Consider the following 47,056-nt stretch of genomic DNA (forward strand, 5'->3'; position numbering starts at 1 on the left):
CCGGGTATTTTTCTGATAGGGTGAGAGGGTACCAGACGAGAGGCTGACATGAAAGGCGCGACATCATGACCGACGAACGGCGTACACCGCTGTCCGAGCGTGTTCCGGTTGGGGAGCAGGTCGGGATCTGCGAATTCGTGATGGACAACGAGGGGCACCTCTGCGGGCGACCGGTTTTCGCGAAGTCCCTGCACGGCCGCCGCCCGAAGTACTGCAATGAGGTCGTCGACGGCGTCCTCCACAACGGAAAAAATGCCGCAAAAGCCCGTGAGCTGCACGGATTCAACGCTGCTGCAATGATTCGTCCGGCTGAAGCGACCGTATCTTCCGCCCCCTCCCCTGCCTCCCAAGAGAGGGGTTTCGTTACAACTCCGGCCACTGCCGCCCCTTCCGTTTCTTCCGTTTCTTCCCTGGAAGAAAAACGGGAGGGTCGGACCGCTGTCGTCGACGTTGCAGAGGCGCGCGAGGCCGAGGAGCCGAAGCATCCGGTCACCGCATCGGTGACCCGTCTCGCCGCCCTGGTGGAGCAGTTCACCCAGGCGGCGTCTGTAATCGCTCGCGCGGCGGAGTCCATCGCGCCGGAAATCCATGCGGCCGTGGAGGCTGCGGGCACGGCCGGTGCAGCAGAGCGCGAGGTGATCCAGGTCCTGGAGAGCGCCGACGAGGCGTTGGTGGACGCTAACAGCAAGGTCCGGGTGGCCGAGGAAAAAATGCGCGCGGCTGAGGAGCGCGCTGCCAAGCACGCCGATGAGAGGGTGCGGATGGCCGCCGAACGTGACGAGGCCCGCGCTGAGGCCGCCCAGGCCGTCGCTGCTGCCAAAGCCGAGCGCGATGCTGCTCTGGCCGAAGCTGAGAACCAGCGCGAGCGTGCCGAGGCCGCCGAGCGGAATGCCGAAGCTGCGGCGGAGTCCGTGGAGCAGCGGGTCAACGAGATCGAGCGCCGGGCGGAGGAGCGCATCAACGCGGCCGTCAAGGCGCAGACACGGGCCGAAGGAGAGGCCGAGAGCCTGCGCGATCAGGTCACCGATCTGCGCGAGCAGGTCGCGGAGCTGACGAACAGGCTCAACCGCGAGGCCGAGAAGCACCGGACCGCGCTGCACAAGATCGATGAGGAGCACCGGGCGGAAGTCCGTGAGGTGCAGAACTATTGGCAGGGCGTGGTGCGCCAAGCCTATGAGATCACCGGTCGCCAGGACGAACCTGAGGAGGGGAAGCCTGCGCGGCGAGGTCGGCGGCGGTCGACGTCGAAGGACCCGGCCGCGACCGCCTCGCCCCACGGCGACGTGAAATAGGGAGGTTCCCATGGGATCTGGTGTCACCGGCAGCCCGGTAGTCCGAATGCACGATGGTGCAGACTGCCGGGCTGGTGTGTATGTGATTACGGTGGCGATGCGCCGACCGCCGATGACGGCCAACGACCAGCGGCGCGCGCACTGGACTCGGGTGCGCAAGGCCAAGTCGGAGGTCGCCGAGCAGGTCGGGTGGGCGGCTCGCCAGCAGTTGCCGCGAGGGCTGCGTCTGGACCGCGTGAGTGTGCGGGTGACCTGGTATGCCCCCGATGCTCGTAGGCGCGACAGCGACGGTCTGGGGCCGTTTCTCAAGGCCGCCCTGGACGCGCTGACCGTCGCTGGTGTGCTTCCTGACGATGATGCCGCGCATGTCGTCGAGACTCGCCAGCGCGTCGAGGTCGACCGCGCCAACCCGCGCATCACGATCGAGCTGGAGGACTTGAACGAGACTCCTAGCAGGCCCATGAGCGCGTCGACAGGCGTGGAAGGGAGTTCGGGGACCTTGAGCGCGCCGCGGGCGTTGGAAGGCGCGTGCAGCGTTCCGGCTCCAGAGAAGCGCCACCGGCCTTTGGCTGCTGTGCCACCACGCAGTGAGCGTCCAGTCGCACAGCCGCCCCCTCAAGGAGTTTCGTTACAGCCTCCGACCGTCATGGCCGCACCTGCTGCGGGAGCCGCTCCGTTACCGGCTCCCGCGCACCCTGCTGCGACGTCGGTTCTGCGAGACACCACCCGGTGCGCGGTGTGCGACGGGGCGATCACGCAGCCGGGTACCGGCAGGCCGCGCCGGTTCTGTTCGGGCGCCTGCCGCGTGCGCGCGCACCGGGCGGCGAGGAAGTAGAAGAACGGCGTGCCGTCCCGATGTTGCCGGGCGGGGCGAGGAAGATCGCGCAGCATGACAACAGCTGAGAGCGAGACCCGGGAACGGCGGCACGACGCGCACTCATACGAGGTTCTCGGGCGGGTTATGAGCGTGCTCTGTGACAACCCCGGCCCGCTGGGCGAATGCCTCGCGTTCCGTCTATGGCCCGTCCTTCACGACGGCGGGTACGTGCTGTCCTGGTGTGGCGTCACGCCCACCGACGACGAGGTCGTCGAATACCTGGTCGATGCCGCGGCCGATGACGACATGACCACGGTCCTGCGTCCCGGCGACGTACGGCTTCTCGCACGCCGCCACTACAGTCTCTTCACCGTCGTCGAGGTTCGGGGCGTGCAGTTTCAGCTCCGCCCCGAACCCATGTTCCAGCCCGAAACCTATGCCGCTATGGGCGAATATTGGCGTACCGGCAAGATGCCGCGGCGACCGCGCGACAACTAGACGGTCTCCAGGTCGGCTTCCTCGATCCAGCGCGCCAGCAGGATCAGCGCGCACAACCGCTCCAGTGCGGACTGCTCGTCCAGTTCCATCTCGTCGTTGGGCAAGTGCCCGATCGGGTTGCGGATCGCCCCGAAGCAACCTGCTCCGAAGTACCCTCACCCACACTTGCTGTCCGTGCACCATCATCACCAACTCTGTTCGACAACTTTCCCCTAGCTCCAAATTCACCAGCGCACAGCACTATTCAGCAACAACTCCGCAAACCTCATACATTCATTGCTGCTGAGCGTTTGCGTACCTTGGATTGTGTGGTCATGACGCTGCACAAGCTGGCCGCGGGCGAAGGCTATCTGTACTACGCCCGCTGCATTGCTGTGGGCGACGGCGACGATCGCGGACGCGCCACGCTGGCGGACTATTACGAGGCGAAGGGCGAGGCGCCGGGGCGGTGGATCGGGTCCGGGCTGGTCGCGTTCGCCGGGATCGAGGCCGGTGACGCCATCACCGAGGCACAGATGGCCGCACTGTTCGGTGAGGGCCTGCATCCGGATGCCGCGGCGATCACCGCGCGGTTGAAGGCCGGCGGCGTGACGCAGCCGTGGGTGATCCGTGAGCTGACCCGGCTGGGGCGACCGTTCTACCGGTACCGTGAGCGACCGGATTTCCGGAGTGAGTGCGCGGTTGCGGTCGAGGCCTGGAACATCGAGCAGGGCAATCCGCGCGATGCGAAGGTGCCGGAGAGGGTGCTCGAGCGCATCCGCACCGAGGTCGCGTTGCGGATGTTCGGCGCAGAGCACGACCGGCCGCCGAAGACCGATACCGAGTTGTCGGGGTGGATCTCGCGGAATCTGCGGCCGCCGAAAGTGGCGTTGGCGGCGGTCGATCTGACGTTCTCTCCCTGCAAGAGCGTCAGTGCGTTGTGGGCGGTGGCGCCGCGCGAGGTCGCCGAGAAGATCGAAGTGGCACATCTTGCCGCGATCAGGGACGCGCTGGCGTACCTGGAGAAGCACGCTTTGTTCACCCGGCTGGGCAACGGCGGTGTGCGCCAGGTGGAGACCGAGGGGATCATCGCGGCCGCCTACACCCACAGAGATTCCCGCGCCGGCGCATCGACGTCGCACAGTTGGATGAGATTGTCGAGCGCGTGGTCGATACCGCGCTGGGGGAGCCGATTTCGATCCCGCGTGGTGTGCACGACACCATCGCGGCACCGGGTGTGCTGGCTCGCCGTGACGGCACGAGCGTGTACGTGACCGCCGGCTCCACGCTGTATACCTCGCCGCAGGTGCTGGCGGCCGAGCAGCGGCTGCTCGAGGTGAGCACCCAGTATGGCGGTCGCGCCATATCGGCGGCCGCGGTCGAGCTCGCTGAAGTCGAGTACGCCGCGAACAACCGGGGGCAGCGGCTGAATCCGGGTCAGCGTGCCCTCGTGCAGGCGTTCGCGACCTCCGGGGCTCGGCTGCAGGTGGCGATCGCCCCGGCCGGCACGGGCAAGACAACGGCGATGCAGGTGTTGGTGCGGGCGTGGCGGGTCGAGGGCGGCTCGGTGATCGGGCTGGCGCCGACGTCGGCCGCGGCGGGGGTGCTCGAGCAGGAGGCGGGGGTGAGCGCGTCCACGATCGACCTGCTGGTCGCGGTGGCCGCCGATCTGGAGTCCGGTGTGCTGGACGAGCTGGATGCGCCGGAGTGGGTGCGGAGCATCGATGAGCGCACGCTGGTCATCCTCGATGAGGCGGCGAAGGCGGCGACCGCCAATCTGGATGCGGCTGTGGCGTTTCTGCTGCGGCGGGGTGCGTCGATCCGGGCGATCGGCGACGACCAGCAGCTGGCGTCTGTGGCGGCGGGCGGGGTGATGCGCGATATCGCCTACACCAGTGACGCGCTGACCTTGACGACGGTGATGCGGTTCGCCGATGCCGGTGAGCGGGCCGCGTCGCTGGCGGTGCGGGACGGGGATCCCGCCGGCCTCGGGTTCTACGCCGACCGGGACCGTATCCATGTCGGCACGATCGGATCGGTGACCGAGCAGGCCTTCGCTGCGTGGGCCGCCGACAACGCTGCGGGCCTGGACTCGCTGCTGCTCGCGCCGACCCGGGATCTGGTGAGCGAGCTGAACGTGCGGGCCCGTGCGCAGCGGCTGTCCCGCACTCCCCTTCCGGATGATGCGCGTGAGGTGGTGCTCAGCGACGGCTTGGCCGCAAGCGTCGGCGACACGATCGTCACCCGCCGCAACAACTACGCCGTGCGGATCTCCTCGACCGACTTCGTACGCAACTCCTACCGATGGATCGTGCGCGAGGTGCATCCCGACGGCCGGATCACCGCCGCGCACACCCTTTCCGGGCGCCTGGCCACGCTGGACGCCGACTACGTCCAGGAGCATGTGCAGCTGGGCTATGCGAGCACCATCGACTCCAGCCAGGGACTGACCGTCGACACCTGCCACGGGCTGATGACCCGCCGCGCGCACCGCGGCCAGGTCTACGTGGTGCTCACGCGCGGCCGATCGGCGAACCACATCTACATCGAAACCGGCCTGGATCCGGCCGGGCCCGCGGCCTACACGATCGACGCGGCACATCCGCCGACCTACCTCGACATCCTGACCGAGGCGCTGAACCGTCAGGGCGGCCAGATCTCGGCGACCACCGCCGAACGCGCAGCACGGGATCCGCATACGCGGCTGCGGGACTCGGCCGGCGCGTACGCCGACTCGATCGCCGTCGTCGCCGAACATCTCCTCGGCACCCGGGCACGCGAAGACATCGACGCCACCGCTGAGCGCCTGGTCCCCGGCCTCACCGACGAACCCGCCTACCCCACACTGCGGCAACACCTCTCACTGCGCGCCGCCCAGGGCGACGATCCAGTGGCGATCCTGACCAATGCAGTGGCCGCGCGAGAGCTCGACACCGCGCACGACCGGGCGGCGGTGCTGGACTGGCGCATCGGCCACCGGGTCGGGCATGGACCACTGCTGTGGCTTCCGACCGTGCCCGCGGCGCTGCGCGCCGATCCGGAGTACGGAACGGCGTTGGCTGCGCGCGAGATCCAGGTGCAGTCCCTGGCTGCGAAAGTTGTCGAGCAGGCGCGGGCCTGGACGGAGAAGACGGCGCCGATGTGGGCGCGACCGTTGGTCGGCACCGACCCACTGCTGCTCGGGGAGCTCGCGGTGTGGCGGGCTGCGCGCGGGATCGCTGACAACGATCGCCGCCGCACCGGGCCCGCGGTGCGGGAGATCACCGCGCGGAGTGTGCAACTGGATCTCGACCGGCGCGCGGCCGCCGTGCTCGGCGACCAGGCCCTCGACGTACGCCGCTGGAAACCATTGGCCGACAGCCTGGATCCGAAGATCACCACGGACCCCTACTGGCCGGCGCTGGCCGCGGAGCTGTCGCGGGCGGCCGCGACCGGTGTGGACGTGCCCGCGGCGGTGCGGGCCGCGGTCTACGAGCGGGCGTTGCCGGTCGATCAGCCCGCCGCGGCGCTGCGGTGGCGTCTAGCGCCTGAGCTAGACGAACGCAGCGACGACAAGACCAGCGCGTTCGGTGCGGCGCTCGACGAGCTGCGCGGCAACAAGCTGCGGCGGATGACGGACACCAAGCTGGCGCGGGAGGTCGAGCAGCTGCGCAACCAGGTGATGATCGACCGCACCGCCCCCGCACTGACCGGCGACAAAACCGGCCAGGCCGTCGCCGAAGCCCGACAGGCCCAGCAGCGCCGCACCGAGCAAGCCGAAGCGATACGCCGCGCGCAAAAACTCGACGTCGAGCTCGCCGAGCTGAAGCAGGAACGGTCCCGAATCGGCGTCGCGCTGATGGCAGAACGGCGGAAACTCCACGAGGCCAATACGTTACAGGTCCTCGCCCGCCGCAAAGCCAGTCGCCGGATCGCGGAGCTGGAGAAACAGCTCAAAGCCCACGACGAACGCCAGAACCCCGTACAGGAAGCTGTCGATGCCGCCGCGCGGGAAATAAGCGAGCCGAAACACCGCTGGTCGCAGTTCCTCGCCGAAGCAGACGATCCCCGCCGCAGCGCCGCCGAGCTCGACACCGCGGCCGCCACCGACCGCAAGTACGCGAAGGAACGCGCTGAGGCGATCGTCCGCGCTGACAAGAGCAGCGCCGAGCTGGAGGCTGCGCTCGATGAACAGCAGCGTCGCAACAAGCTGATCGGACCTGATCGGGATCTCGAGGACCGCGCCCGGACAGAACTGGAGCGCCTCGAACGCCCCGCGAAGCCGGAAACGGCGGCCGCGGCGAAGAAGTCACCGCGCCGCCAGGCCAGGGCGACGCGCAACTGGGAGCCCGGTCCCTACCGGGACATTCCGTCACTTGGGCCATCTCGCGGCAGCGGGCAAGGCTTGGGCCTGTAGGTCCAATACAGCAGAATGCGGTGCTGCATGTATGTCAGCGACGGACAGTGAGGAGGTCACGCAGAGCGCGAACAGCGTCTGCCACGTGCGACAGACCGCGAGTGCTACCGGTACGTATTACGACCAAGGCACACAGGCCGAGGTAGCTGATGAAGCAGAACGCGGCGAGCAATGCGATTTCGAACATGCCCAAGAAGCTCCGTTCGGGGTGATCGGAGGATTTCTTCAGGGGGCGTCGATATTAGATCACATCTGTCTATGGAACATGCAATCGCGCAGCGGATTACGCCCGCAACGCGTGAGGTGCGATGGGTTGCGCTACGCCGATGGCCGGGAGCCGCTGCGGATGCGCGACCAGCTGGTGCCCGCCTACGCGCTACGCCCGCGTGGTGGCGACTGACCATCCGCATGTCGTCGCTGCGGCCGGGTCAGCTTCGGAAGCCACGCCGAGGTGTGGGGAAGCCAGAAAGTCCTTGCTGAAGGATCCTCGCCGCCTGAGGCGGCACGTTTTCCTCTGGGGGGTATCGATCAATGCCCCAGAGGTAGTTCAGGACCTTCAGGAGTTCCCGATTCTGCGCCCTCTCGAGCTCGCGGTCTCGCTCGCCGAGTTTCATAAAGGCTTCGTAGGGGGTGGGCCTATAGCTCGCGTGATAGGTAGCGATTCGGCGTCGCAGGCCTCGAGCTGCGATCTTCTCCCTCTCCGTCACCGGCAACCGCACGAAGATTCTGGCCGGTGCCCCGCCCTCGAGGTACCGCACTTCCACTCGCCCGCTGGCCTGCAACGACATTGCGGCTCGCCTGTACGCGACCCTTACGCTGCGGGGAGTGCCGTGGCCATAGAGGCTCAGGCGCTGGCCGAATTCTCTGGCGAAACAGCCCGAATACGTAGGGTCAGGCCAGGGCTTATCCGGTTCGCCGCGCAATGCATGCCACAGGTCGGGCAGATGCTTGCAGCGCACCAGTTGAAGTCTTCGGAGGATCTCGCGTTGCCGAGTCCCCGGCCCCCTGCTCATGCACCAAATCTAAGTGTTGCCATCTGGCTTTGTACGGCTATTCGCTGTCGCGAAGACTGTTCTTGACCGAATCGAGTGGGGCGCAGACCCGTCGGGCGGTCGAACGTAAGAAGGCCCTGAGCCGTTGGAGGGACTCAGGGCCTTACGCCTCAACTCCCTTGCCGGGAACAGGAGACCTAATGACAGTACCGTTGGAAAGACCCGAGGATAAACCCAGTAAGTCGGTCCGCCGCTGGCGTCGCTTTGCCGCGGGCCTGCTCGTTGCCGGCGGCCTCGCGCTGCCCGTAGTCCTTCTCGGAGGATGGGAGGCGGGCGCCATCGTCTTCGGAGGAGTCCTTGCCGTCGCTCCGAAGGGACGTGACGACGAGGCGAAGTAGGGGCGGCTGATTCGACTTCTGACCGCCGGTAACGTTCACCTCACGGCTCGTATCGGCGGTCAGAGGGGCGGCCATGCACTCAGCCCGAAGTGATACGGGCGCAAGAGCACTGAGCGGTAGGGTGCGCAGATGCTGTCGGACGATGGTCGCAAACATCTGGATACCAGCCGGAACCTGATCACGAACTTTGATGCGTTGCTAATAGAGGACGATGAACTACGCATAAAGGTCAAGGATCGCGACGCCTACATCAAGGCGGGGGTGGTGCTGGCTTTCGCCGTGCACACCCACCGGCTCGGTGAGATAGTCCTCGATCTCGTCGAACGGGACACCTCGATGGTGCTGGTTCTGCCCAGCGTGCGAGCCTGCTACGAGACCGCCCTCACGGCACATTGGATCGCTCAGTCGGCCGACGCTGCCGTCGCTTTGTTCAACGAGGAAATACGTCAGCGCCGCAACCTCGCGAAGACGCTGCGATCAGCGAGTTCGTCCGCGATGGTTGGATTCGCTGATCGCGTCGCTCACGCTGACCTGCCTGACGCATTGACCTCCTCGTCGGCTCAAGCAAAGAGTGTCGAGCGGATGCTCAAGGACTTCGACGGTGTCGGCACGGATGCCTACGCCTACTACCGTCTGTTGAGCGGCTACTCCCACGCCGGCGGATCGCTGGCCGATCAGTATCTTGAGGAGCATCCGACATCTCCGTTCACATTGCGCCTGGAGCCCAGTGATCCGATCACTCCGGACATCGGTGTCTATCTGATCGGATGCTGCCTGGTCTGGGCAGGTTCTGCCGCTCGCTACATCCAGCACGACCCGAAACGACGCCGGCAAGAACTGCGCAATGCTGCAACGAAACTCGGGATCAGTCCTGACCTTCACCTGGGACCGGAGGCTCTACATCGGCAGCCACGAAAAAGGTGACCTCATTCGGCCAGCGCACCCGGCGGTAAACCGCAGGCCTGTGACTCGCAGCGTTACGTGGCGGTGTTTTCGCGCTGTTAGGTGGCGGCGGCCGAGAGATGTCGGTAGATCGTGGGTCGGGTGACACCGAACTCGGCGGCGATCTGCGCGACGGTGTAGCGGCGCTTACCGTGTTCGTCGAGTTCGTTGTACATCTGCTTTGCCAGGGAGACCTGCCGCGGCCCGAGTTTCGGTTTCTGCCCGCCGGTGCGTCCGCGGGCGCGTGCGGCGGCCAGCCCGTCGCGGGTGCGCTCCGACATCAGGGCGTGCTCGAATTCGGCGATGGCACCGAGGATCTGGAAGAACATGCGCCCGACCGCGGTCGAGGTGTCGATTCCCTGATCGAGCACGACCAGATCCACCTCACGCTCGGCGAGATCTTTGGACAACTCGATCAGATGCTCGAGGGTGCGGCCGAGTCGATCCAGCTTGGTCACCACCAGTTGGTCTCCGGGTCGGTTCGCGACCAGCAGCGCCTTGTCGAGTTCCGGTCGCGCGGCGAGCTTGCCGGAGGCCTTGTCGAGGAATGTCTGCTCGCAGCCGGCCGCGGTCAGCGCGTCGCGCTGCGCGTCGGGATTCTGGTCGGTGGTTGACACGCGCCCGTAGCCGATTCGCATGCGGCGCAGCGTATCGGTAACCCCCGACAGCTTGACATTGCCGCGTACACGGGAAGCTTTACACCTTCGTCCTGCGGGAACTCATTGCGGCCGAAAGTGTCTCACCAACGTTCGTTCGCGAGACGGCGAGTGGTACACGGTTAGTCAACGATTTCGTGAAGGCCTACTAACGTCGCGGCGAATGCTCCTGCGCCAGCCAACACCGCTGTCGCCGTCGGCTGGCCGCTCAGGTGGGTGAGTACACCAGTGCCGACGCTGACAAGCACCGAGGTGAGCAACAGGACTACGACGCGCAGGGTGAGCAGCGGAGGCTTCGGAGCGGGGTTCGATCCCATGATCGCGTCCTGACTCTCACGCTGGCTGAGCGGATGGGAGCAGTGTCGAGGCCGCATTTCCTGCGTCCGCGGAAATCAGCCCCTTTCGACGACCCCTGGTCTCGGCTCTGCACACCTGGATGCATCCGCACTCTGTGCATGCACGGACCGTCAGCGCAACAAGCCGCTGGCCGGTGCAATCGGGCGCGATGTGCACGGTCGGATCGGCGTGGGGAGTCATCACACCACACCTCCGACACAGTCGATCGGTCATGTCCAATTCCTCTCTGTTGGACGGGTATTGGCAGAACCAACGGCCCGCTATCTAGTGGGTGACCACCATGTTCGAGGTAGAGGAGACCTGGACGACAGCTTCAGCGACAACTAGCGACAGTTCTCGTCTTCGCCGAAGTCGCCGTCCAACCGTCGACAAAAAGCGACAATTATCGGCATTCGTCGTCCGATCTGCCCAAGGAACGCGGTTTGAATGCCTGATCAGTCCGATCCAGTCGGCGATTTCGCCGCAGACTTACGGCAGTTGAGGCGGAGAACGGGCGAACGGAGCATGGAGGCGCTGGCCGAGGACATGGGTCGGGCCCGTTCGACTGTCGGAGATCTCCTCGCAGGACAGCGGTTTCCGTCATGGGAGCGTGTCAGAGAATTCCTGCGCGCCTGCTGCGGCGAAACCACCGCCAACAGAATCGAACCGTCGTGGCATCAGCGGTGGCGAGCCCCGCCGCCGCGCTAGATGCCCAGCGGTACGGGCGGGCAAGGCGTGGCACGGTCGCCAGCGGATCCCTTGTCGAAAATCCTGTAGTGCAGGAGGGGTTCTCGATCGATGCGACCACCACGAGCCTCGTGCGCACAACGTGGTACAGGGACAATCCCGAGTTCTACCGTGCCGGTGCTGACTTCGCTCGAAGAGCAACGTCCGAGATCCGCGTCACGTACATCCGGCAATATCCACCAACGGTTTTCACCGCACCGGCATCAGCGGAGTACTTCGCCACGATCCTCGGTTGGGCGCAACAGCACGACGGCGGTCAACGCTCGGTGCGGCGCATCATCGGCATCCCACACAAGGCCGGCACTGCCGACAGCGCAATGCTGGGTTGGGTCCGACAGCACTACTCCGATACCGCCGAGATCCTCAATTACGAAGCCACTGTCATGCCATGGAATGAAGCCGGTGACGGGCTCAACATGGCCCTCATGGATGACGATGTCGCACTACTCGCCTTCTCCGGTGGCGGCCGGCAGAAGCTGAACGGCTTCAGCGTCGAGGACCCCACTTTTGTCAGTTACTTCATCCGCCACTTCGATCAACTCTGGTCCGCGCTTGAGCCGCTCCCGGACTACCTGACGCGCGTTGACGGATACGGCAAGTAAGCACGCTCGGGTCGGCGGCCGGGTGGGACAAGGGGCAACTATCGATGTTCGGAGTTCTGTTCAGCGCTGACCTGGGAATATCGGTGCGGCTGAACAGGACTGGCGGTCATCGGCGTGTCTCGAACTCCTCGGCAGTACCGTTCATTCAGCTCGTACTCGTCTTCAGCACGGGGGTAGCGGGATGACAGGGAACGCATCGTTGCCCGAACGCGGTGTTCTGACCGCCGACGAAACGCGATGGCAGACCGCGGTGGCGCGGGCGAAGGTCATCGGCCCACTGGCGGAATCGGATCGGGTGAGCGTCGCGGCCGCCGACCAGGCCGCTGACAAGCTCGGTGTGACCCAACGGCAGGTATACGCGCTGGTCGCGCGCTGGCGTGCGGGCGAGGGGCTGGCGTCGGACTTGTTGCCGCGCCGCTCATCTGGCGGCCGCGGCCGGGCCCGGCTGCCCGACGAGGTCGAGGAGATCGTCCGCAAGGTTCTGCGGACGCGGTATCTGAGCAGGCAAAAGCGGTCCGTGGCCGTGATCCTGCGCGAGATCGGCCGCGAATGCCGGATGGCCGGACTCACCCCGCCGTCACGGTCGACGGTCATGCGCCGGATCCGCCGGTTGGACCCGGTCAAGGCCACCGCCGCCCGCCAAGGTGCCGACGCGGCCCGCGCGCGGCGCGCGGCCGGCGGTGCCACCCCACCGGTGGAAGGACTGCTCGAGCGGGTCCAGATCGACCACACCCCCGCTGATGTCATCGTGGTCGACGACGTGCATCGGCTGCCGATCGGGCGCCCGTATGTGACCGCGGCGATCGACGAGGCCACACGATGCGTGCCGGGATTGGTGATCACCCTGGACGCGCCGTCGGCGACCTCGGTAGGACTGTGCTTGGCACACATGGCGATCGACAAACGCCCCTGGCTGGAACGCCTCAAGGTCGAGGCGGCGTGGCCGATGAGCGGGAAGCCGGTGCAGCTGTATGTGGACAACGCCACCGAGTTCAAGAGCGAGGCCCTACGCCGAGGCTGTGACCAGCACGGTATCGAGGTCGGCTATCGGCCGCTGGGGCAGCCGCATTTCGGTGGGGTGATCGAGCGGCTGATCGGCACCATGATGACGATGGTGCACGAGCTGCCCGGCACCACCTTCTCCAACGTGCAGGAACGCGGCCGCTACGACAGCGACGCGAAAGCCGTTCTGACTTTGACCGAATTGCAGCGGTGGATGACGCTGGCGGTCGCCTGCTACCACGGCGAACCGCACGAGGGCCTGGGCGGGCGGACTCCGGCGGGGGTGTGGGCGGAGCGGGCCGCCGCGGCGGGCACGCCGGCGGCGGTGACCAACGAGACCGCGTTCCTGGTCGATTTCCTGCCGGTGATCCGCCGCAGCCTTACCCGCACCGGGTTCACCGTCGACCACGTGCAGTACTACGCGGATGTGTTGCGCCCGTTGATCGCCCAGCGCGAGCACCTGGCCCGGTTCGTGCTGCGCCGCGATCCTCGCGACATCTCCCGCATCTGGGCGTTGCACCCCGAGACCGGTGAATACCTGGAGGTGCCGTATCGCACCTGGTCGAGACCGGCGATCAGCGTGTGGGAGCACAGCGCCGCGGTGGCGCGCCTGCGTGAGCAGGGTCGCGCCGAGATCGACGAGAACGCCCTGTTCTCGATGGTCGAGCAGATGCGCACGATCACCGACACCGCGACCGCCGCCAGCCGCAAGGCTCGACGTAACACCCAGCGCCACACCAAGGTTCGGGCGCGACGCCTCACCCCACCCGAACCGCCGCCGACCCCGCCGGCGCGGTGAAATTGCCGGGACGGCGGGTGCACGCGGGCGTGTGGTTCCGGCTGCTGCGCACCCTGCTCGACGAGCTGAGCCTGTCGGCCGCCGCGGTGCGCAAAGACTCTGCCCGCACCCTGGCCCAGGTGTGGGAGATCGCCGAACTGCGCCCGCGCGCCGGGATCCGCATATGGCAGCCCTACGAACGGCTGGCATGGCCCCAACAAGAAGACCTGCTCATCGCGGCCGCCGTCGCGCTGGACCTGGCCGCCCACCGGCGCCTGCGTCCACAGGGAACCCTCGCCGGGCTGCTGGTCCCGCCGGGTGCCGAGCCGGTCTATCCCGGAGACCCGCCGGCGATCCCCAGAAGGCCGCAGGCCCGGGTGCGGTTTCCCGCAGCGCGGCATCTGCGCCGACCCGAGGAGTTCGCGGCGGTGGTCACCGAGCTCGAGCACGCCGTGCGCAACGATCCCGACACCGCCCGCCAGGTCCTGGCGTTCCTGACCGGCCGCGATCCCAGCCCGGCCAACCACGCCCGCACCCGGGAAATGCTGATCCGGACCGTGGGCATGCCCCCGGGATTCGTGCGCACCCGCGCCGAAACCGAAGCCGTGCTGACCCTCTACGGCCACCATCGCGACGAGGTCGCCGCCGTGCTCACCGAATACGCCCAGGAGGCAGGGCTTCGCGACACAGCCGCCGAGCTGTACACCCCAGACGACGTGACGCAGCTGCGTGCTCGGCTGGATCTGTGACCGCCCATCAGCGCGGCCCGGCGCGGTGGCGGGCAGCCGGGCTATCCAACGATGGCGCGGATGCGCTCGATTTTCTGTTCGGCGGTCAGCCCGGCCTCGTCATCGATGCGGATCGAGGCCAGGGTGGCGCGAACGAGCTCGGGGCGGCCGGGATCGAGGATGGTGTCGACCACCCGCGCCAAAGGACTGTTGTCCTTGCGATAGACCCAGACTTCCTGCCACTGGCGCGGTTCGGGGTTGGTTTCGGGAACGAGTACCTCGGTGGGGAAGTAGCCGAGCCGGTGCTCCTCGAGGGCATCGGCGATCTCACCGAGCACCCACTTGCCGAGCTTGCCCCTGCCGATGCAGTCACGCAGCTCTTTGAGCGTCGCGACGGTGAGACCGCCTTCGGCGTCGCAGCGCGCTTCGATCGGCGTCATTCCGTTGTCGATGGCCGCTGTGGTCATACGTGCCCTCATCTCGATCTTGTGCCATCCGAGGGCACACACGTTGTTGAGACCAGACTAGCATTATCTATTGCGGTCAGCGGTGAATATTTTATCTCGATGCTGCCCGAATAAGATGCGCAACCGCGATGCGAGCGCACGCAGTGTTTCACGGGTGATCACCTATGAAACAGTCGACGGCGCGACGCGCATCCAGGACATTCGGTGTTTCATAGGATGTTGCAAATGTCCGTCGCTGCGAAACACACCTATGAAACACTTTCCGGGTGAGTGACGACGATTTCCTCCGCGTGGAGGCCCACGACTGCCCGATGTCGAGCTGCGCCGCCCCGGCCGGGTCGCCGTGCCGGACCGGCAAGGGCAAGGTCGCCATCCAGTACCACACCGCACGGTTCCGCCTCGTGCCCGCGCTCGCGAAAGCGCTCACCGTCGCCACCCCGGCGCTGCGCAAACCGGGATCGACGTGGGCCGAGCTGCCGCGCCCGGCCGCCGCGGTCACCGAATCGGGCGGGCACGTGCGCATCGGCTACGCCCGCGCCTCCACCGTGCGCCAATCCCTGGACACCCAACTCGATTCCCTGCGCGCGGCCGGGATCGGGCGGATCTTCTCCGAGAAGATTTCCACCCGGGCCCTCACCCGCCCCGAGCTCGATCGCGCCGTCGCGCTGGCGCGCGAGATCCGCGCCTCCGGCGCCGCGGTAACCCTGGTCGTGCACGAACACAAACGCCTCGGGCGCGGCATCGAACTCGCCGCCCTGGCCGAACAGCTCAAGGCCGCCGGCATCGGCCTGGAATTCCTCACCGGGGAACTCCAGGGTTCCCACGACCCGTCCGGAGTGGTGTTCACCGTGCTGGCCGCCTTGTCGGGGATGGAACGTGAGTATGTCCGCGACCGCACCCTCGAAGGCCACGAATCCGCCCGCCAGCGCGGTAAATCCATCGGCGGCGCCGCCGTGGCAGACGAGGCGATGCTCACCATGGCGCTGCATCTGCGCGAGAACAACCACAGCCTGCGCGACATCGCCGCACGCCTGGTGATCACCAAAGGCAAGAAGAAGGGCCAGCACCCCTCACCGGCGACGGTGATGCGGCTGCTGCGTGAGCACGACCAAAGCGCGCCAGCCAACGCGGAGCCCGAGAGATCTCGTGCGGAGTCGGCGTCAGCGTCGCCGTCATCCACGGCGAAGTGACCCCCCTTCAAACTGCGCGCCACCGAGAAGATCGAGCGCCCCGCACCGGATCTCGCCGAATACGACGCGCTGCTTCCATCCAGCGCGCAGACGAAGACGCCACGGCGACCAGAGAGCGCGCTCATACTCGCTCGTATGAGTGCGTTCGAGGATGCTCTGCGTCGGCTTAGCGATGTCGAAGAGTCGCGGAGCGAGCACGCCAGAGAGATCGCTCTCGCAGGGCGAGAGTTCGCCGCGTTGATGAAAAAGCACCATGTTTCGACGAACTTCCGTCACGCGCACGCAGGACGGACCGAGCAGTACTGGTTCTGGAAAACCGGGCTGGGGCATAGCGCCCGCGGCATCACCTCAGGTGGCGAGGTAGCCGAGTTCTGGTTGCATGAATACGGCGAATCAGGCCGACAGTGGCTCCTCAAGACGGAGCCTCCGTCCTGGTGGGACTTCGATGAGATGGCGAGAGTTGCTCAACTTTTCCTCGACGGAGGTGACCCCAGCCGCCCATAAAGCAGTGGAGCACAGCCTCGATCCGCACTGCCCTGAGCGCAGAGGCGTTGGTGTCGATGCCGCCCGATCTTTCCCCCGCCGCGCGCCGACGACCGCCTCGACCGCGCCCGCGGCGTTCTGTGGTGTAAACGCGCACGTTGACGTGCGGTTGAACAGGACTTCGAACATCGCTGAAGTCGACTTCGAACACTGACAGTCACAGCGCACTCGCAGGACCGGGTGTTCGGAAACCCGTTCGGAAATAGGTACTCTCACACCTGGTTCTCGAACGCGTTTCCTGAACAGTCGGAGGGGTTGTCATGGCGTTGGTTGGTCTGGTCCGGGTGTCCACGAGTCGACAGGAGACCGCGCGCCAGCACGACGACCTCGACCCGATCTGTGTGAAGGTGTTCGAGGAGAAGGTCAGCGGCAAGCTGAAGGTCGCTGACCGGCCGGGCCTGCAGGCCGCGCTGGACTACATGCGGCCCGGCGACATGCTCACCGTCCAAGAAGCCGATCGACTCGGCCGCAACCTCCTGGAAGGGCTGATCGTCCTCAACGACCTGTTCCAGCAAGGCGTGGCGGTGAAGATCCTGCACGGGATCGCCGCGGGCGAGCACACCGAGCGCAGCCTCATCCTCGACCTGGCCCTCGCCCTGGCCGAGGACCGGCGCCGCGACATCGTCCGCAAGACCCGCGACGGACTCGACGCCGCCGCCCGCCGTGGCCGCAAAGGCGGACGACCCACCGTCATCGACGACGACAAACGCCGCGCCATCCTCGCCCGCCGCGCCGAAGGCCAATCCCTGCGCGAGATCGCCCGCGGCGTCGGGGTCAGCCTCGCCGTCGTGCATGGTGAGGTGAAAGCAGCCGACTATCGCGCAGCCGAGATGTCGTAGGCGTCTCCTGATCCGCAGAAGGCGCGGAAAGTCGTCCCGCATATCGACCGACCAACACGAGAGCCGCTGGAGATCGACACGGTCCATGGTGGTGGAGTCGCCTATGTTCCTCAGTGGTCTCTCATCCGCCGAGCAACCATTTCAGCAGTTCGATTCCGCCGACCACGCTGCCCAGAAAACCACCGATCATCCCGAATACATTCCACGCTTTCCGGGTCCACCGCCAAAGCTGCTTCCGCACCGAACTCGCTACCGGTGGCGTCGATTCGGGGTTGTCGGAAGGTGCAGGTACCTCACTCGTATTCACAGCGCGGGAAGCTAGAACATGAGGGCGCAACCGCTGATCCGTCGAGGACCACGGGCATTCTGAACAGGGGCTATGCGACATGGCTGGGCTCCGCACGTGTGATCTGTGGATTGCCCGGCCCAGAGCCAGCAGCACGACGAAATACTCTGCGCCATCGGACGGGACGGGACCCCACAGGGTTCTTTGCCCGGCCCGCGGCCAGCGGCTGATCGACTACTCGTTGCCGAGGATACCGCGCGGATCGTCGAATGCACTTGTCCACAGAGCACGTGATCGCCTATGGACCTGAGAACCACAGTTCCTCAAGGTTCACGTGGGGCCGTGTGTGTCGGCCGGCGGTGGGATGCTTGTCCGGATTCGGTGCACGCCGGATGAACGGGTCTGGTCGTGCGTCTGTTCGTCAGCCTCGCCTGGCCGGTGGGGTGGTGCTTCACCTTCATGAGAGGAACGGCGATCAGTACCAACAATTTCCATATCAGCGATGTGAGCATGAACGGCTCCAACGTCGCGTTCGGCAGCAGCGGGGCGGTGAACCAGACCCTGAACACGACCGCGGCGACAAACCGTGGCCAGCTGATGCAGGATCTCAGCAGAGCCGGGCTGTCTCCAGCACAGATCGAGGCGCTCTCGGATGCACTCGATCAGGATGGCGAGGTAGAGGACGCGCCGGGGCCGGAGGTCCAGTCCTGGCTCGATGAGGTCCGCCAGCAGGTGACCTCGACCGTTGTGACGACGGTGTGGGCGTTGGTCACCGCGCATCTGGGTCTTCCGGCGGCGAACTGACGATGGCTTTGACGCTGCTGGAGACGGTGATCGAGGAAGCACAGGGCGCGGGACCGGTTCCGGTCCTGCTGCGCCGACTGAAGGTTCTCGCGACGCGCACCGGAGCACGGGACACGCTGCTGCCGTGGGTGAACAGCGAATTGGTCGGCTACCGACCCGATCATGACGTACTGCCGTCCTACCGGGGACCGTTCCCGACTGCCCCGCTGGGCAACTACATCGGTATGGGTGGAACGACATTGACCGACCACGCCGTAGCCAGGACCGGCTTCGATGAGTCGCTGGCGGAAGTCTTTTTCAACCAGTCGTTCCTCGCTTCCGTCGCCGAGCTGGAAGTCGCGGCTGGACGGAAGACGACTTATTTCTCCTGGCCGGGCGAGGTGGTCGGTTACTACAACTCGCTGATCTCGCAGGGCAAGGCTGGAGTCGCGTCACACTTCGCGTGCCTCGGGGTGAAGTACAGCTTCTCGCAGGCAGTTTTCGTGGGAATCCTGGACCAGGTCCGCAACATCGCGTTGGATCTCGCACTGGAGTTGGAGGAGGTCGCGCCCCAGGCCGGTGAACCCGGCGCGGGGGATGTGGTCAACACTGAGGCCCGCGAGCTGATCCAGCAGCATTTCCATATCGAGGGCATGGTCGTGTCGGGATCCAACATCACCTTCGGCGGCGAGGGCTCGATAATGCAGGGAATACAGGAGTTTAAGCCCGTCCCGGAGTAGCCCGCCAACCCGCATCCGGGATCTATCGGGAGCGCCCGCGGTCGGGTGGCTCCCGATAATCGCGGGCGAGGACGTCCCGTTCGAGTCCGGCGGGCACGGAGGTGTTTCCCGAGCCCGCTCGGACGGAGCCCGCGTTCTAGCCAAGAGCCACCGGTTCCGCTCGCTTATCGGCGGTCAGAAATCGCACAAGCGTTCGAGTTCTGGGTAGGGTTACGCGGACTTCGCTTCGACAGGAACCGGCGTCCGGAGGAGTGCCGACACCGACCCGATTCCGACGGGCCCAGCTCGTCGGCGATCTCGCGATAGAGGGCCGGGGCGGTATTTCCCGATCACCGCTGATCATGCGGCGTGGCGCGGGCGTGTCGATTCAGGGTGCTGTCATCCGTAGCAAGTGCTGACGGGTCTGCTGCACATCACACAGCGCCCGATGGCCGCCTTCGTTGGGCAGCCATCGCCGGGAGCGGGCGTGGTCGGATCGGGGGACCATGACGTCGGCCCAATGGCTGGCGTGGGCCAGGCGGGTGCGGCGAATGCCGTGGCGGGTGCAGTCGGAGGTGATCACAGACCGGTCGTACTCGGCGTTGTAGGCGAGAACGATGCGGTCCTTCGTGATGCGCAGCAGCCGCTTGTACACCGTGGGCCAGTCCGGAACACCGTCGGCGGTGACCTCGGTGTCGGTGATGCCATGCACGGCAAAGGCTCCCGGCTCGATCGGAACGCCCGGGCCGGGGTTGACCAGGGTGTTCAGCAACGTCTTGCCGGTGGCGGCGTCGATCACCGCGATCTCGCACACCGCCCCGTACAGATCGGTGGTCTCGGTGTCGAGGATGACCGCGGCGCCGGGTTCGAGCATGCGGCGCGCGAACCGGATCGCCGCGCCGGCAGCGGAGTGCAACTGCATGCCGTAGCGGTACTTGCGCAGGACCGGGTTCTGCTCGATCGCGGCTTCGACATCGGCCTTGGTCGGGCCGCCGACGATGCGTTCCCAGTCGATCTCCCACACGTCCGGGCCAGGAACCCACCAGCCCCACATCTCGATACCGTGCTCGGCACCGAACCATCCCAGGAACGCGCGGATCGCTTTCGCCCGTGACACCACGCGCCCACCGACCAACTCCAGCAGGGGCGACTTCTCCCCCTTCGGGGTCGCCCGCACCTGTTCCCAATCGACGTCGGGCAGATCCAGCAACGCGAGAACATCACCAGTGCGATACAGCGGCACCGATACGGTGCGGTATCGGCCGACTTCTTTGTCATGGTGCGTTTTCGGTTTCACCCATCCGGCTTCGACGGCAATGTCGAAGTGCCGGCGCACGACATCAAGCAGCTCGGCGGCGGCGTCGGCGGTAACGAGCCGGTCCTGGCGGATCCGCTCGTCGAGTTCCTCTTCCGCGGCCAGGGCGTCGATGTCCTCGCGGCGGTAGCGGCCGAACCGGCCTTTCTGGATCTGACGCTCCGCCACCACCGCGGCGAGCTCACGCCAATCCCACCCCAACCGTCTGCAGGCCTCCTCCTCGGTGACTGAGGACGCGGTCCAGGCCTCGCGGGCGGTGATCACTGCCTCGACCTCCTCGGCGGTGACCATGTCAACCTGGGCTGGCGCGAACAGCTCGTACTCTCCCCCGCCGCGGGGCTGGTACACGTCGACGACCTCGAGGTGCCCGGCCTCGGCAAGCGCATGGATGTCGCTGTGCTGCACTGGCCGACCGATACGGTGTGTGAGGCGATCAGCGCAGCGAGCCGACCCGATCGGATGCTCAGCACCGAAACGCTCGACGATCTGCGGCACCAGGCCACGAATGTCCGCGACCTGCTCGGGCAGCCAGCCCCGCATGTGGCCGGGCTTGGGCAGCATTCCGGCTGCGTCGGCCTTCTCGAACTGCCACCGTGCCAACCCGACCTCGTCGGCGAGCACGAGCGGACCGTAGTGGGTTCGGACGCTGGCAGTCATCGACGAAGTCTCCTCAGATCACAACGCCTGCAAGGGATTCAGCAGAATAGTCCCACTCCCCACCGACAAGAAGGGCTCCAACACGCGGGGGCAGAGTGTGACCGATTGCTCGGCCGCGCTCCGATGAGCGAGGCCGCGTGGGAGACTTCTGCGCCTGGCGGCAGTAGCGACGGTGTCGTGATTCACGGATAAACCAGCGTTCCATTTCCTGGCTTAGTTGTCACTGAGCGCCCGCCCGGCATCACGCTTGGTTGTGAGGGCTTGATCGTCGAGGACGCGGTTGGTCAGCTCGATGCTGGAAAGGTAGAGCCAGAAGATCCAGTCCAGGTAGTAGTCCTCATAATCTCGTTGCTGTTTGATCCTGGCGTCACCGTGTCGGATGTGAAATCCGTTCGCGATCTCGAACAGGGCACCGCTGTCTTTCTTCGTCATCACCTCGGCGAGGACGTTGTAGCGGCGCTCCTCCAGTACGCGGCTAAGCATCGCGAGTGCGGCCTGTTTCTGCTGCCGTCCAGCGCCGCGGGCCCGGAACATGGCGACTGCCTGGAGGACTTCATCGGCGGCTGGTTCGCGGCCGCCGCGGGAGGCGAGTTCGTCCAGTAGGTCGGTGCGGCCGAGATCGGTTGCTGTGACCAGGCGTCCGACATCCTCTCCTTCTTCGGCCAGACGGAGATCCAGGTCGCTACGATCGAGGATCTTGTTCACTCGCCATCGGTAGATCGCTTTGCCGGTTCCGATATGGAAGTCGGTGTAGTGGGTGCACGCCTCGCCGAATTCGTAGTGGCTGTTCTCCACGCGCCTCGGGCGGGCGATGTTGTCGTGCAGCATCTCGATGAGCCTGAAGAACAGTTCCGGGTCAGCAGTCAGTTCGTCCGGGTCAAGCGGCCACGCTGGCGGTTCCGTCAACTTCAACTCGCGGACGATCATCCACTCGGGTCCGGGCTCTCGCCTGGCCGAATCACAGTTCACCCCGAAGCGTTTATCGAAGTATCCGGTTTGATCGAGGTCACGGGTGAGATCAGCGATCTCACGGGCCACGTCATTGATGGTCAACGCCGAAGCTTCGCCGGCCGGAGTGTTGCGCTCGCCGTAATACGGTCGCCGTGGCGGAGGATCTTCGTGCAGCTGGGTTCCGTGGTTGAGCAGTTCGCGCAGGAACTTTTGTTGCGGGGACAGCGAGCGGGCGGGTACAGCCTTTCCAGCCTTGATCGCGGGGAGGTCCTGGAAGCGGGGGGCCTCTTGAACTTGAGGCAGCTTCTGGAACTCGGCGAGCGGTCCGTCGATGAATCCACGGACGAACGCATGCTCCAATAGCAACTCGCAGGACGTGTTCCAGTCCTGGTAGCTCTGCTCTGCGCGTACGTTGAGAAGTCGGGCCGATTCCTCGGCGAACAGCCCTCGCGGCCACACAAGCTGGTAACCAGGCTCGGACAGGCTGTGCTGATCCACTTCGCCATTATTCGACCCGACCCACCGCCACAACGAATCGCCTGGTCAGGAGCTCTCGTGGCTGTGTGCCCGCCGATTGCAGGTGGGGCATGGAGCCGCGGCCTCGGCGCCGGCCTGGATCACCGTGATCATCCCGCCTGGGTGCGGGCTACCGCATGTGCTGCACGGATCTCCTGGCGTCGGATCACCGGGTCCAGATGTTGTTGGCTCGAAGTCATTCGGCGGATCGGCGGGGATTTCCCGTATCGCCGCGACCAGTCGGCCCATCGGGTTGGTCACCCCGGGATGGTTGCATTGCTGCTCGAGGTGGTGCCCGAGCTGCGTGGGTGACCAGCCGGTTCGCAGGTGTCGGTCGACTCGTGCTGCGTGCTGGCGGATGACCTGCTCGGTCACCGGCTTCTGCAGGCGCAGCTGGCGCAGCAGTCGCGCGCCGACGGTCTCGATCTCCACGGTCGCCGACGAGCTCGCTCTGGCTGTCTGTTTGATGTTCTCCTTCCTGGTCTTCTTCTTCAGCCGATAGCCCGTCGTAGGTTCAGCCAATGTTGGATTACCGGATCCTGGCTCGGGAACGTGGGTGGGCAACAGAGTGGGTGCCGTGGCGGTGGCGACGTCTGTGATGCAGTAGGCGGTCGCACCGAGCGTGCCGTCGGGTCGGCGTTCTCGGCGCCGTTCGAGGTAGCCGTAGTGCTCCAGTTCGGCCAGGCCGGACCGGACGGCCTCGCGGCCTTCAGTGCCGGCGCGCACGATGGACTCGATCGTCACGGTGAACCCTTCGGTGTGGGTGGACAGCCAGCCGAAGATGCCCTTCGCCTTGAACGACACCCGCGTGTCTCGGAACAGTGCGTTGCTGACTTGGGTGAAAGGCGCTGTTGCCATGGCGCCGCGGCGAACTCCCGTCTCCCGGGTAGCGGTCTGTGCGCTGTCGTGCGACGGCGGAGCGCTGCTGCGCTGACCGCGGGTGCGGCGCGCTGAGTGGTGGGTAGTCGAGTCAGCGGGCGTGCCGTCGATGGGGCTCGTCATGTTGTGGCCCTACTGGTTCGGCGCGCCTGTCACTTCCTCTCCCCTGGTCCGGTGTCGGTTTCGAGGAGCTCGGTGAGCGTGCGGGCGATTGCTGCGGTCGTGCGGCGCATCCGTCGCAGGTTGCGCTGGACCACGGTGTGCTTGCGGAATACCACTGCGTTGATCGCTACCACGATGCCCACGGTGGCCGGGACTCCGCTGGCCAGATCGGCGCGGTCGATGGTGACGAGGTAGCCCAGGAAGCCGAAGCACGCCAGGGTCAATCCGAACATCAGCCACGCGGCGGCGCGGTCCATCGTCGCTTCGGGCGCGACGGGCTCCCCTACCGTGGGACGAGGCTGTGGCATTGCGGTGCTCGCCGGGTCGCCGGCATCGTCCAGTACGGTGCTCGTCGCCGAGGACGCCGCGACCGCGGTGGATGGCTTGTCGAGTTCGGGGTTGCGGAGGCCTGGCACCAGCTGGGTGCTGGCGCCGGTATGGCCGTGGTGGTTCAGCACTGCAGGTTGACTCCTCTTGTTCGGAGGCCGCGTGGCGGCTCCTTGAAGAAAGTCCGTGTCCGGTCGGAGGCACCGGCCGAACACGGACTCACGCATATCTGGAATGTGACCCACGCCGTGAGGCGTGTTTCTTCGTGGATCGGACGGGAGGTGTATCGAGCGGCAACTCGATACACCTCATCCCCTCCGGTGGAGCGGACGCGTTGATCTTAGGCACATAAAACGCTTCAGGACCAGCCGGAGTTGAACAAAAAATCTTCACCATTCCGACGCAATAGCGCGTTGTTCATCGACGGTAATGCACTTGGTCCATATCGGGTCCAATTGGACGCCAAAGTCCTATCCAGATAACAAAATAGGAACGCTGTGATCCCGCGCCGCGATAGGCTCACGGAACGCCGAGCTAGGCGCTCTACCTGCGATGACGACTCCTGGACGGCCAGTTGGACCAGGCGTCGGATGGGTGTTGAACGGCCGGGATTGGGTTGTTTGGACAGCGGGATCATGGTTGACTGTCGCTTGAGCGGCGGCCGGAGATTTCCGATCCTCCGCTCCCCCGGGACTCCACGCAATGGAATGTGACCATGGATTCGGGGTGAATTCCGGTGGGCCTTCGTCGGCAAGCGATGGCCCACCCCTCAGCACCAGGAATTAGATTTTGTCGAGCAGTACACCGAGATATGGGCGAGCGCGGGTTCCGTGAAACGGAATACCGCAGCTCGATATTTGACGTGAATTGATAGGTTGCCCGATTGTCGGACGATCTATTCGGCAAGGCTGAAAATGAGATATGCCCTGCAGTCCTGGGCACGTCGACGTCCTCGACCTCTTCCTGGGTCGAGGACGTCGACATGTGGGACCGCTGGCGCTCAGTCCCGGCGGCGCCAGCGCCGCACGGACCACGCTGGAAGCACGGTCTTCGATGCCAACGTTGTCGGTTGCAGCAGAGAGCTTTTCGGTATTGGGGCGGTCTCTACGTCGTGTTGCGACGACCAGGAGGCGGCCGGCTGCATGGCAACCGTCGGCGGGGCCGTGGGAATGACGGGTTGCTGTTGGCGCATCGACCGAGTCAGCAGCTCGTGGACGCTGACCTGCTTGCCTTCGGCAGAGCGATCTCGGCGGCGAGTTCGGTTGCGCCACAGTCGGCGCGGTTTTGTCGTCGACGGGGCGGCCACCGGGTACTGCTCCTTGGTTTCCGGTCCGGTGAGCCGAGGTGTCGTCTTTGGTCCTGGTCTACTTGCCGGGCGGGATCCTCGCGGCAGCCGTGACGTGCCCGTCGGCGGCTGCCACGCAACGCCGGGGCGTGCGAGCGGATGCAGCCAGTGATCCGGGAAGAAATTAGGAGCCGGGCGGTGATCAGGAAGAAAGAAACGAAGGGCGGCGTACTTCACCTCCGTTTCCAACGGCACCAGCCGCACCTGCCCCAGGACCGTCAGCATTAGGCCGTCCCCGGCATAGAGGCCGGCGACACCGCACGGAGGGATGATGATGTCGCCGGGCTCGATGTCTTCGGGACCGATCGGCTCACCCGCAAACGATAGGTCGTCGGCGTCGGATGGGATCAGCACGCCAGCCTGGCAGTAGGCCCATCGCGCCAGATGCAGCCAACTGAACTCGCTACCGAAGCTGCGGCCGGTCATGGTCAGCGCCGCCGCCAGCGCCAGTCGGCTGGCTGTCTTCTTCGGTGCGGGTTTCAGTGGCGTTATCAGCATGACCTCCGTGAGGTCGAACCGGTCCGCGGAGTGTGCCAGCCCTTGGATAGTGTTCGCGCGCGCTGTGGGGAATCGAGTGCCGAGCACGTCGAAGTACAGGTCGGCGTAACCGGTTTCGGTACTCGCATGGGACCTGGTGCTCACGTGGGGCTGAGGGTGTGTGACTTTGGCTCGAGGCTGGAACTTCCAGTTCTGGTGCAGGATCACCACGGCGCTGATCGACCCCCAAATCGCCCTGATGCGGCGTGATCTCCGCTGGTGGCGGGGCAGACGATGCCGAGTCGGTTTGGTCGCGCGCCGAACTTCGCGGCGAACTTCGGCGAGTCGGCGAGCGGGCCGGGCCGCCGGATCCGACAGTGACTCGATGGTCGTGCCGAGCAGGTGCAGCAGGACCACGACCACCGTGAGGCCGATGCAGACAACGCCGGCGACCGGCAGCCCCTCCCCGAGCTGGATCAGCGTGACAGCGAGACCGAAAAGGGCACCGATCACCGCGCACTCGGCCAACCCACACAGCCTGCGGTAGCGGTCGCCGACATGACAGAGTCGGGAGAAGTCAACGGTCGCATACCATTGCGCGGCCAGGAGCAGCATTGCGAGGCCGATGGCCGGTCCTGCCGCCGCCGGTGGCTCGCCGAGCAGCCCGACTACGAAGACCGCTATGGGCACCGTCACCGACACCGCGATCACTCCACGTGTGGTCCAGGGCTTGGACCACGTGTCACCGGTACCCGGACGCGACCCGACTCTGAGCACCAGGGCGCCGACAGTCGTCGTCATGACCACGCCGGCGGTGAGAAGCACCCAGGGCAGTCTGGCCGCGGCCGAGACCGCGTGTACGGGCACCGCGAGCAAGTCCACCATCAGGGCGACGACCAGCGCTGACGCCATCACGGTGAACAGGCTCGACAGCCACTTGCCGCCGCCATGCGCGGACGCCGGTGCCGGGTCCATCCTGGTTTCGGTGACCCGCTGCGGCGAGCTGAAGCGTGGCAAAAGAACAGTCTTCGCCAGAGCGAGCTCGTCACGGCTGGCATGCGCCAGAAGGCAATCGGCGTCGGTGCAGATGCCGGTAACCGGTCGGGGAAGCTGGAGAAACGGCAGATCGCTGCCCGGCACGAGGGAGTCCGGCAGCTCGCTGGGCGCATTGCTGGTAGTCGTCGGTGGGATCAGGGCGTGGGCGAGCCCGGCCGGATCCGTGAACGCTGCGGGCGGTGCGGACTCCTTGCGTTTGATGTCTTTCCACGTCTGCACCGCGAACGGGACGTGCTCGTATCCGCACGCCTTCAAGTAGGCCTCGACGCGCTCGGCCGAGTCCGGGAACCCTGTGTACGTAGGGCTCGCATAGTTGTAGGCAGTGCTGCGTTTGATGACTCCGCCGGTGTCGTCGGCGACCTGAGCCCCGGACTTGCCCGACGTCTTCAGCGCATGGCGTAGTAGGCCACGGAATGCATCCTTTTCGAGTTTGAGTTCTTCTGCGACGGCGGCGGACGCCCCGGCTGCCACCGTCGATACCGCGGTGCTCACTTCGTCGCAGGAGGGCGCTCGAAGCTGCCCGGCCCCGGGTGTAGGTCACAACCGTGCGGCTCGGCACCGCAGTGGCACACAGGCGTCGCGGCGGTGCGGACGAACACAGGACTGGTCACGCTCAAAACTCCTCGTCAACAGGGGCATGTCGCTCACGAGTGCCTGGAGCGCGCCCTGCGGATCCCCGTCAACCGCCGCCTACTCGCATCCCGCGGCTGGTCCATGCCGACGGGCGAGCTCCGTGTGCCTCACGAACTCCCACGCCAGTTGGGTGCAGCCCAAAATCAGGGACTTCACAGCACTTCACGCGCCCCTCTGGCCACTATCTGGCTACCTGTGCGCGACCCTCGCTGCACCCGAGGGCTCCACGATTCTTCCACCCACATACCCGTCACTGCTACCCCAAAACGGACCAAAACAACCGGCCTGCAATGAAATACGGATCCAGCCCCCGGACACGCCCGATCCAACGCACTGAGCTGCGGCATTGGACGCCTCCTCTGGTGTCCAATCCCGTCCAGATTGCACATCCAAACGGACGTTTCTGGCCCGAAAATCGCCATTTGAAAATGGCTCCCACAAAGCGGCTCGAATTCTCACCCAAGCGACTGATTGGCTAGCTCGTAAAGCGTTGCCCGGCGGGCGCTCCGGCTTAACCATCCGCAACAACGTCAGGCCCTAGCGGCAAGGGCAGTACCGTCATCGGCCCCGGCCTCCCGTAGAGGAAGACCGCCGCTCGGTCATCTACGGCGGTTCCCAATTAGGTTTCGGCTTCGCCGGTGTCGCCCCGCTCTCGCAGCAGAAGCTGCAGTTTGAACATTGCGCGCATGTGGCCAGCGTCGGCCGCACGCCGCAACCAGGCTTCGGCTTCTCCGGTACGACCACGCTCACGCAGCAGAAGCGCAAGATTGTGCATGGAGTCCAGGTCGCCAGCGCTGGCGGCACGGCGATACCAGGTTTCGGCTTCGCCAGTGTCACCACGGCCAGCCAGGAGGAACCCCAGGTTGTACATCGCGTCCAGGTGGCCGGCGTCGGCGGCACGGCGATACCAGGTTTCGGCTTCACCGGTGTCACCACGGCTGGCCAGCAAAAGTCCCAGGTTGTACATGGCACCCACGTGGCCGGTGGCCGCCGCATGCCGCCACCGAGCTTCGGCCTCCTCGGTATCACCACGCTCACGCAGCAGTGTCCCGAGATTGTTCATAGCTTCTGGATCGCCGGTGTCGGCGCCACGTCGCCACCAGATTTCGGCTTCACCGATGTCACCACGCTCACGCAGCAGGAGACCGAGGTTGTACATGGCGTCCAAGTCACCAGCGTCGGCGGCACGCCGCCACCAGATTTCGGCTTCACTGGTGTCGCTACGCTCGTACAGCAGAGTCGCGAGATTGTTCATGCTGACCGGATAGCCGGCGACCGCCGCATGGCGCCACCAGGTTTCGGCTTCCTCGGTGTCGCCGCGACCGGACAGCAGAAGCCCCAGGCTGTAGATGGCACGCGTGCTGCCGGCGTCGGCGGCACGCCGCCACCAGACTTCCGCTTCCTCGGTGTCGCCGCGACCGGACAGCAGGAGACCGAGGTTGTAGATGGCGTCCAAGTCACCAGCGTCGGCGGCACGCCGCCACCAGATTTCGGCTTCACCGATGTCACCACGACCGGACAGCAGGACACCCAGGTTATGCATGGCCTCCGAGTCGCCGCCGTCGGCGGAGTTACGCCACAGGGTCTCGGCCTCCGTAGGCCGACCGCGAAGGTAAGCCGTGAACCCAACGGCACGCAGGACTCGGGGTTCAGCGTCCTCAGTAGCGCTGTGCCAGAAGTCGTCCGTAACTGGACGGGGCGGGTGGTCTTGCCCGTCGTCGGCGGCTACCAGGTAATCGAAGGGCCGATAGGCACGAGATCGGTCTGAGAGTCGCTCAACGCTCAACGCCGCGACGCGCCCCACTTCCATGGATGGAGCGCGCGCGACTGCGATAGCGGTGTGCACGGCGGCAGGGTCGACGTCGAGGTCGGCTCGCTGGTCTTCGATGCTGGTCAGAGCCAGCGTGCCCAGGATGGCTTCCGGAATCGGGTCAGGGCGGCCGATACGGGTCCAGTCGATGGCTACTTCGAGAACAGCACGCAGGATCGGGTCGGTGTTGCGGGCGGTGTCGTAGCGGCGCAGGAGTTCTGGAGCACCAGCCAGGACTTCGGCTAGTCCGTATCGGTCGAGGTTCAACGATGGATAGGCTGCGGCAGCAGCTGCGTGCTCTACGGGATCGAGGCTGGTCGGGAAAAGCTCAACCTGGAACGCCTGCTCCAGCACGGTGCGGGTGTCGTGGGTGAGTTCACCGGTATCGCGCCGCAGCAGTTCGAGCGCCTCGCTGCGTAGTGTGGCTGCTACGACGGTTCGCGCAGGCCGGGCGGCCAGATGTGTGAGTAGTGCGGGGGTGATTGGGTGATCAGTCGTTAGGAAGTCCTGCAGGTTCTCCAGCCAGATGACTACTGGCTCGGTGCTGGCGACGAATTCGGGGTGGTCTGGGACTCGGTGTAGCGCCCCGCGGGCCGGAACTATGACACGGGCCTGTGGTAGTTCGCGGCGGAGGGCCTCGAACAGAGTGCGGGTCTTGCCAGCTTTCGACGGTCCGGTAACCACGACCATCCGATGACTCGCAAGCCCCGCAGCCACCCGTTTGTCCACATCCCTCGCGGTACGGGGCACGTACTCGTCTTGTCCGGTGCCGGAATTGCCCCACTGACCGAATCGGGTTGGTGTCGCGCCCAGCTGGTAGGGATCCAGCTGGTCCGCATGTGGTAGCTCACCATCATCGGCGAGCTGTTCCACCAAGCCTGCCCATGCCGGCCTTGAGTCGGTGTCGATATCGATGTCGGCGGACTCCGTAGCTGCGCGGCGTAGCTGCGACCACTCTTCACGGGTGCGGCGGTCGAGCACCGCCCGTTCTGGCAGTCGCCCAGCTCGTCGCAGCAAGAACACCAGTACCTGCTCTAGCTGAGCTTCGATGCGTGGAACCGTCCGCCGCTTGGTCTTGTCTTTCGGGAACCAACTTCTGAGCGTGCCCTCGGGCACGTTGGCTTCGCGGGAGATCACTTGCACCGACGGGGATCTCGCGGCCTGGCGCAGGGCATCGAGCTTGGCGAAGAACTGCTCTCGCGGTCCAGACATAGCGACTACGCCGCCCTGTCCACGCGTGAGTCACCGCGAGTCACCGCGACTCGACAGAAATCGCACGCTCGAAAACCCGTGCCTGACATGCGCATTCACGCACGATATCCGCTCCTGGGAACTTTCGGAGCCTGGATGGGAGCGCTGTGCTGGGATCCGACCCCTATAACACCTCCCAGAAGGCAAACCCATGCACGACCCAATCCTCAAGGCCCTGCTTCTCACCATCGCCGTGCTGTTCGGCATCATCATTGGAATTGTCACCGGTCTGCTCGCCCACGCCCGTGGCGCCCATCTCGCCGCCGCGATCCGCGAAGGAGGCGTCGGCTTCGCTGGCACCGTCACCCTCACCGTTCTCTTGCTCGCCCACCTCGGCACCTTGTGAAACAGGCGCGGCACTGCCCCTCGGCTCGGCCTAGACCGGGGCCGAGGATGGTGCGCGGCCGCCGCTATCAGCTCCCCCGAGCGGGAAAGGAGTCCGAGGCATGCTGGCTTCCGGCTCGTCGAGCACCAGCAGCTCCGCCACATCGAGCGGGCGCAGCAGGTCTGGTTGGCGCAACTCGAATCGACCGGCACGGTTCACCGTGTGCTGCTGCGCTCCAAGGCCCGGATTCCTTTGAACCGGACGTGGGTCAGGCTGGGTTTCAGCATCACTCCGGTGTCGAGGATGTCGACGCGCGCATCGCGGTAGACCGCGAGGACCTGCTGGAGGTGACGCTCGAAGTCGCGCTTGAACTGGCTTCTGCCTTGCTTGGTGTCCTTGAGGTTCGATCCGAACTGCAGTCGCAGCAGATCCCATGAGATGACAGTGGGCCGCTGCAGGTAGCTCATGCGGTGGGTGAGCCAGGCGTAGATGTCCAGGCGCATCGGCGATCTGCGCAGAACCCGCAGCGCGCCGAGGTCCATCGGCACCGGCCGGGATGTGACCTCTTCGAAGAACTCGTAGCTGAGCCGCACGGTGGAGGGCATCAGTGACGGCTGATCGGCGGAATCCTTTGCCCACCACAGGTCGTAGCTGGACGCGACGGATAGTTTGGCGCCGGCCTGATGGTCGGGGTCACCGTCGTCGATCCGTACCGACAGCGTCGACTGGAACAGCCGCTCCATCTGGCGGCGTAGCCGGGTGATCGTGCCCGTCTTTCCGCCGGTGGGGGTCAGTTCGAGCTTGCGCATGAAGTCGGTCAGCGACGCTCCGAGCACGAGTTCCGGGCTCTTGGTTCGCACGGCCTCGGTGGACAGCCACGTCAAAAGTAGTCGCGGCACGGTGCCGTATGGGTATCCGAGGCTTTTCGCGTTGCCGGCGGCGTCGATGAGCATGCCTGGCTGCACGGTCAACGTCAGGGCGCCGTTGCGGCGGTACCACACCGGAATATCGCCGGGATCCTGGTACGGCAGGGAGGTCTGGGAGAACAGCTTGGCGAGGTAGCCGATCTCCTGTTCTTCCGCGGTCCAGAGCTCAGCCACCGCGCGGGCTTGCTCCAGGTTGCGGGCCGACGACATGGCGGTAAGCATTCCACGGCCCTCGGCCCGCCGCGACCGCCTCACCGGGCGTGTCCTCCTTCATCAACAACAGCTCCCCCTCGTCCCCCAACTCACGCATAAACGGCCGACCATGCTGGTTGGACGATCACCCCCTGGCCTGGATTCATGGCGTCCAGATGGACTGTTGAACGGCGGCGGCCTGGGTTTAGTCCTTGTCAACAGGCCTGGTCGTGTTCGTCCCTTGTACGCATAAACGGCCGACCGTGTCCGCGGCATGAGGTTCGGACCCGTCGCCTCACGCATAAACGGCCGACCGTCCTGGTCGAGGCGGCACCTGTGGATAACTCGGCCGCTGACCGTGGTTATCCACGCATAAACGGCCGACCGAGCGAGGTGCAAAGAGCCAGGACGCTGCGCATAAACGGCCGACCGTCACGCATAAACGGCCGACCCATACATCAGATTTCCGCAGGTCAAAGCAGGAATCGCCGGATCCCCTGTAGTTGCTCCTGTTTTGTGAATCCTGTAGTAGGCTGCTGCGAGCTGTGGACGAACGCCCATCCCCCGGCAGTCCCAGCCCAACAGGACCGGACAGTCGTAGCTGCGGCAATAGGTTTCGTTGCTCATTCTCGGCGCTGTCAGCGGCTCATTCGGGTTGAACAGCGTCCCAAGGCACCCACTGACGCAGAGCGACGCCAGTGAGACCATTCCGCGTCATCAGCTGAAACTCGACCTCGAGGAACCAGGCTGGGGCGGTGCCCACATTCATCCGTGCCCATCGGTAGGCGCGGGCAGGGATCCATTCCTCGCCCAGGCGCAGGTCAAGGGCGAATGCCTTCTCTCCGAGCGTGACTGGCATGACACGTTCGGTCTCTCTGACCGGCAGCACCCATGCCCGTCGCGGATCGACACGGACCCGACGCGGCGGCGTCAGTGTTCTAATAGTCGCTTGCCGATCCCCAGTCATCGCGCTCACCCGGTCCGCGCGATCGACGTCGGCACCGCGCTGGTGGTCGAAGCCTGGCGGGTCCAGCTGCACCGTTGGGCGGCGGCACCATCGAGCTGGACACGGGTGGTGCGCGGCCGCCGGGCGGCGCGGCCGGAAACCTGGATGTCGAACGTCATGGACCGCAACCGTCCGCGCCCGGCGCCCAGGCCGCTGTATTCGGCGAGCTCACACTGGATTTCGAGATCCGGGCGCGCCCAACCCGGGCCAGTGACAACAAGAACGCCATCGTGGCTACGGAGGCGGGCGAGCACGGCACGCATCCTGTTCGGCGGCGCGACGCCATCGACGTCCAGGACGACGACGTCAACACCGTCGAGCAGCACCGCGGCGACCGTGAGCGGGTCCTCGCCTTTGAGATCGGGGATGTGAGCGAGCTTGGTGAGGTCACCGTTCATCTCGGTGAAGGCCAATAACCCCAGCTGCGGCTGACCAACGACCGCGACCCATTCGCCGGCCGCGGTGACAGCGGCGAGCAGGCCGACCAGCGGGGTCCGGCGGCCGGTACAGGCGACTACGCCGCCGCGTGGCAGCCCGCCCTCTGGTAGCGCCTCACCGAGCCCGCCGGCCACCGGGATCACCGCAGTAGACGACATGGCGGACAGCGGCGGCGGTTCGGTGGCGCCGATGCGGCCAGGAATGGCGGCCATGCGGGCGCGCAGTTCGGCGAGCTGCTGGTCTCGGGGAAGACCAGTCAGCGCCACCACGCCCGCGTCATCGAACACATGTTCGAGTATTGCATACCGATCGGTCCGTGAGTGGTTGGTCAGCCCTCCCAGTAATGCCTGGGATCCCGCAGCGTCTTGATCACCTCGCACGGCCACCGGGTACCGCAGTCCCCGCAGGCGCTGTCATGCCCATCGACCGGCATGTGCTTGTCGAGCATCCGCTCCTCGGCGTCGAGGTGCGCCAAGTACATGCGGTCATGACGCTTACGCTCTCTGTGCTCGGCGATCAACGCGCGGATCTCCGCATGAACCTGCTGCGTCTGCTCGTCGAATCGGCGGCCCGATGGACTGCTGCTGGTCATGATCGCCAAACGTAGATCACAAGTGCCCCACCCAGACTCGGGTTGGCGGTATAGCCTCTGCGACATGCTGGATCCGGGGGATGTCGATGCGCTCCAAGTGGCGCGCGAGCAGCTGCGCATCGCGATGGTCGCTGACACGACCAACAGGTCGATCGAATTCCGGGTGCAGTTGGGCCTGCTCGCCGCACAGGTGGCGCTCGCTGAGCGCTTGCCGCTTTCCGACACCGCGGCGCGGCGTGGCATGAAGTTGGAGGACGACGAGTTCGTGTGGAGTGACGTGCTTGTCGCACGCTTCCTGAAGAACACGAGTCCGACTGGCCTCAAATTGATCCGGCTCCTGGCCGCTGAAGGCGGGGCAGCGACACCGGCCCGAGTCAAGGAGATCACCGGCTACAAGAGCCTGGCCGCGATCACGTCCGCACTGCGGGCGGCCGCCATGGACACGACACCACACAGGGCGCCGCCGCCGAGCCTGGTTGAGGTACGCCGCACCCGCGATCAGAAAAATCCGACCGTGCTGGAGTACCGCCTCGCCAAAGGCACCTTGCCATGGGTCATGCAGGCGCTGGAACGTCTCGACGACAACGACTGAGGGGACATCTCGCGCACCGCGCCCTCACTTACGCAGCACAACATATAACTTGCTCAGCTGATCCGTGCGTGTTCACCGTGAATGAAACGTCGTCGGCGGGAACCGGACCGGATAGACGCCGATCCGTCGACCGATCTGCTCGACCTGGCCAGCTGCCGCGGCTGGCTGGCCTCCCGCGCAGAACGAACTAGCACCCGCCATCGCCGCACACGCCGGTCGACCTCGATGACAACACCGGCAGCGGCCGAATCGGATCCGGCGCGGTGGTGGCGCCGCTGGCGCAAGTAACCCCGCTCGCCCCTTCAGCGCGGACCTGCCGGAGAACCCCCGCAGGGTATGCGCTGGCACACCTTTTGCACCCTGCCAACAGCGAAAGCACCTCGAACCAACCCCGGGCACCCTCCTCCACCCGGGGTGGGGGTGGGTGCCCCCGGAGAGGGGTGCCCGGGGGTGGAGGATGGGTACCCCCGGGGCGCAGGGGGGAGGGTGTAGGTGGTCGGACTTGGCGCGCTGGCCTACTGTTCGCGCTCCAGCAGTGCGCGGACTCGCCGCTCGGTGTCGGCTATCTTTTCGGCGGTGAGTTCGCCGTGCTCGGCGTGCAATCGCTCAAGTTCATCGACGAATTCGCGTTCGGCTTCCGCTTCGGCGTACTGGGCGGCGGTCTCGGCCGGGTGCGCCCGCTGCCAGGCGGCCAGGGCTTCGGCCTCCTGACGCAGCAACCGGGACGTGCACGCCTTCGCGATCCACGCCGAGACATCGCCCGCGGCCTCGGCCTGAACCAGCGCGGCCAGCCGGTCGTCGAGAGTGATCGTGAACTCAGCCATGGTTCACCTTCGCATCTTCGGCGAGATGACGCGCGGCGCATGGGGATCTCGGTTGGTGGCGCGCAGCTGGATCCGGCCGGGCGCGGGCCTGCGTGCCTGCACCTGTTCCACGCGCCAGTGGTCGGCCAGATGCGCGGTGTGCGTGGCGACTTCGGCCAGGCCGACGCCGGGCACGGTCTCCAGGTCGATGATTACACCGTCTGCGTCGGCGTGGATCCGCTGAATCCGCGGCGTGCGGATGCGTGGATGCTCGGCGCGATGGCGGCCCTTCCAACGGTCTCGCAGGCTGGGCAGGTCATCGAGCAGGTACAAGCCCAGTTGCCGCGCCAGCCGTCGCCAGGTGCGGCGGATGCGTGCGCAGGTGCGGATGTAGTGGCGGTGCTCGGCGGTCCCGGCTCGCCAGTAGGCCAGACCGAAACCGAGACGAGCAGCGCCGAAAAAGCCGGCGCCGACCAGCAACAACACCACGTAGATCCATACGACAACGGTGATGAACATGGCGGTGAGCGTGACAGCCGGGTTTTCCACCCTGGTCACGGTAAGAATTGCGCCAATGCTGAGATGGTCGACCGGAGGATCGGGATCAGTTGGCGCCAGCGGGGATTGGGGTCCAGCGGGCGCGCTCCTGGTCAGGAATGTTGTGGCAGTGGTGGGGCAGGAAGGTGATCCGGTCGCTGTCTGGAAGTGCGGCTTCGGCGAGGACGATCAGCTTGCTGGTTGCTCGCTCGATGCCGAGCAGGTGGTAGCCGGTCAACCGGACGTGGCTGGCCGCCTGGGCCCATCCCACAGTCTCGTTGCACTAGCCGCAGGTCATCGTTCCCATGCCGACGTCGATAGTCCACTTTCCCTCAGCATGATCGGCATCGGCCGCCTCATCGACGGCGGGATCCCGACGATCCGCGCATTCGACCGAGTTGTTGCCGAGATGATGTCGCCACTGACCGTCCGCCTGGATCATCGGTTGGTGGCAGTTGGGGCAGCTGCTGGCGCCGGTGATCGCGGCGACCTCGTAGCGGACGCCCGGGTTGCAGTGCGCTACACGCAGGTCGACCGCGCACGCCTCGGCGTCGGCGGCGCTGTGAAAGTGGGAGTACCAGGATCGGCGCGCGCCCTGGGCACGTATACGCGTGGCAGCTTCGTATCGCTGTGAGCGTCGGCGCTCAGCCAAGCGGCGATCCTTCTTCGGCCACCGGTCCAACTCGGCATCGCCCTCAGCCTCAATCGCGGAGGCCCACGCGTCGGCGTCGTCAACGATCCAGAGGACGACGTGCGAACCCAGCCGCTCCTCGACCGGTCGCCCGGTGTCGGCGTAGACCTCACACCCCGCCCGATGGAGTGTGCGCACCTCGCGTCGGGGCGCGATGGAGGACCGATGTGCAGTGTTCTCTGGCGCGGCCGGCGCTGACCACTGCCGCACTGTCCCGCTCCCCGGGTTGTGGGTGATCGTGCGCGTGTTCATCGCATCCACTCTCTGGTCAGTTGCAGTTCGATTGGAATGGGTAGCAGCCCTGCGCAGGTGCCCGCCCGGGCGCTGGTGCTGGGCGCTCGGGCGCCGGAGGCGCCTCGACCGGCGGTGCGGGTTCCTCGACGCTCGTCGAGTGCGTGACCGGTTCGTGTGCGGGGTCTGTTTGGTCGGCGGAGCATGCCTGCGCCAGGATCCAGACGCCGCCGCCGACAAGGACGATCGCGCCCGTCGCGGCCAGGCGCTGTCCCCAGCCGCTGCTCGGGCGCCGCGCGGTTGCGGCCGGGGTGGGCGCGTAGCTGGAGTAGTCGGGCGCAGCATCGCTGGGGGAGCGCCCGAGATCCCCGGGGCTGCTCGACAGCGGTGCTGAGGCAGCAGCTGGCGCTGGGGTCGGCATCGGGGGACGGGAGGGCAGCGGGGTGACCGTGGCCAGCCCTGGATTCCCGGTGACGACGGCGGTGGCCGGCGAGGCCTGTGCGGTGGGGAAGCCTTCGGCGACCAGGTCGTCGATGCCGACCGCGTCGGCGAAGTTCAGCGCGGCCAGCAGCGCGTGCACCTGCTCGGCGGTCCAGACGGTTTCGCGGCGGCGGCTGGCGCGGTGGAACCAGGCGCGTAGATCGTTCTGGGTGGACCCGAGCAGCACGTCGCAGCCGACGGGCAGCGATTCGGTCTGCAGGGTCATGGTGGATCGGCGAGGCGGGACCACCAGCACCAGCGTGGCGACGAACGCCTTGGGATTGATCGGTTCGGCCAGATTCTTGAGGTTGAGTGAGTTGGTGCGGGCTTGGCCGATCGGGTTGGTGTCGCTGTCGCGCACATGCACCGGGTCGCCGGTGTAGCCGCTGAGGTGCCAGCGCCCGTTGGCCGGGGTGGACAGCACACCCGACATCGCTTCGGGCACGGTGCCTTTCACCTCGATCACGGCGGTGGTCTGCGGCGTGATGATGACGAGGTCGGCTTCCTGGCTGCGGCCGCGCCGGTCGGGGATGTAGCAGCCGGAGATCGCGACGCCGGAGAAGGCATACTCCCCCGTCCACGTCCGCATCCAGTCGATGACCCGCTGTTCGCTGCCCGAAATCTCCGTTCGAGCGTTGAGGACCAACATCGTCGTTCACCCCTGCCTGTGCGTGTGCGCCGACGGATGTGGCGCTCTTGCCACGGTATAGCCGAGCTCCGACATAAAGAGTCCAAAAACGCTGCGCAGCAACATGTTCGACTGCCGGGCGGGCCGGTAGCGGGTGTTCACGGGTTGGTCCTCCGAGTTCGTCGAGTCGATCAGGCGGTACGGGCTGCGGGCTACAGATCCAGACGCCAACCGGGATCGGCGGCCGAGCAGAACATCCAGCAGTTCGGCGCGGTGAGCGAGGAGACGGACGAGACCAGGCGCACCGCGAGCACATCGGTCCGGTCGGTCGCCGTGTCGGCGACGGGCGGGGCAGATTCGTCCGGGGTGATCGGTGCGCAGAACATGACGCAGTCCGCGGCGGTGGCGGTGTCGTGGTGGGCGATCGCCGCGGTGGATGGCATCAGTGTCTCGGCGGGGGCGCGGTTGACCGTGAGCAGCAGAGCGATCTGCGCGACGGCCGCGACGACGAAAAGGCCGGCCAACACAACGGGCTTGCTGAACAGGAATTCGAATGCGGCGCCGAGCAGGCGCAGCACACCGAGGAACAGGCTCCGGGAGGTGGTGCGGGAGGTCTGGGCGGTGGCGGTGGACATGTCTTCCTCCGAGAGAGTCGCTGCCGAATCATTATCAGCAGTCTAACAGTCCAGCATTTCAACAGTCCAGACTGTTGATGGCATCGGGGTTGCGACCGCGGCGCGACCACGCTTTCCGGCGCACACGAAAGGCCCGGAGCCAATCCGGCTCCGGGCCTTGAGAAATCGATCTATCGCTGCACGAGCGGGGGTGGAGATCCGATGTGACGGTCAGCTGACCGTCTGCGCCCTCAGTTCATCGGCCAGCCGCTTACGCACCGTTTTGTCTGTACGCGCGAGCACGACCAGCGTCTCGACGAGCTCCTTGCGGGTCAATTTGCTTCGACCGACTTGGCCGCGGCCGATCTCTTCGGCCAGGTCGGCGACCAGTTGATCCCACGTCTTGGCCTGGTCTTCGCTCATTTTGAGCGTCCATGTCAGCAATGCCACTGTCCGAGCCTTCCAGTCGATGCAGCGATGTCGAGCGCAAGCCAACATTTTAGACTGTCGAACTGCCGTCAGTCTATTGTGGTTGGTTCTTCGCCCGCTTCGAGCTCAGCCTCACCGCACCGACATCGCGCACATGACGTGCATGTGCCGCAGCCGTCGCACGTAGCAAGCAGAAGTAGCCGCGTACGAGAACATCCTGGATGTTCTTCAATCGCTGACAGAAGTGGCGGGCACCGATCCGGAGCATGCCCGCTTGATCAAGCGGTTCGCCGCCTGGGACGTTGCGCCCCGGCTGCGGGCACGAGCCGAACGCAATCCACTCACCGTCAGCAGCAGGCGGGGCTTCAGCGACCAGATCACCCAGGCGACACAGTTCCTCGGCTGGCTCGCCGAACACGACCTCGAGCTGGCCGACTGCGGACAGGCCGACATCGATGCCTGGCATGTCGAACACAATGTCCACGCCCGCACCTCGATCCGAGGGTTTCTGCACTGGTGCATCGCCAACAAGCTCACCCGCCGATTCCGGCTTCCCACCGTCGTGATCGGCCCGGCAACACCGATGCCGCAACAGCAGAGGATCGACCTGCTCGGCCGACTGCTCACCGAGCCTGACCAGCCGCTGCGGTCCCGCGTCGCGGCGGCGATCGTGTTGCTCTACGCCCAGCCAGTCAGCCGCATCGTCCGGCTCACCCTCGACGACGTGATCGCCGACAGCGACACCGTTCGGCTGCGGCTCGGTGACCCACCGTCACCGGTCCCCGGCCCGGTCGCGGAGTTGCTGCTGTCCTGGATCGACCAGCGCACCAACATGAATACCGCCACCAACCGCGAGGCCCGCTGGTTGTTCCCGGGCCGCCGCGCCGGTCAGCCGATCCACCCCGAAACACTCGGGGAACTGATCAAAGCCCTCGGCATCCCAAGCACCGCCGGCCGCGTCGGCGCGCTGCACCAGCATGTCCTCGAACTACCCGCACCCGTCGTCGCCGACGCCCTCGGCTACCACCACAAGACAACTACCCGCGCCGCTACCCGCGCCTCAACCGACTGGTCTCGCTACGCCTCCGGCCCACGGGCTCGAAAACCATCCGGCTGGACACCTCGATCTCGCGACCGTTGATTACGAGACCCTGCCAGTCGTCCGGGACCCCCGGTGGTCAGCGGCATGATGTGCTCTCCTGCATTGCGGCTGCGGAAACGTGGCAGAGGGCCGATGATCGGTCTCTCTGCGTCGGCTGTCCACGAGGTCGTGATCATGGAATATCGTGCCGGTCATGACCACGGATGACTGGTTGGCCGACACCCGAACCTCTTATGACACGGTCGCGGTCAGCTATGCCGACCAAGTGCGCGGCGCCCTCGCCGGACACCAGTACCTGCGCGCGGCTCTGGCGTTGTTCGCCGACAGCGTGCGGGTCGCTGGCGGCGGGCCGGTCGCGGACGTCGGCTGCGGCCCCGGCGAAGTCACCGCCCACCTGCATGAGCTCGGTGTCGACGCCTTCGGTGTCGACCTCTCCCCGGGGATGATCGACGTGGCCCGGCGCGACCACCCCGGCCTGCGGTTCGAGGTGGGCTCGATGACGGACCCGGACCTCCCCGTCGCTTCGCTGGCAGGCCTGCTCGCCTGGCAGTCGTTGATCCACATCCCCGACGACGAGGTGCCGACTGTGTTCGGGCACTTCCACCGAGCATTGCGGCCCGGCGGACTGCTGCAGCTCCTGTTTCACGTCGGCGACGAGTCGCGGTTGAAGACGGAGGGCTATGGCGGTTACCCGATGAAGGTCCATGTCCACTGCCGTCAGCCTGACCAGGTGGCATCCTGGCTGCGCGATGCCGGATTCGTGGTCGAGGCACAGATGTTGCTCGACCCGGATGCGAAAGCTCAGCAAGCGATTTTCTTCGCACGCAGTAAGTCCTGACTTCCGCGTATATCGGGCTCGCCACTCGGAACCGGATGACATGCAGGTGTGCTCCCAGCGGTGCTGGTGGCCTCGGGCCGCCGGGCCGGTCAGCCGATCCACCCCGAAACCCTCGGGGCACTGGTCAAAGCCCTCGGCATTCCCAGCACCGCCGGCCGTGTCGGCGCGCTGCACCAGCATGTCCTCGAACTACCCGCACCCGTCGTCGCAGACGCCCTCGGCTACCACTACAAGACAACTACCCGCGCCGCTGCCCACGCTGCGGCCGACTGGACCCGCTACGCCTCCGGACAGCGAGCCCGGAAACCGTCCGGTTGGGCACCTCGAACTCGCGACAGTTGATTACGAGACTCTGCCAGTCACTACCCCCTAGTATCTGCAGAGATCAGAAAAATGCGCATGCGATGACCAGGCAAAACGATAAATTTGTGAATTCCGTCACATTGCACGAAATTCCAAGATTTTTCTTCGTACCCGGTCGTGCGCCAGCCAACCGCGCTTCCACGAGGGTCTGCCTGGTCGACGTTGCGGCGCGGCCACGACGACGCCCTGCACTCCCGGACCGGCCGCGACCGCGCCGTCGACGCCTACCTGGCCGCCGCCCCAGGTCGCAGCCGCGTCGACCCCGCTACGCAGCGGGCCCGCGGCTGCGATCCCCCGCGCTGGACACCACGAACACGCGACAGTTGATTACGCGATCCCACCAGTACCAGGAGCCCTCGCCGACGCCGAGATCCCCGCCGCGCGGCGGCCCCGAGAGACAAAGCGCCGCTGAGTCATTCGATCACGGATTCGGCCCTTGCCGGTAAGGGGCGGGACCTGCTCCTTCCCCGTACCTCGAGCCCCTCCGGGATACGCCTGTCAAGCCCAGCTCGCACCGATTGTCACTCGCCGTTGTGTGTCATATCGGTGTGGGCCAAGCTCTCTGGACGATCCGCAGACTTGTGATGCCTTCGGTGGGGTGGAGGTCAATCCGTGGTGCGTTGATCCCGATATTGGCCCACGAGGTGCTGGTAGAAGCTGTTCTCTGGCGACTCCAGCGAGATGGCCCGCAGGCCGACAGTGACCTTCCGGCCAACTACCGTCGAGTATCCGTCCTCATCGATGCCGAGATCCTCCACGACCGCTAGCACCAGCTCGTCCAGCTCCACGTCGGTCGCATAGACGGCGAGACGGCATTCAACTGAGACGCGCGCCGGGTCGTACGCGTCGCCCCACGCGCGCTGAGCGAACTCATCGACCGCGGTGACCGGTCCGAAGCTGGTAAAGCACGGGATACGGTTCACCCCGCGGATCCGATGGGTGCTCTCTTCGAGCGCCAGCGCGACCGGGTGGATTCCCTCGCCGTCGAGGGCACCGGGCCCGGTCGCGTCCGGCAACCCGAGTCCTACCGCGAACTCCCACACTTGGCGTTCGTCGTCGTCCACGTACAACCTTCCTGCTATCTCTTCGATGAGCTCTCGACGCGGCAGTGCTTGACCTTCCGCCCCTTGGGCGCCGCCGCTTGGGCCTTGTTCCAGGCGTCCTTCTCGGCCGCGTCCTTGGTCTTTCCGGTCCCGGTGTACTTCTCTGGGCCGGTGGCGTCTGTCCGGTCCAGATTCTCGAAGTAGCAGGACAATGTCACGGTCCACTTAGCAGTGAACTCGAACTGCCAATGCGGGTGTGCCGCATTGACGGGTTCGGCCGCAATCGCCGGTGTCTGCGCCTGTGCGATGCCGACCCCAGCTGTTGATGCGCCTGCGATGCACGCGGCCGTCAGCGCGATCGTTGTGACAAGTCGCCGCCCGGCCGAAATGGTTCGCATGTCGTCCCCTCCGTTGGTTGAAGGTATCTCCTTCACTGCTCTTGGACGCTGCTGCGGCACAACAGGTTCCATCTACTGTGGTGACTAGTGTCACAAGGTCACCACAGGCCTCGCCCTCCTCCCCCGATCTGACACGCAACTAGAAGAACGGGCGGTCCGGTGACGCGCCATACTGCCGCCTCGGCTCAAGCTGGCTGGGCCGCCTTGCGCTTGCGGCGGCGGGCCGGTCGTTGTTGCTGCTGTTGCGGGTCTGGGTTGGTGGCTTCTGGCAGCTTCGCGTCGTTGATCAAGGTGTAGACGTTGCGGACCTTCTCGCGGGCGAGGGCGCGAGTGTTGTTCGGGCTGTTGGGTACGAGTCGTTTGGTCACCTGCAGCAGGTTGCGGTCGGCGAGTTCTCGGGTGCCTCGGGCGCGGGTGGCCGGCGATATGCCATACCGGGCGGGGAAGTTCTGGGTGGACCACCAGATCTCGGCTCCGTCGCTCGCGCGGCTGTTGGACATCAGGATCAGCAGCATGGCGAGAGCCGCCGAGGACATGTCTTGGATGTGGCCATTGGTCCACAGCGTTTGCGGGATCTTGCTGTAGAGGTTCGCCTCCATCATCTTCCGGTGCTTCTTCTTCCGGTCTGCCGATTTGGCTTGCGCTTCCAGAGAGCGGGCGTGGTGGTAGGCGGTCGAGGGCAGTTCGTAGGCGGCGCCGCTGCCGCTTTCGTCGAGGATCTGCACAGTCGACGGCTCACCGGGCTCGCGGGTAATCCGCACCAGCCGCTCGGCCTCGAGTGTGCGCAGGGCCTCGGTCACCCGTCGCGAGCCCTTGGTTTCGGGGTCGGGCAGGCCGAGAAGCTCTGCCCACTTGCGAGCGGCGTAGTCGGTGTTGTGCGGCGGGGCGGAGGAACGCCAGATCAGCGCTAGATACAGCTTCACCGGTACCGAGCCGCCGCGGCCTCCGGATCCGATCAGCCTGGCCAGCGGGGCTTTGCGGCTGATCGTGCCGCCGTCATCTGCGGGCGCGTGCGTGAACGACCACCGCAGCGGGATCGCGGCTCGCCGACCCGACGTGCTCGCGATGGCCTCGGCAAGCTCGAGCGAGGACTGCGGAACGTCCGGCCTCGGCGACGTCAATCCGAGTAGGCTGGCGGCGTCGATTTCTCTACTGGCCTGTGCAGCCATTTGGAGTCCTCACTACTTCTTCATCCTAGCGATCGGCTTCTAGTCTACTAACGTAGCGGTCACTTAGCTGTAGATCACTGAGTTCACTTCAGGCTAACATCAGCATCCTGCATGAACGAGCGTACTCTGCATGCAGATTTGCTGGTAGACAGCGGTTTACGCTTGCCACTCCTGGTGGAGTTCGTGTAGTGTCGGCGTCACGATCTGATCGCTACGACCTCTCAGCAAACGAGGTAGGTTGGCAGCCAGTCAGCCGACACGTTCGACGTCGAGACTTCGGGCCAGGTCGTAGCGAAGTGAAGCGGCATGGTGCAGGCCTCCGCTCCGCCGGGGACCGGCTCGCCAAGTCGGCCATCCCAGTGAAGCGGCACTTCGCGGAAGAGGGGACGCCCCTGGAAAGGCGTCCCCTCTTCATTTCTCGCGCGAAATCGACGCGGACGCCGGCCGCTGCCATGAGCGTGGGCGGCACTTGTGACAGCCAGTACCGGCGGGCGTCTTTGCGGCTTCCTTGACCCGGATGACACGATCCTTAACGGCACCCCCATGTCGGCGGGAACCGAGTTCGCTGCTGTGTCGGTACTTGATGTGACCATGATGGCGTGCTTCTTCCTTCGGAAACCAAGCCCGAAGTGGCACAGGTACTTCGCGATCTGCGTGAAGATCTGCTCGTCACAATCGCGGTCGCGCGAATGGCGCCGCGCGGGGGTGTCCTCGCGGCGCGGCTCATTAAAGGCCTCCAGCTCGCGTTCCCCCCAGGCGCGCCCACTTACAGGCCTCGCGTCAGAATGCCTGCTGTTTTCGACGTATGTGACCCTGATGGCCTGCGCCCCGGGTGGACGGAATCGGTGACCACGGTCGCCGCGAGGCCTGTGCTGGACGCATTGGATTTCGGCAGTCAGCACTACGAGTGGGGCGGACGGATGTGGCTGCCGACCTTCTTCGCGGTCTGGGAAGACGACTACCGTCACCGCCTCGCCGCGGCACATCAGTGCAAACCCCGAGACTTTCAGATCCCGTTCTTCGGTGACCTGCGCAAGCTCCGTAACGACGTCACCCACCGCAGAGGTGTCGCGCGCGCCGACGGCGCCGCCTCCTGCGAGGTGCTGCGGTGGTTCTCGGTGGATGAACCGATCACGCTGAACTACAAGCATTTTAGGGAGGTGGTCGAGAAGTTCCCATGGACCGAATTGGCTGTGCCGCCGCCGACTGTCGATCCGGGGAAGGCGAACCTGTCTACCCATATCGATGATGACCTGGCGCTGAGGTTCCGGCAGGCTGCACTCAAGTCTGGGATGAAGCTCGGGGAGGCGGTGGAGGCCGCCATCCAGATGTGGATGACGCAGCAACCCGTCAATCGACATCAGGACTACGGATCAGAAGATTCGTAGTCGGCCTCGTGCTGTTCAAGTCGGCGCTAACCGCCGAGAACCGGTGTTACACAGGCGGTCCGTAGCCACCAATGAGAAACAAAACAGGACCCGGGTGCGCACCTGGGTCCTGTTTCAAGGTTCATGTGACGGCCATGAGGCTAGTGGGGGTCGCCGTAATATCGGCCGAATTTCGGGCGGATATGGGCGTAGCTGCTGGGTGCCGCGACTTGGCCATCAGTTCGAGCAGGCTCGCGCCGGATTCGCCGAGGTGCGTCAGCCCGGAGTGCCGGAGTTCGTGGAGTTCCCAGCCGGTGCCAGACCCCCTCTCGGCGGTGGGTCACGAACACCGGCCCGTGGGCGCGGTGGCGGATCGGCCTGGGCTGGAGCCGGGCGGTGCCGGCATCCCAGTTCACGGTTTCCAGGACGTTAACTGCCCGTCCTCGAGATTCCCGACAGAGTCCTTCGGTGAAGATCCGACTGGACCTCGGTCAGTCGAGGCCTTCGACGATGCGGAAGTCACGCTCGAAGCCGTCGGGGAGTTCGGCCAGCGCCTTCTGGTAGGCCGCGCTCGCGCGTGCGGCGACCGCCTGTTCGAAGCTGTCGAACTCGATCAGGACGACGCGCTCGGCGATTCCGGCTTCGTGTGCGTCGACCCGGCTGCCGATGCTGGCGAGCACCCGCCCGCCCGCGGCCGCGACGGCTAGACCTGCCAGTTCGTTGTAGACATCAAGCCTCTCGGGGTCCTCGATGGTGGGGTAGACGCTGACCCAGTAGCCCTTGGGCATGGAACCTCCAGTGTTGGAATGAGTGCATCTGACTTACGGGTTGGTCTTCGACGAGCGTCGGTGGGCGAGGGCGAGGCTGGTCATCGTCGTGATCGCCATCGCGGCGACGCCGACCAGCGCTGCCGTGGTATAGGCGTCGTCGTTCGGGAAGAGGCGGCCGGGGCCGGTGCCCGCGGCCAGGACCAGACCGCCGATGGCGCTGCCCAGCGAGTAACCGACGCTGCGGACGACGTAGTTGAAGCTCATGGCGCTCGACGTCTCGCTCTTGGGGGTGACGGCCAGGATGACGCCGGGCATCGCGGCCGAGAAGCCGCCGACGCCGAAGCCCAACACGCCCATCGCCGCGAACAGTTCGGCCAGGTCCGACCGGGCCGCCGCGAACAGGGCGAACCCGCCGCCGACCACGACGGCGCTGCCGGCCAGGAGCAGGGGGGCGGCGATCCGCGTCCGGACCCGCGGCGTGAGTTTACCGGCGACGAACCCCAGCACCGAGAACGGGATGAGGACCAGCCCGGCGACGAAGGTCGTCAGCCCGAAGCCGTAGCCGGCGCCGTGCGGTGTCTGCGCGTACCGGGTGATGAGCGTGAGCAGGAGGTACATGCCGATCCCGCCGACGAACATGGCGAGGTTCGCCCCAGCGACCGCCGGGTGCCGCACCGCCCGCACATCGACCAGGGGCGTCGTGCTGCGCAGCTCGATGACGGCCCAGACGCAGAGCAGCACCACCGCGACGACGGCGAGGGCCGCCGCCACGGCGCGGTGCCGGCTCCACAGATTCCGTTCGCCGGCCAGGAACAGCACCAGGAGCAGCGCAGCGGCCAGGACGACCGCGCCCGCCACGTCCACGTGGGCGGACCGGCCTTCGGGGGCTTCGGGCATGGAGCGCCACGCGGTCAGGAGGGCGGCGGCGGTGACGACCAGGCCGAGGCCGTAGGCGGCCCGTACCCCGCCGAGCTCGGCGAGCAGTGCGGCCAGCGGGTAGCCGACGCCGGCCCCGATGATCGAGACCACCGAGATCAGGGCGATCACGGCCGCGCTGCGCTCCTCGGGGAGGTGGTCCCGGGCCACGCCCATCATCAGCGCCGTCAGTCCGAGCCCGACGCCCTGGGCCGCCCTGCCGGCCAGCAGCCACGCG

The 47,056-nt window shown here is 65.9% G+C and carries 45 protein-coding genes and 1 pseudogene; 22 read left to right on the forward strand and 24 right to left on the reverse strand.

Annotation, left to right across the window (positions count from 1 at the left end; all coding sequences use genetic code 11):
- The first annotated feature begins 65 nt into the window (after positions 1-65).
- The 3 genes from NA4_RS40395 to NA4_RS15390 all read left to right on the forward strand — a co-directional run bounded on the left by NA4_RS40395 (position 66) and on the right by NA4_RS15390 (position 2,607).
- Positions 66-1,292, forward strand: coding sequence for a coiled-coil domain-containing protein (locus NA4_RS40395; RefSeq protein ID WP_157129026.1), 1,227 nt, complete (start codon positions 66-68; stop codon positions 1,290-1,292).
- Between the two features lie 91 nt (positions 1,293-1,383).
- Positions 1,384-2,127 (forward strand): RusA family crossover junction endodeoxyribonuclease, encoded by a 744-nt coding sequence (locus NA4_RS41925; RefSeq protein ID WP_174552950.1) that lies wholly within the window; start codon positions 1,384-1,386, stop codon positions 2,125-2,127.
- A 54-nt stretch (positions 2,128-2,181) separates the two neighbouring features.
- On the forward strand, positions 2,182-2,607 hold the full coding sequence (locus NA4_RS15390; RefSeq protein WP_157129027.1) for a hypothetical protein: 426 nt from the start codon (positions 2,182-2,184) through the stop codon (positions 2,605-2,607).
- Here the strand turns inward: NA4_RS15390 and NA4_RS40400 are convergent.
- A pseudogene (locus NA4_RS40400) lies at positions 2,604-2,744 on the reverse strand (TIGR02391 family protein); the annotation flags it as partial. The gene NA4_RS15390 and the pseudogene NA4_RS40400 overlap by 4 nt on opposite strands.
- A 177-nt stretch (positions 2,745-2,921) precedes the next feature.
- Here NA4_RS40400 and mobF point away from each other — a divergent pair.
- From mobF to NA4_RS15415, 4 genes are all read left to right on the forward strand, one after another.
- Complete coding sequence (mobF, locus tag NA4_RS15395; RefSeq protein WP_067470315.1) at positions 2,922-3,860, forward strand: MobF family relaxase; 939 nt, start codon at positions 2,922-2,924, stop codon at positions 3,858-3,860.
- A complete protein-coding gene (locus NA4_RS15400) occupies positions 3,752-6,982 on the forward strand; it encodes an AAA family ATPase (protein WP_169811046.1) in 3,231 nt (1,076 codons plus the stop codon). Before mobF ends, NA4_RS15400 begins: the two co-directional genes overlap by 109 nt.
- Positions 6,983-8,174: 1,192 nt before the next feature.
- Positions 8,175-8,372, forward strand: coding sequence for a hypothetical protein (locus NA4_RS40405; protein WP_157129029.1), 198 nt, complete (start codon positions 8,175-8,177; stop codon positions 8,370-8,372).
- Positions 8,373-8,501: 129 nt separating this feature from the next.
- Positions 8,502-9,296 carry a hypothetical protein gene (locus tag NA4_RS15415; RefSeq protein WP_067470319.1) on the forward strand — a complete coding sequence of 265 codons (795 nt, stop codon included), beginning with the start codon at positions 8,502-8,504 and terminating at the stop codon, positions 9,294-9,296.
- Positions 9,297-9,373: 77 nt separating this feature from the next.
- On the opposite strand, the gene NA4_RS15420 is transcribed toward NA4_RS15415, so the two are convergent.
- On the reverse strand, positions 9,374-9,952 hold the full coding sequence (locus NA4_RS15420) for a recombinase family protein (protein ID WP_067470320.1): 579 nt from the start codon (positions 9,950-9,952) through the stop codon (positions 9,374-9,376).
- Positions 9,953-10,753: 801 nt separating this feature from the next.
- Between NA4_RS15420 and NA4_RS43670 the strand changes: the two genes are divergently transcribed.
- From NA4_RS43670 to NA4_RS15440, 4 genes are all read left to right on the forward strand, one after another.
- Complete coding sequence (locus tag NA4_RS43670) at positions 10,754-11,014, forward strand: helix-turn-helix domain-containing protein (protein WP_084497116.1); 261 nt, start codon at positions 10,754-10,756, stop codon at positions 11,012-11,014.
- A 68-nt stretch (positions 11,015-11,082) separates the two neighbouring features.
- On the forward strand, positions 11,083-11,655 hold the full coding sequence (locus NA4_RS15430; protein WP_067470322.1) for a hypothetical protein: 573 nt from the start codon (positions 11,083-11,085) through the stop codon (positions 11,653-11,655).
- A 181-nt stretch (positions 11,656-11,836) separates the two neighbouring features.
- The gene (locus NA4_RS15435; protein WP_067470323.1) at positions 11,837-13,456 is read left to right on the forward strand and encodes a TnsB C-terminal domain-containing protein; all 1,620 of its coding nucleotides are present in this window, start codon (positions 11,837-11,839) and stop codon (positions 13,454-13,456) included.
- Positions 13,453-14,184: a hypothetical protein gene (locus NA4_RS15440; protein WP_067470324.1), complete on the forward strand. Its 732-nt coding sequence runs from the start codon at positions 13,453-13,455 to the stop codon at positions 14,182-14,184. Before NA4_RS15435 ends, NA4_RS15440 begins: the two co-directional genes overlap by 4 nt.
- A gap of 41 nt (positions 14,185-14,225) precedes the next feature.
- On the opposite strand, the gene NA4_RS15445 is transcribed toward NA4_RS15440, so the two are convergent.
- A complete protein-coding gene (locus tag NA4_RS15445; RefSeq protein WP_157129030.1) occupies positions 14,226-14,630 on the reverse strand; it encodes a hypothetical protein in 405 nt (134 codons plus the stop codon).
- A 266-nt stretch (positions 14,631-14,896) separates the two neighbouring features.
- On the opposite strand from NA4_RS15445, the gene NA4_RS15450 reads away from it, so the two are divergent.
- From NA4_RS15450 to NA4_RS15470, 5 genes are all read left to right on the forward strand, one after another.
- On the forward strand, positions 14,897-15,820 hold the full coding sequence (locus NA4_RS15450) for a recombinase family protein (RefSeq protein ID WP_218022301.1): 924 nt from the start codon (positions 14,897-14,899) through the stop codon (positions 15,818-15,820).
- 135 nt (positions 15,821-15,955) lie between these two features.
- Positions 15,956-16,324 carry a hypothetical protein gene (locus NA4_RS15455; RefSeq protein WP_067470325.1) on the forward strand — a complete coding sequence of 123 codons (369 nt, stop codon included), beginning with the start codon at positions 15,956-15,958 and terminating at the stop codon, positions 16,322-16,324.
- A 299-nt stretch (positions 16,325-16,623) separates the two neighbouring features.
- The gene (locus NA4_RS15460; protein ID WP_067470326.1) at positions 16,624-17,202 is read left to right on the forward strand and encodes a recombinase family protein; all 579 of its coding nucleotides are present in this window, start codon (positions 16,624-16,626) and stop codon (positions 17,200-17,202) included.
- Between the two features lie 694 nt (positions 17,203-17,896).
- Positions 17,897-18,292, forward strand: a complete 396-nt coding sequence (locus tag NA4_RS15465) for a hypothetical protein (protein WP_067470327.1) — start codon at positions 17,897-17,899, stop codon at positions 18,290-18,292.
- Positions 18,293-18,294: 2 nt separating this feature from the next.
- Positions 18,295-19,011 (forward strand): AbiTii domain-containing protein, encoded by a 717-nt coding sequence (locus NA4_RS15470; RefSeq protein WP_067470328.1) that lies wholly within the window; start codon positions 18,295-18,297, stop codon positions 19,009-19,011.
- A gap of 367 nt (positions 19,012-19,378) precedes the next feature.
- Here NA4_RS15470 and NA4_RS42605 read toward each other — a convergent pair whose 3' ends face one another.
- From NA4_RS42605 to NA4_RS15500, 6 genes are all read right to left on the reverse strand, one after another.
- Positions 19,379-20,962 (reverse strand): 3'-5' exonuclease, encoded by a 1,584-nt coding sequence (locus tag NA4_RS42605; RefSeq protein ID WP_067470329.1) that lies wholly within the window; start codon positions 20,960-20,962, stop codon positions 19,379-19,381.
- A gap of 213 nt (positions 20,963-21,175) precedes the next feature.
- Positions 21,176-22,411, reverse strand: a complete 1,236-nt coding sequence (locus NA4_RS15480; protein WP_218022302.1) for a hypothetical protein — start codon at positions 22,409-22,411, stop codon at positions 21,176-21,178.
- 45 nt (positions 22,412-22,456) lie between these two features.
- On the reverse strand, positions 22,457-23,431 hold the full coding sequence (locus tag NA4_RS15485) for a hypothetical protein (protein WP_157129031.1): 975 nt from the start codon (positions 23,429-23,431) through the stop codon (positions 22,457-22,459).
- Between the two features lie 29 nt (positions 23,432-23,460).
- Positions 23,461-23,928: a hypothetical protein gene (locus NA4_RS15490; RefSeq protein WP_067470331.1), complete on the reverse strand. Its 468-nt coding sequence runs from the start codon at positions 23,926-23,928 to the stop codon at positions 23,461-23,463.
- Positions 23,929-24,797: 869 nt separating this feature from the next.
- Positions 24,798-27,167 (reverse strand): NlpC/P60 family protein, encoded by a 2,370-nt coding sequence (locus NA4_RS15495; RefSeq protein ID WP_067470332.1) that lies wholly within the window; start codon positions 27,165-27,167, stop codon positions 24,798-24,800.
- A gap of 760 nt (positions 27,168-27,927) precedes the next feature.
- A complete protein-coding gene (locus NA4_RS15500) occupies positions 27,928-30,330 on the reverse strand; it encodes a tetratricopeptide repeat protein (protein WP_067470333.1) in 2,403 nt (800 codons plus the stop codon).
- A 190-nt stretch (positions 30,331-30,520) separates the two neighbouring features.
- Here NA4_RS15500 and NA4_RS15505 point away from each other — a divergent pair, with 190 nt between their 5' ends.
- The gene (locus NA4_RS15505; protein ID WP_067470334.1) at positions 30,521-30,715 is read left to right on the forward strand and encodes a hypothetical protein; all 195 of its coding nucleotides are present in this window, start codon (positions 30,521-30,523) and stop codon (positions 30,713-30,715) included.
- A gap of 194 nt (positions 30,716-30,909) precedes the next feature.
- On the opposite strand, the gene NA4_RS15510 is transcribed toward NA4_RS15505, so the two are convergent.
- The 3 genes from NA4_RS15510 to NA4_RS15525 all read right to left on the reverse strand — a co-directional run bounded on the left by NA4_RS15510 (position 30,910) and on the right by NA4_RS15525 (position 33,848).
- Entirely contained in the window at positions 30,910-31,830 is a 921-nt protein-coding gene (locus NA4_RS15510) for a replication protein RepA (RefSeq protein ID WP_067470335.1), read from the reverse strand.
- A gap of 954 nt (positions 31,831-32,784) precedes the next feature.
- The gene (gene imuA' / locus NA4_RS15520) at positions 32,785-33,543 is read right to left on the reverse strand and encodes a DnaE2-dependent mutagenesis accessory factor ImuA' (RefSeq protein ID WP_067470337.1); all 759 of its coding nucleotides are present in this window, start codon (positions 33,541-33,543) and stop codon (positions 32,785-32,787) included.
- A gap of 41 nt (positions 33,544-33,584) precedes the next feature.
- Positions 33,585-33,848: a hypothetical protein gene (locus tag NA4_RS15525; RefSeq protein ID WP_157129033.1), complete on the reverse strand. Its 264-nt coding sequence runs from the start codon at positions 33,846-33,848 to the stop codon at positions 33,585-33,587.
- A 64-nt stretch (positions 33,849-33,912) separates the two neighbouring features.
- On the opposite strand from NA4_RS15525, the gene NA4_RS15530 reads away from it, so the two are divergent.
- The gene (locus NA4_RS15530; protein ID WP_067470339.1) at positions 33,913-34,440 is read left to right on the forward strand and encodes a hypothetical protein; all 528 of its coding nucleotides are present in this window, start codon (positions 33,913-33,915) and stop codon (positions 34,438-34,440) included.
- Positions 34,441-34,955: 515 nt separating this feature from the next.
- Here NA4_RS15530 and NA4_RS15540 read toward each other — a convergent pair.
- From NA4_RS15540 to NA4_RS15570, 7 genes are all read right to left on the reverse strand, one after another.
- The gene (locus tag NA4_RS15540) at positions 34,956-35,264 is read right to left on the reverse strand and encodes a hypothetical protein (protein ID WP_067470341.1); all 309 of its coding nucleotides are present in this window, start codon (positions 35,262-35,264) and stop codon (positions 34,956-34,958) included.
- Between the two features lie 3 nt (positions 35,265-35,267).
- Positions 35,268-35,801 (reverse strand): hypothetical protein, encoded by a 534-nt coding sequence (locus tag NA4_RS15545; RefSeq protein ID WP_067470342.1) that lies wholly within the window; start codon positions 35,799-35,801, stop codon positions 35,268-35,270.
- Positions 35,802-35,847: 46 nt separating this feature from the next.
- The gene (locus tag NA4_RS15550) at positions 35,848-36,051 is read right to left on the reverse strand and encodes a hypothetical protein (RefSeq protein ID WP_067470343.1); all 204 of its coding nucleotides are present in this window, start codon (positions 36,049-36,051) and stop codon (positions 35,848-35,850) included.
- 12 nt (positions 36,052-36,063) lie between these two features.
- Positions 36,064-36,723, reverse strand: coding sequence for a hypothetical protein (locus tag NA4_RS15555; protein WP_157129035.1), 660 nt, complete (start codon positions 36,721-36,723; stop codon positions 36,064-36,066).
- A 16-nt stretch (positions 36,724-36,739) separates the two neighbouring features.
- Positions 36,740-37,831, reverse strand: a complete 1,092-nt coding sequence (locus tag NA4_RS15560; RefSeq protein WP_067470345.1) for a nuclease-related domain-containing protein — start codon at positions 37,829-37,831, stop codon at positions 36,740-36,742.
- 191 nt (positions 37,832-38,022) lie between these two features.
- Positions 38,023-38,445 (reverse strand): hypothetical protein, encoded by a 423-nt coding sequence (locus NA4_RS15565; RefSeq protein ID WP_067470346.1) that lies wholly within the window; start codon positions 38,443-38,445, stop codon positions 38,023-38,025.
- Positions 38,446-38,655: 210 nt separating this feature from the next.
- On the reverse strand, positions 38,656-38,847 hold the full coding sequence (locus tag NA4_RS15570) for a hypothetical protein (protein ID WP_157129036.1): 192 nt from the start codon (positions 38,845-38,847) through the stop codon (positions 38,656-38,658).
- A 280-nt stretch (positions 38,848-39,127) separates the two neighbouring features.
- Here NA4_RS15570 and NA4_RS15575 point away from each other — a divergent pair, with 280 nt between their 5' ends.
- From NA4_RS15575 to NA4_RS15585, 3 genes are all read left to right on the forward strand, one after another.
- On the forward strand, positions 39,128-39,994 hold the full coding sequence (locus tag NA4_RS15575) for a site-specific integrase (protein WP_218022303.1): 867 nt from the start codon (positions 39,128-39,130) through the stop codon (positions 39,992-39,994).
- A 154-nt stretch (positions 39,995-40,148) separates the two neighbouring features.
- Positions 40,149-40,793, forward strand: a complete 645-nt coding sequence (locus NA4_RS15580; RefSeq protein WP_067470348.1) for a class I SAM-dependent DNA methyltransferase — start codon at positions 40,149-40,151, stop codon at positions 40,791-40,793.
- 60 nt (positions 40,794-40,853) lie between these two features.
- A complete protein-coding gene (locus NA4_RS15585) occupies positions 40,854-41,135 on the forward strand; it encodes a hypothetical protein (protein ID WP_174552951.1) in 282 nt (93 codons plus the stop codon).
- Between the two features lie 626 nt (positions 41,136-41,761).
- Here the strand turns inward: NA4_RS15585 and NA4_RS15590 are convergent.
- The 3 genes from NA4_RS15590 to NA4_RS15600 form a co-directional block, all read right to left on the reverse strand.
- Complete coding sequence (locus NA4_RS15590) at positions 41,762-42,220, reverse strand: hypothetical protein (RefSeq protein ID WP_067470350.1); 459 nt, start codon at positions 42,218-42,220, stop codon at positions 41,762-41,764.
- Between the two features lie 14 nt (positions 42,221-42,234).
- On the reverse strand, positions 42,235-42,597 hold the full coding sequence (locus tag NA4_RS15595) for a hypothetical protein (RefSeq protein ID WP_067470351.1): 363 nt from the start codon (positions 42,595-42,597) through the stop codon (positions 42,235-42,237).
- 185 nt (positions 42,598-42,782) lie between these two features.
- Complete coding sequence (locus NA4_RS15600; protein ID WP_157129037.1) at positions 42,783-43,766, reverse strand: hypothetical protein; 984 nt, start codon at positions 43,764-43,766, stop codon at positions 42,783-42,785.
- Positions 43,767-44,365: 599 nt separating this feature from the next.
- On the opposite strand from NA4_RS15600, the gene NA4_RS15605 reads away from it, so the two are divergent.
- The gene (locus NA4_RS15605) at positions 44,366-45,154 is read left to right on the forward strand and encodes a hypothetical protein (protein WP_157129038.1); all 789 of its coding nucleotides are present in this window, start codon (positions 44,366-44,368) and stop codon (positions 45,152-45,154) included.
- A gap of 470 nt (positions 45,155-45,624) precedes the next feature.
- On the opposite strand, the gene NA4_RS15610 is transcribed toward NA4_RS15605, so the two are convergent.
- Together NA4_RS15610 and NA4_RS15615 are read right to left on the reverse strand one after the other, a co-directional pair.
- Positions 45,625-45,921, reverse strand: coding sequence for a DUF1330 domain-containing protein (locus tag NA4_RS15610; RefSeq protein ID WP_040783362.1), 297 nt, complete (start codon positions 45,919-45,921; stop codon positions 45,625-45,627).
- Between the two features lie 33 nt (positions 45,922-45,954).
- A partial coding sequence (locus tag NA4_RS15615) for an MFS transporter (protein WP_067470354.1) occupies positions 45,955-47,056 on the reverse strand: 1,102 nt, incomplete at its 5' end.

Source organism: Nocardia amamiensis NBRC 102102 (assembly GCF_001612745.1).
In the GTDB taxonomy this organism is placed as follows: Bacteria; Actinomycetota; Actinomycetes; order Mycobacteriales; family Mycobacteriaceae; genus Nocardia; species Nocardia amamiensis.

Coding starts and splice junctions, on each gene's coding strand:
- NA4_RS15460 (WP_067470326.1), top strand. CDS start 16,624: ATGGCGTTGGTTGGTCTGGTCCGGGTGTCCACGAGTCGACAGGAGACC.
- NA4_RS15565 (WP_067470346.1), bottom strand. CDS start 38,445: ATGTCCACCGCCACCGCCCAGACCTCCCGCACCACCTCCCGGAGCCTG.
- NA4_RS15555 (WP_157129035.1), bottom strand. CDS start 36,723: ATGAACACGCGCACGATCACCCACAACCCGGGGAGCGGGACAGTGCGG.
- NA4_RS15470 (WP_067470328.1), top strand. CDS start 18,295: ATGGCTTTGACGCTGCTGGAGACGGTGATCGAGGAAGCACAGGGCGCG.
- NA4_RS42605 (WP_067470329.1), bottom strand. CDS start 20,962: ATGACTGCCAGCGTCCGAACCCACTACGGTCCGCTCGTGCTCGCCGAC.
- NA4_RS43670 (WP_084497116.1), top strand. CDS start 10,754: ATGCCTGATCAGTCCGATCCAGTCGGCGATTTCGCCGCAGACTTACGG.
- NA4_RS15560 (WP_067470345.1), bottom strand. CDS start 37,831: ATGTTGGTCCTCAACGCTCGAACGGAGATTTCGGGCAGCGAACAGCGG.
- NA4_RS15525 (WP_157129033.1), bottom strand. CDS start 33,848: ATGACCAGCAGCAGTCCATCGGGCCGCCGATTCGACGAGCAGACGCAG.
- NA4_RS15510 (WP_067470335.1), bottom strand. CDS start 31,830: ATGTCGTCGGCCCGCAACCTGGAGCAAGCCCGCGCGGTGGCTGAGCTC.
- NA4_RS15600 (WP_157129037.1), bottom strand. CDS start 43,766: ATGGCTGCACAGGCCAGTAGAGAAATCGACGCCGCCAGCCTACTCGGA.
- NA4_RS15500 (WP_067470333.1), bottom strand. CDS start 30,330: ATGTCTGGACCGCGAGAGCAGTTCTTCGCCAAGCTCGATGCCCTGCGC.
- NA4_RS15455 (WP_067470325.1), top strand. CDS start 15,956: ATGAGTGCGTTCGAGGATGCTCTGCGTCGGCTTAGCGATGTCGAAGAG.
- mobF (WP_067470315.1), top strand. CDS start 2,922: ATGACGCTGCACAAGCTGGCCGCGGGCGAAGGCTATCTGTACTACGCC.
- NA4_RS40395 (WP_157129026.1), top strand. CDS start 66: ATGACCGACGAACGGCGTACACCGCTGTCCGAGCGTGTTCCGGTTGGG.
- NA4_RS15435 (WP_067470323.1), top strand. CDS start 11,837: ATGACAGGGAACGCATCGTTGCCCGAACGCGGTGTTCTGACCGCCGAC.
- NA4_RS15530 (WP_067470339.1), top strand. CDS start 33,913: ATGCTGGATCCGGGGGATGTCGATGCGCTCCAAGTGGCGCGCGAGCAG.
- NA4_RS15595 (WP_067470351.1), bottom strand. CDS start 42,597: ATGCGAACCATTTCGGCCGGGCGGCGACTTGTCACAACGATCGCGCTG.
- NA4_RS15580 (WP_067470348.1), top strand. CDS start 40,149: ATGACCACGGATGACTGGTTGGCCGACACCCGAACCTCTTATGACACG.
- NA4_RS40405 (WP_157129029.1), top strand. CDS start 8,175: ATGACAGTACCGTTGGAAAGACCCGAGGATAAACCCAGTAAGTCGGTC.
- NA4_RS15540 (WP_067470341.1), bottom strand. CDS start 35,264: ATGGCTGAGTTCACGATCACTCTCGACGACCGGCTGGCCGCGCTGGTT.
- NA4_RS15505 (WP_067470334.1), top strand. CDS start 30,521: ATGCACGACCCAATCCTCAAGGCCCTGCTTCTCACCATCGCCGTGCTG.
- NA4_RS15570 (WP_157129036.1), bottom strand. CDS start 38,847: ATGAGCGAAGACCAGGCCAAGACGTGGGATCAACTGGTCGCCGACCTG.
- NA4_RS15390 (WP_157129027.1), top strand. CDS start 2,182: ATGACAACAGCTGAGAGCGAGACCCGGGAACGGCGGCACGACGCGCAC.
- NA4_RS15485 (WP_157129031.1), bottom strand. CDS start 23,431: ATGACGAGCCCCATCGACGGCACGCCCGCTGACTCGACTACCCACCAC.
- NA4_RS15415 (WP_067470319.1), top strand. CDS start 8,502: ATGCTGTCGGACGATGGTCGCAAACATCTGGATACCAGCCGGAACCTG.
- NA4_RS15420 (WP_067470320.1), bottom strand. CDS start 9,952: ATGCGAATCGGCTACGGGCGCGTGTCAACCACCGACCAGAATCCCGAC.
- NA4_RS15445 (WP_157129030.1), bottom strand. CDS start 14,630: ATGACCACAGCGGCCATCGACAACGGAATGACGCCGATCGAAGCGCGC.
- NA4_RS15610 (WP_040783362.1), bottom strand. CDS start 45,921: ATGCCCAAGGGCTACTGGGTCAGCGTCTACCCCACCATCGAGGACCCC.